Source organism: Dolichospermum sp. UHCC 0259, assembly GCF_009711935.1.
In the GTDB taxonomy this organism is placed as follows: domain Bacteria; phylum Cyanobacteriota; class Cyanobacteriia; order Cyanobacteriales; family Nostocaceae; genus Dolichospermum.
This window is the reverse complement of the sequence record NZ_VIKX01000007.1, coordinates 8220-64860: the sequence shown is the minus strand read 5'-3', so window position 1 is coordinate 64860 and position 56641 is coordinate 8220. Positions and strand designations below refer to the sequence as shown.

Below are 56641 nucleotides of genomic sequence, written 5' to 3'. Positions count from 1 at the left end.
TACTGTAGAAGGAATTAATAATAAACTCAAATTAATCAAAAGACTTGGATATGGATTTCGTAACTTTAGTAATTTTAGATTACGTAGTTTATTAAACTGGCACTTTAGTATTAATTCTCCATAAAAGGGACGCAAGAGCCAAAGTTTCTTGGTTGAAGCTATAGAAAAAGCTTATCCTGATGCTCGCAAGTTAGCAATTAAAGAAGGTAAATTTGCCAAATTTGGGGTGCGGATACCGGAAGAAAGTGAATATCCTATCACCTTTCCTTTTTCGATTGAGCAAATTTTAAATGAGGACTTCTACGGATTGTAAATGACAGGGGAAGTTTCATCTCACAAAAGTAAGGTGGGAATTACCCACCACAAATTATTAAACTTGAATTACACCTTAAACTTAGCAGTAATCCGCTTCATGGCTTCTTCCACATTTTCCCGACTATTAAAGGCAGAAATGCGGAAATAACCCTCACCCGCAGCACCAAAACCAGAACCGGGAGTTCCCACAACATTCACAGTTTCTAATAACTTATCGAAAAATTCCCAACTGGATAAACCATGAGGAGTTTGCACCCATACATAAGGTGCATTTACGCCACCATAAACCTTGAAACCTGCATTTGTGAGTTCTTCACGGATGATTTTAGCATTTTCTAAATAGAAGTTTATCAAAGCTTTGATTTGTGATTGTCCTGCTTCTGAATAAACTGCTTCTGCACCGCGTTGAATAATATAAGAAACGCCGTTAAATTTGGTAGACTGACGACGATTCCAGAGTTTCCAAAGTTCGACATTAGTACCGTCAGCAGCTTTAGCTGTGAGGGTTTTGGGAACAACGGTTAAAGCGCAACGAGTTCCGGTAAACCCGGCATTTTTGGAGAAAGAACGAAATTCAATAGCACAATCCCTCGCACCTTCGATTTCAAAAATAGAATGAGGTAAGGTAGGATCAGTAATAAATGCTTCGTAAGCAGCATCAAAAAAGATAATTGAACCGTTAGCTTTGGCATAATTTACCCATGCTTGCAAATGTTCTTTCGTTGCAGTTGCACCTGTGGGATTATTAGGAAAGCAAAGATAAATTAAATCAACTTTTTGGCTGGGAATTTCCGCAGTAAAGTTGTTTTCTGCGGTGACAGGTAAATAAACTAAACCACCATATTCACCTTTTTCGTTAGCATCTCCCGTGTTACCCGCCATGACGTTGGTATCTACGTAAACGGGGTATACGGGGTCTGTAACGGCGATGATGTTATTTTTGCCAAAAATATCGAGAATATTGCCAGAATCGCATTTAGAACCGTCGGAAATGAAGATTTCATCGGCTTCTATGGCTGCACCTCTAGCTTGAAAGTCGTGGGTGGCTATTTTCTCCCTTAACCAAGCATAACCCTGTTCTGGTCCATATCCTTTAAAAGATGAGCGATCGCCCATATCTTCGACAGCTTTAATCATGGCTGTGCGACAAGCTTCTGGTAAGGGTTCAGTGACATCACCAATCCCCAAGCGAATGATTTTAGCATCAGGGTTAGCTTGGGCGAAAGCATTTACCCGTCGCGCAATTTCTGGAAACAGATAACCAGCTTTGAGTTTCAGGTAGTTGTCGTTAATTGTAGCCATAGTAAATTTTGAGAAAAAAGACAATCATACACTATTTTACTTTGAGTAATGTCTGATAGAGCAATTTTCCCGTAAGTTAAGTTATAATTATTTGAGAAAATTCCCATATTTGAGAAACTATGAGTCTCATTAATGAAGCTACTAAACAACGAATTATCCAAGAGATTTTAGAAGCTAGAAAAAATCGTCCTCAGTTTCTAGTCGCTATGCAAGAACGCCAAAAGCAAGGTTTAAAAATCGCTCAACAATGTGCCAAAATATTGAAAGAAAGATTTGGTGCAGAAAAAGTTGTTTTATTCGGTTCTTTATTAGATTATCAACAAATGAGTTGGCGTTCTGATATTGATTTAGCTGTTTGGGGTTTACCAGAAAAAGATTATTTTAAAGCGTGGGCTGCTATAGATGAAGGACATCCTTTTGAAATTGATCTAGTAGAAGTTCAAAATGCCAGACATTATATTGTAAAAGCAATTTATCAAGGAATAAAGCTATAATTGGATTAAGGAAAAAAAATTGCTGAAGAACTAATCAAGCTTGAAGAATTGGTGAATAGAGTTAATGGATTATTATTAATTCAGCAAAATGATGATCCTAAATCAGGGTTTTTATTGTCTGAATCAGGATTTCCAGGATTAGATGATTTTCAGGATTTTTATTTGAAGGTTAATCAATAATACTAATATGATCTGATCATAAATAATAATTAAAAAACTTCATCCTGTACATCCTTAAATCTTGAAAATCCTGATTCTGACAAATAATAAATTAATAACTTTTTACCAATCCCCAATCACCTAATTTACAACTTGGCTACCATGACTGCGAGGATCATCTTGATTACTATCTGTGGCGACTCGTGCGGAAAATTGCGAGGTTTTACCATTACCTTGAATGTGGGGAAGGGTTGAACCGGTAATTAAAGCTTCTAAATTACTAGCCATAATAGTGCGGGGAATATCACCAATGGTTTCGGCAATGGTTTCCCCTTGTTTACCTAAAAATACAAAGTGAGGAATGCCGTCTACCCGATATTTGAGCATTTCTGGCAACCATTTGGTATTATCAACATTCAACATGACAAAATTCAGGTTGTTATTGTACTTTTCTCTGAGTTTGGCCATGTCGGGTGTCATTTTCTGGCAAACTGTACACCAATCGGCGTAGAACTCGACGAGAGAAGGCTTTCCATTGCTAACAGCTACTTCTAAGGGAATAGCAGTTTTACCCAATTCCGCCAGGGAAACTGAGGTAGAATCAGTTTTAAGTCCTAAGAAGAGGGCAACTCCCAAAGCGATCGCTACAATGGCAATTAAGAAGTTTTTGATGCGGTTACTAGAATTTGCAGGGGCTTCGGTACTCATAATCAATTTATTAAGACTTATTAACTTAGTTCATTTTACTGTTTTCTCACATAATGAAAAAAAGAGTTACCCTGACTTTTCCTAAACGGGCGATTCAAATGCCTGTTACTTACCGACTAGCAAAGGATTTTAATGTCGCTGCGAATATTATCCGCGCCCAAGTTGCCCCGAATCAAATTGGTAAACTGGTGGTAGAATTATTGGGAGACATTGATCAGTTGGATGCAGCAATTGAGTGGATGCGATCGCAAAATATTCATGTTTCCCTGGGTTTAGGTGAGATTGTCATTGATGAGGATGTATGCGTTCACTGCGGTTTATGTACGGGAGTTTGTCCCACTGAAGCCCTAGCTATTAATCCAGAGACATATAAACTCACCTTTGTGCGATCGCGCTGCATAGTCTGTGAACAATGTATTCCTACCTGTCCCGTACAAGCTATTTCCACTAATCTTTAAACAGCAATTAAGTATTAGTTCAAGTTGCTAATTATTTAAATAAAGGTGTTATTTTTTTCTCACGCAGAGGCGCAGAGGCGCAAAGAGTAAGAGTTTGAGAAATAGAATGTTTGAGTTTCATACCTCTATTCTGCACCACTAATAATTCCTAGTTTTATCCTGTTCATCCTTTAATCCTGGACATCCTGATTCAGACAATGTTCATCCTTTAATTCTGGACATCCTAACTCTGACAATGAAAATCTCCTCAGCAACATCAATCAAAACCCTCGGTGAAACTGCACACCAAGCAATTGAAAACCATTTTACAAAAACCATAAAATGGGAAAAAGCAGTTAAAAAAGACGAAGATCCAGAAGCAGTACATCAAATGCGAGTGGGAATGCGACGCTTACGAACTGCTGTGAGTAGATTTGAGAGATATTTATTTTTACCAAAATCAGTCAGTGATAAAAATATTGGTAAACTTGCGAGAATTTTAGGTAGTCTCCGAGATTTAGATGTCCTTGCAGAAATTTTGGAAAAGAATTACAAACCGCATTTACTTGAAAAAGAACAAAAATCTCTAGAAACAGCTTTTACAGAATTGCATAAACAACGAGAAATTGCTGTTTATCATGTTCAGAAAACATTTAAAGATGAAACTTATAAATCTTTTAAAAATGAAGCTGAAAATTGGTTAAAAAATCCTAGTTATCGAAATTTCTCATCTGTACCAATTTCTCATGTACTACCAGATTTACTCTCACCAGAAGTTAGTGAATTTTGCTTACATCCAGGATGGCTAATTGGCACTAAAATTGTCGAATCAGAAATAGTAGTCCAAACAAAATGGACACCCAACCAATTAGAAGAACATCTGAAAACAGAAGGTAAAACTCTGCATAGTTTGCGAAAACAAGCCAAACGTCTCCGCTACCAAATGGAATTATTTACTGAATTATATGGTGAGTCTTTTACTGCACATATTCATGATATTAAAAATATTCAAGAAATCTTGGGAATGATCCAAGATAATATGGTTTTACATGAGTGGTTAGAGAATATCTTCAAATCAGAACTGGATACTCAATTACGTGGGTTAACGACCCTATTAGCCGCTAATCGTTATCAATTGTGGCAAGAATGGCAACCACTACAACAACGTTATTTACAGACAGATACTAGATATAATTTGCATTTGGTAGTATTACAACCGACGTTGGAAAGTGTTAAACAAGAAGAAAGAGATTAATTTATGGTGTGTCTAAATATATGAAACCTCTAGTAATGAGATAACTGATTTAAGCCAAGTTTGATGAGAGTTTCTGATAACCATTCTTCTGCTTCATTATAAGTAAAGCCTTGATGATCAGACCTGGCAAATTGATCCATATGTTCACAATAAATACTATAAGGATTGGAATCTATGTCAACCCTCCAGTAAGGTTGATTTAAGTGAGGTTTTTTCCCCCAAATAGTCCAAATATAACTAACAGTTGGTAATATTTGGCTTTTAACAAGTAGAGGAACTTTTTTACTTTTATTCATAATTTTATTGATAATTACGGCTTATACTTAGTATATACTACTCACTTTAAATTAAATGATTGTTTTTCTTTGATACATATTCTTTTTTAGTATAATCCATTTGTAAACGGATGCTTGACAGTATCATTTAATCTATATCATAAATTTTCTCAATGCTTTGCTTAAAGTCATTTAATGAAGCTTATCTATGTGAATCTGAAGAACTGGAAGCTAGGGACAATATTTTTAGCAAGTATAAGTATGCCTTGGCTCATATAGGTGTAGATTTCTATCAAGAGGATGTTCAAGAAGCACTTCTCAATCGTATTGAAGGTTTTGAAGATGCTATCCGTGCGACAATAGCGTATTGGTACTGGTTAAAAGAAAACTCTCGACCTTTTTACTCTAATGCTTGTATCATTCAAGCGATGAATGAGGGTTGGGATTCTCGTTATTGGAAGGATTCATACCTAGACAACCCCAACTTTAAAAATCCCTGTAATATATTTTGGGAAGAAGCGGGTAAAGTATGGGGATTTGATGTCAGAAATCAACTTATTGCTGATGTAAACTCCAATGATAACGGTTATGAATATGTAATGTTCCGAAATGGTAAAACTATCTCACTTTTGACTGCTAGACGACTGGAGTGGGAAAGATTGAAGGAATATGCATTAGAAAAATACTAATCAAGTTAAGTGCGATCAAAGCAATGTTAAATCAGCTTGGAATTGAAGATCATGAAATTTAACACCGGGATTATTATGACTCAATTTGTATATCCAGCCATGCTGACTGCTGATGAAAAAGATGGTGGATTTGTGGTGACATTTCGGGATTTACCAGAAGCAATTACTCAAGGTAATTCCTGGGAAGAAGCACTTCATGAAGCTGCTGATTGTTTAGAAGAAGCGATGCCTTCGGCGAGCGCAGCTAACGCTCTTCGGATTGATGATAAGCTAGAAATCCCCCAACCATCACAACCCAAAAATCAAGAATATTTAGTAGCCGTACCAGCGCAGACAGCAATAAAAGCCGCACTATATCTAGCAATGCGTGAAAAAGGTATTAGCAAAGTCCAGCTTGCGTCTACTCTCAATATCCATGAAAAGGAAGTAAGACGTATCCTAGATCCCCACCACGCCACAAAATTATCTACAATGGAACGGACTCTAGCGGTACTCGGACAACGAATTGAATTACAAATCACCACAAAATAGAATATATTCACAATACATTCGCCATTTTTTGTAGGTTGGGTTGACGCAAGGAAACCCAACAAATGCGTTGGATTTTGTCCCATTGCTGTGCGTTCACGCAGTGTCCCGCAGGGATACATAAACGTTCCACAAACCAACCTACGAATCAAGGTTTTTTCAATTTGGCTAATTCCACCAATCCCCAATTCTTATGAGTGATAATATTAATCCTGCGGATTTTCCTGAATCAGATGTAGCAAATAACAGCCAGGCATTGACTTTACAACGCGGTGGTGAAGAGTTAATGCTGGAAAAAACGCCATATCGTTTTACTATCCGTCCCAATGCTAATTTCCCTCATGAAAAATTAACACAAATTCCTGGTAGCGTATGGCGGCGGAGTATTCCTCAAGCAAAACTAGAATTATATACGGTTTTTCCTAATCAGCTAGATGCAGTCATGTCTCAACTCCGTGCTGATGAAAATGTAGATTTTGTGAGTCATGTTTATACATTGGAAAATAATCCTGGGACTTTTGTTTATCTCAGTGACCAAATTACAATTCAATTTGCTACTTGGGTAGATAATACTAAAATTAATACTATTGCCAGTACATTGAATTTAGTTCAAGATCAACCAGTAGTTGGCATCCCAAATACCTTTGTTTTTCTTGTTAGTAAACAAGCTACACAAAATCCCATTAAAATTACTAATTATTTACAAACATTGCCAGAAGTTTTAGCGGCTGAACCAAATATTATCATTCAACAAGAACCCCATTATAAACCCAAAGATTCTCTTTATTCCCAGCAATGGTATCTCAATCATAATAGTAGTAATCAATTGGTAGCTGGTTCGCATATTTCCGTAGAACAGGCTTGGGATACGACTCGTGGTGTGCGTTCTATAGTGGTGGCTGTAGTAGATGATTCCTTTGATTTAAAACATCCCGATTTTCAAGGTAGTGGTAAAATTGTTGCTCCCAGAGATTTAAAAGAAAATGACTTTTTACCCTTACCAGGAGAAAAAGAAACCAGTCATGGAACTGCTTGTGCAGGATTAGCTGTAGCTGAAGAAAATGGTTCAGGAATTGTGGGAGTTGCGCCTGGATGTGCAATGATGCCAATTCGCACTACTGGTTTTTTAGATGATCAATCAATTGAGGATGTTTTTGATTGGGCGGTAGAAAAAGGCGCAAGTGTAATTTCCTGTAGTTGGGGAGCTTCTGCTGTTTATTTTCCCCTTTCTATTCGGCAAAAAGCGGCTATTAACAGGGCTGCTATCAATGGACGCAAGGGAAAAGGATGTGTGATTGTTTTCGCGGCTGGAAATGCTAATCGTCCGATTAATGGGACTATAAATGAACAGAATTGGCCGAAAAATATTGTCAAAGGTAAGACAAATTGGTTAAGCGGTTTTGCCGTTCATCCTGATGTGATTACTGTATCTGCATCTACTAGCTTGAATAAAAAGGCTGCTTATAGTAACTGGGGAGGTAATGTTTCTGTTTGCGCTCCTAGTAATAATGCTCCTCCAGGAATGTGGTTTCAAGAAACTGGTTTTGTTTATACACAACCGGCAATTGTTTCTTCTCTTTTTGGATTGGGAGTGTTGACAACAGATCAAATAGGTTCGGCTGGTTATGATGCGGGCAATTTTACTAAAAACTTTGGCGGTACTTCTAGTGCTACTCCCATTGTGGCAGGAGTAGCGGCTTTGGTATTATCAGCTAATCCTAATTTAACGGCTCAACAAGTTAAACGGATTCTGCAAGATACGGCTGATAAAATTGTGGATAATAACCCTGATCTTCAGTTGGGTGTGCGGGGGGGAACTTATGATAGTAATGGTCATAGTCAATGGTTTGGTTATGGCAAAGTTAATGCTGCTAGGGCTGTGAGACTAGCGCAGCAGATGGGTGTGGTTGCCAAAATTACGAACAAACAAATTCAGGTCAGAAATTCTCAAGTTGTGAATATTCCTGATAATAATAGACAGGGAATTAAAAGTGCGATCGCTATTAATGAATCTGTCAATGTCACGGATATCCAAGTCACAGTGAATATTACCCATGATTTTTTAGGAGATTTAGAAGTTTATTTAATTGCTCCTAATAATCAGCGAATTTTATTACAAAGTCGCACATTAGGTCGTCGTAATCAATTACAAAATACTTACACATTGCGATCGCATCCTGCCCTAAAACAATTACTTTCTTTACCCGCAAAAGGTAACTGGCAATTACAAGTTATTGACTACGCTGCCCTAGATGTGGGCAAACTTAATAACTGGGAATTGGTAATTGGACACGGAAAATAATTGATAAAATAATCCGGTTCAGCTAAGGGTTTTTTAGACCTGACAGGTAAAGAAATTTCAATGGTTTCCACTCCTGATGATTTTCTTAACTGAACTGTATTGATTTATATAGCGGTATGCACTTAAAGATGTGCATCATAGTCCCCTCTCCCTTGCGGGGGTTGGGGTTCTTCTATCTCACTAAATCGAGAACCGCTATAACAAAATTCATAAATCACGAGTAAAAAAAGAGGATTAAATTTTAATTACCATCTATCCTTCATTTACCCAGATATACATATCCTTATTTGGGTCGTTCTTTGATATCAGAGCAGCACATTCAGACGGTAGCATACCCTTTGCTGTTATCTGTAATCCTTTCATGCCAGTCCCCGGATAATACACATATTGCACGCATATTACCTTTTCCTCTCTCGCCGAAGTAGAATTAACACCAATTGCAGAAATTCCGAAAAATGAAATTAGAGCAACTGCAATTCCTGTAACCGCTTTATTTCGCTTATAATTCATGTTTTTCACTCTCTACTCAATGTAATATTTTGACAATTGTTATGACAATAGACATCTCTGTAAAAGAATCTGAAATCCTTATCCTGTACAGGAGAAAATCTAATTTATGGAGATATCTAATGCCTAAGTCTTAATTATACCAGCTATTATAACTAAATTAATTCGGAAATTCTGAAAATATGGAAAAATTTTAGATATTTATTAACCATTTCAACCCTTATTCCTTGCACCTGATTCACCTTTTTTACCTTCAAACTCTTGATATATCTAAGTTTTAGCTTTATTCAGCAGCCCCTAATTATTTTCTATAAACATGACAACCAGATTGATTTAATCCTAAACTTTGCAGTGTAACCTGTGTTGGATTTACTGTCAAAATTACTCTACCATCATTGGATATTACCCATCCTTGTACTTGCTGAATTACTCGATGATGATTTGTAGTTTTTTGAGTTATTTCGGCTGGAGATGAATTTACTGGTTTCATCACATCTGAACTATTTTCCCATTCTATAAAAGCGGGAGAATTACTAATTAATTCATGAGTTTCAGCAGGTAAACCACCTTTACCAGTAATGATAAAAGAACTACCACCAGCAATTCTATCATCTTTAATCGCACAGACATCTTGATTTAAACTTTCTGCATCAACTAAATTAACTGGTAAGTTCACTAGACCGGATGTGGGATCTACATCAGGTGTGTTGATATCCACATTTCCAGCTAAACCAAATTGAGAAGATGCAGTAATATCACTAAATTTTGTTTCTTGAGGTTGAAACTTTAACCCAAAAATTGTATTCGTGGCAATATTGATATTGCCCCCATTCCCTTGAAAAGCATTAGCCGTAATATTACTATTTTCACTAGCAAAACCAATAATAAACGGTGTATTAATTCTAATATCTCCACCATTACCTCCTAAGCCGGCTGTTCCTGCGGTAGCTGTAATATTACTACCATGACGCAACCATAATAAATCATCAATATTCATGGTAATTACGCCTCCTTGACTATTAGCCGTTGCGGCACTAATAAAAGCATTATTATCTAAAATCATAGTACCAACTTGAATAGAAATATCTCCACCTTTACCAATACCTTGACTATTAACTCCTATCGCTGCACCATTTTTAATCATAAAAATTTGCGATTCAATATCAAGACTACCACTAGCACCTTTAGCATCTTTTTCTGTATTAGCAAATAATCCGGTTTTTTCACCATCTAAAGTAATATTATCATTTACTTTCATCATGATATTTCCTGCTTGGGCATAAGACGTTTCTAAAATACCTGATGTGGTGCTGAGAAGTTGTCCGCCATTAGTAGCAGTAAAAGTATTAGTGGTAACATTAATATTACCGCCTGTACCACTACCCGAAGTAGAAGCTGATATTGCTGACCCATCTGTTAGGGTTAAATTGTGAGCAGTAATTGAAATATTACCTGCTTTTCCTATGTTGCTAGTATCGCTAAGAATATTACTATTGCTAAAGGTTACAGTCCCAGGACTGCTGATAGTTACGTTTCCTGCTGGGTTGCTGCCTTTGGTATCACTTTCGATGCGACTATTTTTGAAGGTAAGATTACCATCACTGATAACATTCACATTTCCTGATTGACCGACTTCACCCACATCTAGGGTAATTTTGTTACTACTGTTGGGAATTTCAATTGTCACCTGGTTACTGGTGATCATCTTCGTATTTATCAAAGCTAAATCACCAAAACCGTTAACTTGCACATCTCCAGATTTAGAAGCAGATGACAGCGTTAAAATTTTTGCATCTGTAATGTTATATTTAGCTGCTAAAGCAACATTACCAGCTTGACCTGAATCCTTACCGATTTTGGAAACAGAAAAGGAATTCAAGATTTGGGAGGTAATTTCTCCATCTATTGCACTGAGAGTAATTGTTCCCCCATTTCCCGCGTTTCCTAAAGGTGAATATGAGAAGGAATAAAGGTTTTGTGCAGAAATATTACCCCCAGTTGTATTTACCGAAATTGCTCCGCCCACCGGAGACATTGCCTCCCCATTTCCCCCTTTTTCTGAATATGAAAAGGAATAAAGGTTTTGTGCAGAAATATTACCCCTAGTGGCATCTAGAGAGATTGTACCCGCGCTTCCCTCATTTCCAAATGAGTATGAAGAGGTGTTTAGGGATTGTGTAGAGATATTACCACTATTGGTATTTAGGGCGATCGCACCCCCTTTACCTCCGCTTTCAGATGAATATGAGTAGGAGTTTATATTTTGTGTAGAGATAATACCATTAGTAGTATTTAGAGAAATCGCCCCCCCATTTCCCCCATTTGTGCCAAATGAAGATGAGCGGGAGTCTAGGGATCGTGTAGAGATATTACCATTAGTAGTATTTAGGGATATTGCTCCCCCATTTCCCCCATTTGTGCCAAATGAAGATGAGTAGGAGTTTATATCTTGTGTAGAGATATTACCATTATTGATATTTAGGGAGATTGCTCCCCCATTTCCCCCATTTCCCCCATTTCCAGATGAAGATGAGTAGGTTCTTAGCCTTTGTATAGAGATATTACCATTAGTGGTATTTAGGGATATTAATCCCCCATTTCCCCCGCTGCCAATTGAAGATGAGTAAGTTATTAGCTCTTGTGTGAAAATATTACCATTAGTAGTTTTGAGGGAGATTGTCCCGCCATTTCCCCCTTTTGTGCCAAATGAAGATGAGCGGGATTCTAGGGATTGTGTGGAGATGTTACCATTAGTAGTATTTAGGGATATCTCCCCGCCATTTCCCCCATTTCCTGAATCTGAATATGAGTAGGAGTTTATTTTTTGTGTGGAGATATTACCATTAGTAGTAATTAGGGAGATTGTCCCGCCATTTCCCCCATTTCCATTTGTGCCAAATGAAGATGAGCGGGAGTCTAGGGATTGTGTAGAGATATTACCATTAGTAGTATTTAGGAAGATCGCCCCGCCATTTCCGCTGTTTCCTAAATCTGAAGATGAGCGGGAGTCTAGGGATTGTGTAGAGATATTACCCCCAACCGCAGTTAAAGTTATATTTCCGCCATCAAGTTCAGAACTAGTATCAATATGCCCAAGGGTTAAATTAACACCTTTAATCTCAATACTTCGACTGTTGGCTGTAATAGTGTCGGCATGATTCATCGTCAAATTACCGCTACCGTTACTATCAGCATCAGCAGTAAATATAATTTTACCGCTACCATTAGCTAGGTTTAAGTTTTTATTATTTAAAGGATTAATATTAATATTATTTGTTGCCTGAAATTTCAAATTTATATTTCCAGATAAACCATCTAATGTGGTTTTATCAATTGTGGCGTTATCATCTTCACCAACGGTCAGATTTTTAGTATCAAGTAATAATGTACCTGTCTCTAAATTTCCTCTTACTTTCAGATTTTCTGCACCTGTTAATTGAACTGTTCCCCCTGGTGCTGTTAATTTGCCTGTATTAGTGATATTTACACTAAATAAAGTTATATTCTTACCAATATCAACTTGTAAATTTCCTTCATTTTTAATTTCTGCTTGCAGATTTTTCAAAGCATTTGTAAATAATGCCCCTGGTTGGACAGAAAGTAAGTTACTATTTTGGGGATTGCTTGCACTAAATAATCCGGTTTCACCTAATTTAATACTATCCGCAGTTGTGGCTGTAAATGAACCACGAATATCTAAACTCGCACCATTACCAAAAAATATCCCTTTGGGATTGATTAAAAATAAATTTGCTGTTCCATTTACTCCTAATGTCCCTAAAATATTAGATGGATTACCACCAGTTACACGAGTTAATATATTTTCAATTCCTGTAGGGTTGGCAAAATAAACACTTTTTCCTACACCAATATTAAATTCTGTAAAGCTATGAAATAAATTACTCCCTCTGGTGGCACCACCTTCAATTATGTCTTTAATGCCGTTATTATTAATAGTAGAAATTTCTTGTCCTAATGTAGAATCTGGTATGGGTTGAGAAAATGCTTTTTGATTGGTAGTGGTAAATATTCCTGTGAATAAAGTGGCTAATCCTAATCTATAAACAAAATGTTTTATTTGATTTTCCATAGTTTTCATGAAAAATCCTGGTATACAGGAAAACTCAGTATTTTAATATCTAACCTATCTTATTATACAGCTTTGTCTGTAATTTTCATGATATTACGAAATTATTAGTGAACAGCAGAAGCAGGGAACAGAGAATGAATTTTTTTCTTTCTTCCACAACTCCTGACTTCTACTAATTATGAATTTCTATGAAGATGCGATCGCTAATTTCTACTTCTTGATGGCTTAATTGTTTTAATTTATGGGTTAAATCTGCTGTCAGTCTTTTGGCTTCTAGTTTTAAATTTCCATTCATATAATCTGCGGCTTTGATAGGTTCACCAATATGAATATTCACATCAGTACCCCAATTAGGATAAGGTTCACTGTAATGGATACCGACAGGGATAACTTTAATATCTAATCCTGGATAACTAGATTCAGCATTCACAGCTAAACGAGCGATTCCCGGCTTCAGGGGATGAAGTTGACCATCACGATGAATACCACCTTCGGGATAAATAACTAACATTTCCCCCTGCTGCATTAACTCTACTGTATGCCGGAGAGTTGCGATCGCTGGACGGTCAATATTCACAGGAAAACCACCCATTCGCAGCACAAACCAACCTTGCAACCCTTGACATTCATTACTCGTTACCATAAATCGCATATCTCTACCCGTCACACAACGACCAGTAGCGTATGGCAAAACCAAGGAATCCCAACGGGAACGATGGGTAGGTGCAAGAATTACCGGTCCACTTTTAGGAATATTTTCTCTTCCAGTTACTTTAATATGCCCAAAGAAAGATGGCAAAACCATGTAGCGTCCTAGAAGATAAGCAACACGGATTAACCAAGGTGAAACCCTCGATGTACTCGGAAGCACCGATGGTCGCCGAGCGGAGTCGAGGTGAGGATTTACAGGTGTATTTTTAATTTTAGAATGGCGGTTGGTAGAAGCAAAGTATGATTTGATCATAACGGTGGCTGATTTTTTGGCGAATAAAAGATGACACAAACTTGATTATGTCCACCGTAGATTTTCTTGGGTAACTTGTGTTTTCCCATTTGGACAGTTTTATCTGTGTCTGTTATTTTCGTTGACGTTGGGTAGCAAACCAATTTTGTAATTGTTCTCGACAGTCTGATTCTAGAATACCTCCCACCACTTTCAGCCTGTGATTAGAAGCTGGGTGATCAGGGATGTTAATAACAGTACGAATAGCACCAGTTTTGGTATCGTCCACACCATAGACCAATTTTCCTAATCGCGCATGAACTATCGCACCAGCACACATCGGACAGGGTTCTAGATTGACATATAAAGTACATTGATGCAAGCGCCAACTTTGTAAAACTTGACTAGCACTCCGAATCGCTATAATTTCTGCGTGTGCAGTCGGATCTTGGTCTCGTTCTTTGCGATTTTCACCCACAGCAACCAATTGATTATTTATATCAACAATCACAGCCCCCACAGGAACTTCACCAGCATCACCCGCCACCCGCGCCAATTCCAAAGTGTGATTCATCCATTTTCGATATTGTAAATATTCTGGGTGTTCAAGCATTGGAAGAAGGAGTCAGGAGTCAGGAGTCAGGAGTCAGGAGAAGAAAGAAGAAAGAAGGAAGAAGGAAGAAGGAAGAAGGAAGAAGGAAGAAGGAAGAAGGAAGAAGAAGGAAATTACCCAATTACCAATCACCCATTACCAATTAATTACCCATTACCCATTACCTGAAACAACAGAGAGTCAAGTTGAGCTTTTGCATCTAATTGATACAGGTCATCACAACCGCCAATATGTTGATTGTTAATGAAAATTTGGGGGACGCTGCGGCGACCGTCGGCGCGTTCTGCCATGATTGTTCTAGCTGTTTCGTCGCCGTCAATTTTGTATTCGGTGAAATTAACACCTTTCCATGATAGTAGCATTTTAGCGCGAATGCAGTAGGGGCAAGTTTGCCAAGTATAAATTTCGACATTGGCTTTGATCCGCTCTGGATGGCGACCGAGAAGAGAGTTGAGAAAATTTAGCATATTTTTAATGTAAGAGTTTTTTGTAATTAAATTTCATCTACAAACATCTAGTTTAATGGCTTGAGTGCCGTTAGTCATACTCCTAAAAAGATATATTTGCCACGAGTATCAATAAATGTTTCAATTATGTGGAAACATCCTAGAAGATTCTTGGGAAAAAACAATTATGAAATTTAGTAAATTATCTGTAATTTTACAGTGGATAGGGATGCCTTTAGCGATCGCCCCTTTAATTCTAATTCTGAGCGCCTGTAACGATCAACCACAAAATAATACCCAAAATCCCGTTAACACCTCCCCAGGACAAGTTACTCGCGTTCTCTGGAATCGCATTAAAAGTCGTGGACAGCTTATTTGTGGCGTTAGTGGGGAACTACCAGGATTTAGTTTTGTCGGCACTGACGGCAAATATAGCGGCATTGACGTTGATATTTGTCGGGCGGTTGCAGCAGCAGTATTTGACAATCCAAATGCGGTAGAATATCGCAATCTCAGCGCGAAAGAACGATTTACAGCTTTACAATCTGGAGAGGTAGATATTCTCAGTCGCAATACTAGCTGGACTTTTAGCCGTGCAACTTCCCAAGGGTTAGATTTTGCCCCTGTAGTATTTTACGATGGTCAAGCTGTCATGGTGCGTAAAAATAGCAATATTAAATCTATCAAAGACCTGAAAGACAAAGCTATTTGTGTGCAAACTGGAACTACCACCGAACAAAATTTAGCAGACCAAATGCGAAAACGGGGAATTACTTATAAACCCGTTGTTTTTGAAGACGTGAATATTACCTTTGCCACCTATGCAGAAGGACGTTGTGATGCCGTCACCACAGACCGTTCTGGACTGATTTCTCGACGCACAACCCTACCTAAACCAGACGATAATATTATTTTAGATGATGTTCTTTCTTCTGAACCTCTAGCACCAGCAGTTGCTAAGGGTGACAGTCAGTGGAGTGATATAGTCAAATGGACTGTTTATGCTTTAGTTAAAGCAGAAGAATTAGGAATTAATTCTCAAAATTTAGCCGAGTTTGCTAATAGTAAAGATCCTGATATTAAACGTTTTTTAGGAACAGAAGCAAACCTGGGAGAAGGAATTGGTTTAACAAAAGATTTTGCTGCCAAAATAATTAAGCACGTTGGTAACTATGGCGAAATTTATGATCGCAATTTGGGGACAAAGACAAAAATAAATCTCCCTCGCGGACAAAATCAACTGGGAATCAAAGGAGGATTACTCTATTCTCCACCTTTCCGCTAAAGAAGTAAAATAAAAAAATTTACTATTAACCACTAACTAATGACCAATTCCAAACCTCCTTTATGGCGTGATAATCGCTTTTGGCAAAATGCTATCCAGCTAATTTTTGTATTTTTAGCAGTAGTTATAGTTGTTATTTTGTGGGGGAATATCAAACGAAATCTACAGCAATTAGGAATCCAATTTGGATTTAACTTTCTCAAACAACAAGCATCTTTTGATATTGGGGAAACTCTCATTAACTACAAACCAACGGATGCTTATAATTATGCTTTATTAGTGGGATTAATAAATTCCTTACGAATAGCAGTAATGGGAATTTTCCTCACCACAATTGTGGGAATTACTGCGGGAATTGCGCGATTATCAGATAATTGGTTAGTGAAGAAAATTAGTCTGGTTTATGTAGAGGTTTTTCGGAATACTCCATTATTATTGCAATTGCTATTTTGGTATTTTGCAGTTTTCTTGAGTTTTCCCAAAGCAGATAATAAAATGTCTTTTCTGGGTTTGGTTAACTTTAGCCAAAACGGGATTCAACTTCCTTGGTTTACCTTGTCTCCAGAATTTTCTAGTTTATTATTGGGGTTAACTTTTTACACAGGTGCGTTTATTGCGGAAATTGTGCGGGGGGGGATTCAATCAGTCCCGAAAGGACAACTAGAAGCAGCCAAATCTCTGGGGTTAAACCCAGGTTTAGCAATGCGATTGGTTATTTTTCCCCAAGCTTTGCGGGTGATTATTCCCCCTTTAACCAGTCAATATCTCAATTTAACCAAAAATTCCAGTTTAGCGATCGCAATCGGTTATCCTGATATTTATTTCGTAGCTTCTACAACCTTTAACCAAACGGGGAAAGCTGTAGAAGTAATGTTGTTAATTATGATTACCTATCTAACTTTGAGTTTGATTATTTCTTTCACCATGAATTTATTTAATCGTTCTGTGCAAATTAAGGAAAGATGATTTTGAACGCGGATAAACGCAGATAAACGCGGATGAATACGGGTGATGATTATTCTATACAGTCTCACATTTTTATGATGATTAAACTTAGTTGGTTAAGAAAAAATCTCTTTAATAATTGGTACAATAGTTTACTAACTGTTGTTTGTTTTATATTTCTATTTTGGTTAGTTCAAGGATTTACAATTTGGTTAATTACTAAAGCACAATGGCAAGTAATTCAAGTTAATTTACACTTATTTTTAGTAGGAAGATTTCCCCAAAGTTTATATTGGCGAATTTGGGTAGTTTTGGGAATATCTACAACTTTAACCGCAATTACTGGGGGTGCATTTACCAAAAAAGTAATATTCACAAAACGCAATTCGTTGATTGCTGCTGTGATTACTGGTATTTTATTATTAATTTTACCCATACCATTAATAAGCCGTTTATGGTTATTATTAATTACAGGTTTAATAGTTGCAGGTTTGATAATTGGTCAAAAATTTACTAAAATCATCACACCTTGGCTTTCGCTAACTTGGTTATTGTCTTGTCCCCTAATTATCTGGTTAATTGGTGGTGGTTTAAGATTACAACCTGTATCTACAAACTTATGGAATGGGTTATTACTTACCCTATTAATGGCAATAATTAGTATTGTTCTTTCCTTCCCCATAGGAGTTTTACTTGCATTAGGAAGAACAAGTAATTTACCTGTAGTTCGGTGGTTTTCTATTCTTTATATTGAAATCGTTAGAGGATTACCATTAATTGGGATTCTATTTTTAGCCCAAGTCATGTTACCCTTATTCTTACCAGCAGATTTACGTTTAGATAGATTACTTAGAGGTATTGTGGGACTAATATTATTTAGTGCAGCATACATGGCTGAAAACGTGCGCGGAGGACTACAAGCAATTCCTAGAGGACAAATAGAAGCCGGAAAAGCACTAGGATTAAATACACCTTTATTACTCATATTAGTCATATTACCCCAAGCCTTACGCGCAGTTATTCCCGCAATTGTTGGTCAATTTATTGGTTTATTTAAAGATACTTCTCTTTTATCATTAGTAGGATTAGTAGAATTAACAGGAATGGCACGATCTATATTAGCACAACCACAATTTTTAGGAAGATATGCAGAAGTATATTTATTTATCGGTTTGATTTATTGGGTATTTTGTTATTCAATGTCCTTAGCTGCTAAAAACCTAGAAAAACAATTAACCTCGTAGGTTGGGTTGACGCAAGGAAACCCAACATTCCTAAATATTTATTTAAATCTTAAACTACACAAAAGGAATAATTGTCAGAATCAGGATACCCAGGATTAAAGGATAAACAGGATAAAAAACAATGATTTTATCACCAATTACCCGTAGGTTGGGTTGACGCAAGGAAACCCAACATTTCTAAAATTTTAAACAACACAAAAGGAATATAAGGAATATTATGACAGAAACAAATCCTATAATCATCGCTGAAGATGTTCACAAATGGTATGGTAAATTTCATGCCCTCCAAGGTGTCAGTTTAAATGTAGAACGGGGAGAAGTCGTTGTTTTAATGGGACCATCTGGTTCAGGAAAATCAACCTTTATTCGCACATTTAACGCTTTAGAAGAATATCAACAGGGAATTATTACCATTGACGGAATTACCCTCAGTCATGATTTAAGAAATATTGAAACAATTCGGCGAGAAGTGGGAATGGTATTTCAGCAATTTAATTTATTTCCCCATTTAACAGTTTTACAAAATATCACCTTAGCACCAATATATGTCCGCAAAATATCCAAAGTAAAAGCGGAAGCATTAGCAATGCAGTTATTAGAAAGAGTGGGAATTTTAGCGCAAGCACAAAAATATCCCGGACAATTATCCGGTGGACAACAACAACGAGTAGCCATAGCGCGTGCATTAGCAATGCAACCGAAAATTATGTTATTTGATGAACCCACATCAGCATTAGATCCAGAAATGGTGAGAGAAGTTTTAGACGTAATGCGAAACCTAGCTAATGACGGAATGACAATGGTAGTTGTTACCCATGAAGTTGGATTTGCGCGAGAGGTTGCTGATAGAGTTGTGTTAATGGATAGCGGTTTATTAGTTGAATCTTCTACCCCCGACACCTTTTTTACTAATCCCAAAGAAGAAAGAACCAGGAAATTTTTATCCCAAATTCTCTAAGGTGATTTAATTGACTTGATAGGGTGCATCAGACTTAGGGTTAAATATTCCTGTGGTATGCTAAAATAGAAAATATTGTATTAATAATGTTGGGTTTCATTTCGTTCAACCCAACCTACTGGTTACTTTCACCTATCTTTATGAGATAATAGGGTGATTAAGAAAATAGTCTCAATCTGTTTTTCTGATCTCTAATAAGGAGTAAAAATCATGTTAAAAAGCATTGAAGGAATTTATGATCAAGGAGAAATTAAATTACAGGAAAAACCTGATAATATTCCTCATAAAACAAAGGTAATTGTTACTTTTTTAAATTCAGAACAATCACAATCTATTGTTTCATCTAGTCATATTTTAACCAATGAAGAGATTGAACAGATTTTAGAAAATTATCGTCAAGAAAATAAAACTCGTCCTCTTGGTTTGTGTAAGGGTGAATTTACAGTTCCAAATAATTTTAATGAACCTTTACCTGATGAAATTTTAGAATTATTTGCAGGATAATGAATATTATTTTAGATACTCATATTTTTCTCTGGTTAATTAGTGAAGATCCTCGTCTCAGTGAGGATAAATCTCAAGCTATTGTTAATTCTAATAATCAGGTATTCTTGAGTGTAGTTTCTATTTGGGAATGCGTGATTAAATATCAAATAGGTAAACTAAGTTTTCCTGAATCACCAGAAATTTATCTTCCTCAAAAAAGAAGTGATCATTTAATTAAAATTTTGGATATTAAGGAGAATACTATTAAACAGTTGATTAAATTACCAATGATACATAAAGATCCTTTTGATCGTTTAATTATTTGTCAATCTTTAGAACATAATTTAACTATTATGACTGAAGATGAGGCAATTTTAAATTACCCTAACCTCAGTTTTTATTCATCTAAATATACCCTAAAGTTAGTAGCGTGGGGTTCCATGAATGGTTTAACGATGTCCAAATATGGGGAAGTTTTGATAAACTAACCAACCTAAAAATATACCTAATAATGATGTACTAGCATCAATGAAAAATTGTTTCCATTCGCTAAAATAGTGATTTTCTAGCTTGTTTTTTAAAGAACGATAAGCAAACAAAACGGGAATACATGAAATCCATATTACAATACCACCTGCAACACCAAGCCAACCAAATTTTAAACCTAGTATTACCGTGAAAAATAAACAATAAGCAAAAGCACTAACAATAGCAGAGGTTAATATACCAATGACACAAGAATTAATAGACCTCAGAAATAGTATTTTAGAACAGCGTTATACAGATGCTTTAGCTATTGTAGATGAATTAGAGGGAATGGGTAGACAAGCGATTTTACGCAATATCCAATCATTTTTAGTGAGATTAATGATTCATTTAATTAAAAATCAGGTAGAACAACGGTTAACTAATTCTTGGGCAAATTCAATTCGTGGTTCTATTCGAGAAATCAAAAAAATAAATTTACAAGATAATAAAAGTTCTTATTATGTCAAAATAGATGAATGGGAATTAATTCTAGAAGATGAATTTGAAGAAGCTATTCGTGATGCTAGTGATGAGGTAATGAATGGTAATTACAGTCCATTTAAGCTTGCAGAAATGGTAGATAAAGAACAGATAATTAATCAATCAGAAATTCTCTTGAAATTAACTTATGAATATTCAGTGAAGGAATTACCAGCGGTAATTGATGATTATTTAACTCAGTTACCTGGTGGTGAAGATTGGAAGCTAGGGAAAAGATGAAGCAAATTATAAATTACTACACCTCTACAAATATAGTGGTTATCGGTTGAGTGAGATACAAGAACCCCACCCCCAACCCTCTCCCCGCAAGCGAAGAGGGGGCTATGATGTAATTTATCAATTTCTCTGATGATATTTCCTCAAAGCTGTGATAATTTCTCCATTCGCTTCGGGAAAGGTAAAATTATCCAATTCATCTAAACTCACCCAGCGAATTTCATCACATTCTATGGCTTGGGGAATACCTGCTAAATGCTGAGAATGATGAACTGTTAAAGTCACTCGTAAATGAGTATATGTATGATCAATAGTAATTAGATGTTCTCCAACGGCAATTTCTATTCCTAATTCTTCAGCAATTTCTCGTTTAATACATTCTTGAATAGTTTCACCAATTTCAATTTTTCCCCCCGGAAATTCCCATAAACCACCCATTGCACCTGTAGGTAAGCGTCTATCAATTAATATCTGTTTTTGGTCATTCCAAATAACAGCAACACCAATAATTTTATGAGGGATAGAAATACTTTCATTCATATAATTACCAATTATCAATAAATAACAAAAAAACTCGGTAGATTAATTATATCTCTACTGAGTTGATATTTATTTTGATAATTTTCCTACAAAAATACTATTCAACTTCGCCACTATTAGCTTCTGTTGTTTGTATAACCGTATCAAAACCCATTCTTTGTTCTGCATTCCGCAAAAAGTAACCACTAATCATCGCGGATGCTAATAAGCGACCTAAGTTTTCCCGATTAGTAGAAATAGTAATCCCGAACTGTTCAGAAGGGAGATTTCCTAAAAGTCCGATAATATTCCGTTCCATTACCTGCAAAACTTCTGTAGAAGTAGGTTTAGATAATTGGTTAACTGTTTCTGGACTTAATGATTTAACGTATTGCCATAATAAATTACTTGTTTCCGACTCACTATTAAAAAATTCTGATACTCGATTAGATTTGTTACTCACCTTTGACCTCCTGTACTGCCACTACTAACGACGGTGTTTGTGACTGGAATAACTGGTAGTTATTGCTTATTCGATCTAGTTGACTATTATATAATTCATGTCCACTAATCTAACAGTTTATTCCTTTCGAGGGAGTCGGTTTAACCGTACTAGAATGGGAGTGTTTTTCACCTATTGAGTGAGTATGGGTGGGGAAACTCCACCCACAAAGCAAAAAATAACTGACCATTAACTAATAACAACTGACTAACTGGCAAGATACTCATTCATAGTTGCTTTAGATTTGCGAAGTTTGTTGAGGGCTTCACGTTCAATTTGGCGGACTCGTTCTCGGCTAATATTCAGGATTTCACCAATTTTAGCCAAGGTTAAGGATTGTCCATCTACTAAACCAAAGCGGAGACTAATGACTTCCTTTTGCTGGGGTGTGAGTTCTGACATCATTCTTTCCAAGTCATAGGACAGGGAAGTTTGCATAACAAAATCTTCCGGTGTCGCTCCTGTGTCTTCTAGCATTTCCCCCAGTTCGGTGTCATAATTATCTCCTAGCCGCAGGTCTAGAGATAATGGTAGACGGGCTTTTTCTAGGTACTCTCGCACCTGTTTGGGCGTTAAATCTAGTTCTTGGGATAATTCCGCTACTGTGGGCGCACGTCCTAGTCCTTGGGATAGTTGCCGCTGGGCTTTTTTAATTTTGTTGAGTTTTTCCGTAATATGAATAGGTAAGCGAATTGTCCGGGCTTTTTCGGCGATCGCCCTCGTAATGGCTTGACGTATCCACCAATAGGCATAGGTAGAAAATCTGTATCCTTTGGTGGGGTCAAATTTTTCTACACCCCGTTGCATTCCGATACTGCCTTCTTGAATGAGATCAAGTAAGTCAACATTACGTTTGATGTACTTTTTAGCAACGGACACGACTAAACGGAGATTGGCTTCTACCATTTTCCGTTTTGCTATTTCACCAACAGCGATCGCCTGATTTAATTCGGATACTTCTATATCAGAGGCTTTTGCCCATTCTTCTACACTGGGTTCATGACCTAACTGGGTAGCAAGACCTTCCCGGATCTCATGCAAGGCAGTAGATCGTTGCACCTGTTTACCATAAAAAATCTCTTCTTCGTGGGTGAGGAGTGGCACACGGCCAATCTCACGCAGGTAAGTCCGCACGAGGTCGGTGGCTGATTGAGCGGTCTTCATGGCGCTACTCTTGGGTAATGGTGGGTTTGCCGATAGGGTCGTTAACGAAAGAATGTGTTCAGATGGTCACACCTGATTAACTCAGGTTCACCATATTTGGGAAAATTAGGTACTTCACTACCAAACGTTACATCTGTCTCCTTGTTTCCACAAGTGTCTATAGTTAGATACACAGTAGCAAGTCAAACATTTTTTGTGTTTTTGGGAATATTAATAATTGTAACATTTATGAGAATAACTTGACTATAGGGAAACCCGCACTTTGGCAGTAATTTGGGATCACTCCAAACGCTGAAATTACCGAAAAACATACATTTACTGCAATAATGATCAATTCTCTAGCGAAGAAATAGCTCCCTCATATTTGTTAAAATATCTCAATGATAACGATAATAATTTTTTTGTAACGATTGCTTAACGTTTTGTCAGTTGTTAGTGGTCAGTGGTCAGTTGTCAGTGGTCAGTGGTCAGAGGGAAAGAAAAAACAGCCAACAACGAACAACTGACAAAGGACAACTGACAAAGGACAATTAACTCATGGGACAGTATTCTTGGATTACCTTGACATCCAAAGTTGTGTTTTGCAAGGAACGGATAGCGGCGGCTGTGGCTCTAGCACCGGCGATAGTGGTAATGATGGGGATTTTGTAACCCAAAGCGGTGCGACGAATTAATTTAGAATCGGCATGAGCTTCTTCTCCAGAAGGTGTGTTAATGATCAATTGAATGTTTTGATTTTTAATGGCATCCAGAACATGGGGACGACCTTCATGGAGTTTGAGGACTGATTTCACCTCTAATCCTTGTTCTTGCAGGACTTGGCGTGTCCCTTGGGTAGCCATAATTGTAAAGCCTAACTTAATAAACTCTTTGACTACATCTGCTGCGAGAGGTTTGTCTCGGTCACTCATGGAGACAAATACAGTCCCCTGAAGCGGTAATTTTTCCCCTGCACCTAATTCGGCTTTCGCAAAGGCGCGACCAAAATCGCTATCAATGCCCATTACTTCCCCTGTGGAGCGCATTTCTGGACCCAAAATGGTATCTGTACCAGGGAATTTACTAAATGGTAAAACGGCTTCTTTAACGGCAATATGAGAGGGAATGACTTCTTTTGTAAAGTTCACTTCTTCTAAGGTTTTCCCGGACATTACTAAGGATGCGAGTTTGGCTAATTGTACGCCTGTGGCTTTAGAGACAAAGGGAACTGTCCGTGATGCTCTGGGGTTGGCTTCTAAAATATACACTTGGGGAGAATAACCATTTGCACCAACTACAGCAAATTGAATATTCATTAATCCCACTACAGACAGAGCTTGTGCTAGTTGCACTGTCCATAAACGAATTTGGTTGAGGACGGCGGGAGATAGGGAAATGGAAGGTAAGGAACAAGCTGAGTCACCGGAGTGAATCCCTGCCTGTTCAATGTGTTCCATGATGCCACCGATGACGACATTACCAGTATGATCGGCGATCGCATCTACATCCACTTCAATGGCGTTTTCTAAGAATTTATCAATTAAAATCGGGTGTTCTGGTTCTACCAGGACGGCAAAGGTCATGTAGCGTTCTAATTCAGTATCAGAATAAACGATTTCCATCGCCCGTCCTCCCAATACATAACTAGGACGTACCACCACAGGATAACCAATCCGCTTGGCAACAATTAAAGCATCTTCATAACTTCTCGCCATACCATTAGGCGGTTGAGCGATATTTAATTCTTGAAGAATCTTTTCAAACCGTTCCCGATTTTCCGCCATATCTATAGAATCGGGTGATGTTCCCCAAATTTTGGTGATACTATTAGCACCTTGTAAATATTCTTGGAGAGGAACGGCTAATTTTAATGGTGTTTGTCCACCGAATTGGACGATGATACCGACGGGGTTTTCGGCTTCGATGATGTTGAGAACGTCTTCTTTGGTTAAGGGTTCAAAATACAGGCGATCGCTGGTATCGTAATCTGTAGAAACTGTTTCTGGGTTAGAGTTGACCATAATTGTTTCATACCCGGCATCATGTAGAGAATACGCAGCATGACAACAACAATAATCAAACTCAATTCCTTGACCAATGCGGTTTGGACCACCACCCAAAATCATCACTTTGGGTTTATCGGTTGGTAATACTTCCGTTTCTTCTTCGTAGGTAGAATAGTAATAGGGAGTCAGGGCTTCAAATTCCGCCGCGCAAGTATCAACGGTTTTGTAAACGGGGATAACTTCTAGCTGTTTGCGATATGTGCGAACTTCGTCTTCTTTGGTTTTTGTAGCATAAGCTATTTGGCGATCGCTAAACCCATTTCTTTTCACATCATACATTTGCGCTTTTGTCAACTGCTTCAAAGGAGTCCGTTTGAGAAATTTTTCTATTTCTAGCAGTTCTTGTAATTTATCCAAAAACCAAGGGTCAATTGCTGTTAGTTCATAAATTTCTTCATTAGTCATTCCTAGCTGCATAGCATGACGTACAGAAAAGATGCGTTCTGGGTTAGGAGTCCGCAATTGAGCGCGAATTTGTTCACCACTGGGCAATTTTTCAGCTTTATCACAACCCCAACCAGCGCGACCGGTTTCCAGAGAACGTAAGGCTTTTTGAAAGGATTCATTAAATGTCCGCCCAATAGCCATTGCTTCTCCCACTGACTTCATTTGGGTGGTGAGGACGGAATCAGAACCAGGAAATTTTTCAAACGCAAACCGGGGAATTTTGGTAACTACATAGTCAATTGTCGGTTCAAAGGAAGCGGGGGTTTTTTTGGTAATATCGTTTTGCAATTCATTCAAAGTGTAACCCACAGCCAACTTAGCAGCGATTTTGGCAATGGGAAACCCTGTAGCTTTGGAAGATAAAGCCGAACTGCGAGACACACGAGGATTCATTTCAATTACCACCACATCCCCATTTTCAGGATTTACGGCAAACTGGATATTAGAACCGCCGGTTTCCACACCAATTTCCCGGATAATTTTAATTGCCATATCCCGTAACCGTTGATATTCTTTATCAGTTAAGGTTTGGGCAGGAGCAACGGTGATAGAATCCCCTGTATGAATCCCCATAGGGTCGAGATTTTCGATAGAACAGATAATGACGACGTTATCGGCTAAATCTCGCATTACTTCTAATTCATACTCTTTCCAACCGAGTAGAGATTGGTCAATGAGAATCTGGGAAACAGGACTAGCATCAATCCCTACCTGTGCCATTTCTTCAAACTCTTCTTGATTATAGGCGATACCGCCACCAGTCCCCCCCATTGTAAAGGCTGGACGGATAATTAAGGGATATGTACCAATTTGCAGAGCGATCGCTTTGGATTCGTCTAAAGTGGAAGCTGTACCACTGGGACATACTGCAACCCCAATTTTAGCCATAGCTTCGTTAAACAGTTTTCTGTCTTCGGCTTTTTCAATTGCGGGTAATTTTGCACCAATTAACTCGACGTTGTATTTATCTAAAACGCCATTTTTCGCCAAAGCTACAGCCAAGTTCAGGGCGGTTTGTCCTCCCATTGTTGGCAATAAAGCATCTGGGCGTTCTTTGGCAATAACTTTTTCGACTATTTCCGGTGTCAGCGGTTCAATATAGGTGCGGTCGGCTGTTTCCGGGTCGGTCATAATAGTCGCTGGGTTGGAGTTTACCAGCACGACTTCATAGCCTTCTTCTCGCAAAGCTTTACAGGCTTGAGTTCCAGAATAGTCAAATTCACAGGCTTGGCCAATCACAATTGGACCTGAACCTAACAGGAGAATTTTTTTGAGGTCTTGACGACGGGGCATAGTTTTTACCTTAGATTACAAAAATACAAATCTTGACTATTTTAAGGGTCTTTACCCCTCATCATGCCATTCATTATCAACTTTTCCGGGTTTTAATCATGGTAAAGGGAAGGATGTATGGAAACGGGGGATTTTTGGTACTGGTTTTTACATTTTTTTCTCACGCAGAGGCGCAGGGTCGTCGAGAGAATTTAAGTGTTTATTTATTTGCTAGGAATTATAACAATAAAGCTACACAGATAATTAATTTATTTTTCTTTATCTGCGTTCCTCTCCGTTCATCTGCGTTTAATTATTCTTGAGATTATATTCTAATTAAGATAGCTCGACTAACTTATGAATAATTTCTGATTAGATATAGAAAATATGCAATGAAAATAAATAGTTTTAAAATTCTGATATAAAAAATGGCAGAAAAGGTAATTTACATCTCTCTGCCAAAAAAATTAAGTTTGTAAAATTCTCAACTACTAAAATTTATTTAATCTGAATTTAGTTAAATTGAGATTATGAAAAGTTTAATTTTGAGCAAGTTGGACAAAACCAAAAGTTAAACTGTCTTTAGCTAAGAAATGAGCTAAGTGATAAGCTCTTTCTTCAGTTTTCAAAAGAATTTTCTCGTATAAGTAGCGTGTACCTCTATCACCCAAACTCTCTGCTTGTCCAGCTTGGCGGCGAATTACGCCAATTAATGCTTGTTCCGCAGCTAGATCATTTTCTACCATCTTGCGAGCAGAAAATACGCCATCTACTTCTGGTTCAAAACAGCATAATTCAGCTAACTTACTAAAACTGGCTGCGGGTATACCTCCCAATCCATTTAAGCGCTCGCCAATTTCATGGACATGATCTTGTACTTCTTTATAGCTAGTGTTAAAGAATTCATGGAGTGAATTGAATTCTGCACCTTCAACTACAAAATGGTGTTTCTGGTATTGCAAGTACAATGCCTGAAAACTAGCTAATACAACATTAAATCCTTCGATGACTGGAACAGTGACACTGTGATCAAGTAATACAGGATTATCATAAACCTGACCAAAGTTTTGTACTATAGTTTGTGTATCAGACATGGTTTTCCTCTTTGTTTAAAGATTAGGACTTTTTAGTGATTACCTCTAACATATTAGCATTCTCAAAATAAAAACAAGACTACTAAATCTAAAAAACTTCTTCATTATTAGCAATCACAAGTATCAATTTTTCTACAATATCTATGTTTAAAGGTATATCCTTGGTATTTATCTTGACTTAAAGTTCAATATATGTATATCTCTCAACAAAGAAAAAATGAGATTTTTTCTCAAAATTAATGACAATATTTTTCAGTTAGTGTATTGTAAGGAAAGATGCTAAACTCCGACTAAATCGCAAATTTAGACTGTGAGTTTCTAGTTTTACTGCAACTTTATGGCATTTTGAGGGCTACTCGCTTGAAATCTTTTAGTTCAGACACGGATAGAAAGCACGTTATTGATATAAATTGGGCAGACCGTTGGCAGGTTTATCAACGCTTGCAAGAATTAGATATAGTTTGTGTTTGTGAGACTAATCAACCTTTAATGGTAGAAATACATAATCCCACCGCAGCTATTCAGCTTTGGAGTGTAATTCAACAATTCATTGCTTCTCGTCAAGACTTGATTGGAAATCTTGAAAATTGTTGGCGTTGTCGTTACCAAAAATTTTAGTGAGAAAAATAGGTTAAAAAAATGAGTATATCTACTAATTCAGCAGTCACAGAATTTTGTTTTGAAGGCAGATTTCTGGATTTTGTGATCAAGGATGGATATAAGCTGAAGGGTTTGTTATTAGGAACTTCTGAGGGTGAATGTTATATAAAGTTAGCTAAACATTTACGGAGTGCTTTTGATTTGCGTTTACCTCAAGGTACTTGGCTGCAAGTTGTGGGGACAAAACAATATAACGCCAAAAAAGATCAGGTAACTCTGGTTGCAGAACGGGTTATGGCTGCAAGTGCAGATATGGGAATAGTTGTTGCACAGAATCAAATTAAGCCGAAACCAGCTAAAACCCAAACAATTCTCGTTTGTCAAAAATCTGATTGTATGAAGCGTGGTGGTAAAGCTTTGTGTCAAGCTTTGGAGTCAGAGTTAAGAGACAGCGGTTTAGAAGATTCAGTCACTATTAAAGGTACTGGCTGTATGAAAAACTGTAAAGCTGGTCCTAATTTAGTTATGCCCGATAAAACTCGTTATAGTAAAATTCAAGCGTCTCAAGTTCCAGCTTTGATAGATAAGCATTTTGCAGAGAAAAGTCAGGACAAAGCAAAAAATATCCCCAGTCTTGTTGAAGTTTAGTTATCTTGAGGATGAAATACAATCAAGAGGGCGGGGAGACCCCGCCCCTACAGGTTTTACGATTTGCTGTATCAAACGCCTGACTCCTGACTCCTGACTCCTGACTCCTGACTCCTGACTCCTTGAAAACTACAACTTACTTTTCGTAGGGATAACAATCATCGAGAAATAAGGTACATCAAGAGGTTCAACTTCATCAAGAGGTAATATGCGTTGCTGCGTTGTTGTAGCGCGTTCAATGTATCTAGCCCGTGAAGCTAGTCCTAATTCATGGAGAATATCCCTGACTTTGAGAAAATGGCGACCAAGTTTCATAATAGCCGCAGCGTCAGTGGCTAAAAGTTGGCTAATTAAGGCTTCTCTGGGTAATGGTGCAGGTAAAACCGTGAGGACATCATTGTAATAGGTAAATGGTAAACCCAGGGCGACAGGACAGGCCATGAGTGAGGAAACTCCGGGGACGACTTCCGTTTTATACTTATCAGCTAATCGAGTGAAAAGATACATAAATGAACCGTAGAAAAACGGATCTCCTTCACAGATAACCACCACATCCCGACCTGCTGCTAAATGGTCAGCAATGGGTTGAGTTTCTTGGTCATAGATAGATTTAGCCTTTTCTGGTTCTAAGGCGCGAGGAAGATGAAACGCTACCTCAATCTGATTATTGTCCAGATAGGAGGAAACGATTTTTCTGGCGATACTTTCTTTATTTGTTGCTGATTGATAAGCAATAACTGGGGCAGAACGGAGGAGACGCAAGGCTTTTAAGGTGATGAGTTCAGGGTCTCCAGGTCCCACACCAATTCCATAAAGACGACCTCCGGGATTAGTCATTATTCTTCCTCACTGGCTAGGGCATTAACAGCAGCAGCAGCGATCGCACTTCCGCCCCTTCTTCCATGTAAAGTCATAAATGGGACATTGCGGCTATCTGCGGCCAATGCGACTTTTGACTCGACTGCACCCACGAAACCGACAGGAAAACCCAAAATTAATGCCGGTCTAGGAACTCCCTCGTCTAGCATTTCCAATAACCTAAATAGGGCTGTAGGTGCATTCCCAATCACCACAATTGCCCCTTCTATATGAAACCGCCAGAACTCCAAGGCCGCTGCTGACCTTGTATTTCTAAGTCTTTTGGCTAATTGTGGTACTTCTGGATCATTGAGGGTACAAAGAACTTTATTGTTTTTAGGCAATCTCTTTTTTGTCACTCCCTCGGCTACCATGTGAGAATCACACAAAATTGGTGCGCCGGCAATTAGAGCTTTTTTCCCTGCTTCTACCGCTGTGGGTGAATATTCAAAGTCATTAACAATATCCGTCATTCCACAGGCATGAATCATCCGCACAGCAACTTTCGATACGTCTTCAGGAAATCTGGCGAGATTGGACTCTGACCGAATAATTTCAAAGGAATTACGATATATTTCACTACCATCACGGATGTAATCAAACATAATATTTACAGGTTGTAAAGGTTAGATTGGGCGTTGTTTGGCTAAATAACTGGTTTAATTGCTGGCTGTGACGTTCAATAAATTGTCCAAAGGTTTCTTGTAAACTTAGACGTTGTTTTTGATACACTGCCAACATCTGTTGAATCAAAATCGGAATTTTCGCTATAGTCACATGTTCATAAAGTAAATGACCCAAAACATAAACTTGATAGCCAGGGGTTTCTATGGTAATACCTAGTAAGGTAATATCAGCTTGAGTGTGTTGAGCGCAAGATTTACTGCAACCACTAAAGTGAATATTCACAGAAGAGTCTAAAATCATCAGATTTTCTAGGTATTTTGCCAAGTTGATAGCATCCTCTTTGGTTTCTGTTACCGCAGCAGCACACCCTCGTTTACCGGAACAAGCTACTAAAAAACTTTTGATGTCGGTTGGTGAAGAGTTTAAACCTAAATGGGTAATTTCTTGCTCAACTTTACTAATTTGATTTTGGGGAATATCGGTTAATAGTAAGTTTTGCCAAGGTGTTAACCTGATATTATCATCACCATACCTTCGGGCAATATCCGCTAAACTCCTCATTTGCCACGCTTCTAATCTTCCTAATGGTAAAACTATGCCGATATAATACAATCCGGTTTGGCGTTGGGAATAAGTGCCAATATGAGTTTTTTCTCGCAGAGGCGCAGAGGCGCAGAGAGGAGTTTTTGTAAGATTAAGTATATGGGGGTTGAGGTTTTGTTGAAATTGGTGAAGATATTCTTTGATTGTGATGTTATTGATGATTTCTCTTAAGCGAGGTTTAGGACGGTTTTTAGTATCTATGTGTTTTCGGTAAGTTTCTGCTAATGCGCCTAAGACTTGTATTGTCTCTTCTGGTTTGAATAAGATTCCTGTGTCTTTTGCTGGTTCTCCTTTTTCTCCGTAACTGAGATATAACCGCAAATATACATTGCTGTTATTTAATTCGGCTGCCAATATAATATCATTGGGTTGATATTTTACGGCAACTTTGCCGCCACTGTCGAAGCAAATGCTAAATTTCGCCGATAATTCAGAAAGCTGAGAATGTGCAGTAATATATTCTTCCCAGGCTTTGACTAAGGAACGAGTATCTAGTAATTCTTCAGTATCAATACCCGCTGTGGGATTGGTCATGATGTTGCGGACATGATCTATTTTGGCATTTGTAGAAGCTAAACCTAATGCTTGTAGTTTTTTCAGAACTTCAACATTGATGCTGTCTTTAAGTTCTCTAATTTGAATATTAGCGCGGTTGGTAATATCAATATAACCATTGCCATAATGATCAGCAATATCTGCGATCGCCTGAAATTGGTTATAATTAATTATTCCCCCTGGTATTCTCAAGCGATAAAGAAGACCATCCTGGGCGGCTGTGTTGTAAAATAAACCTGGACAAGCGGTAAATGGAATTTGCAAAATCATGACCCCTTCTCTGTGTGACGCAGAGACAGAACGGAAGTGAACACTTGAGAGTTAGCATTCTGACTTACTCAATTTTGGATTGGGGATTTTTATTTAAACTCCAATCATCTCAAATTACTTTACAGTTGCGGCACAGTCCCGGAATCGAACCGAAGTTTCCTAACTCTCAGATATAGTAGTTTACCATGAGATGGCGTTTTTGGCTATTGTCAATTTTTTTAATCATTAGGAGGATGCCAACTACTCATTAACCAACGTTTACGAGCAACTATAAATAACGGGGTTATTCATAAAGCTTTAATCTTAAATCTTGATTTTTTCCTTATTTTCCAGAGGAAAAACTGCATCGGAAAAATCAATAGTTTCGCCAGCTATGGGTAAACATTCATCATTGAGATGTTCACAAAATATAATTTCTACAACATCCAAATTATGATTTTCGGAAATTGTAGCTTGATAAATAAAACCATCTTCTGATTTTTTAAAAGCATCATATAAATCAATATTACCAGAACGAATATTTTTTAATCTGCTTTTCGACATAGGAGAATAAACCCATGTTTTATAAGCTGGTGTTTCATCTATCCAAACAGCTAAAAAAATCTGTCCTGAAGCATTTTGACAACTAAATAAACAGGGGAAATCATAATATTCATAGATTTCAATAATTTCTAGGTTTACTAGCGGTGGGTATTGTGGTAGTAATTTCATAGATAAACCTCATTTTTTGTCAGGATAAGTAATATTAACAATTTCAAAAATTTTCCAAGGTTCTTGATTAGCTAGCAACCACCAAGTATAATGATCATTACCTGTTTTTCTGGAAGGTGTGTTTAACATTACGCCTAAATTAGAATTTCCATATCCTAATGCTACTTGTTTTTTGCGAAGTGCAGGAATTTTATTACGAGCGTTACAAACTCCTGCTTCTGAGGTAAAAACAGAGAGTCCACAAGTTTGACATTCTGTGATGTTTTTAGGACAAGGTTGATCTATATTTTGTTCACGCCATGATCTAAAATCATCAGATGTAGGAGGGTTATTATCTACCAGACGGTAAATAGTTCCTGAAATTGGTTGAGCCGTTTCAGGAGGGCAATTTTCAGGAAAATGCTTCGACCATTCCATGTTATTTCTATTATTTTAATACATTTTTTAAATGATATCACTACTGTGAACAAATTCATTTCTTGGCTAATAGCAAAATTAATCTACACCTGAATGAAGATTGATATTTATTAAGTCTGTTTTAACAGACTTGCGTTATGAGACTGAGAATAAATTCTCAGGCGGGTTTAGAAAAATGAAAAGCGATATTTCAGCAAAACAAACAACCTCACGAATTATGAAAAAATGGTTATCAATTATCGGTATTGGTGAAGATGGTACAGCAGGGTTAAGTCCCATAGCTCTTGCTTTTTTGGAAAAGGCTAAAATTATCTTTGGTGGGGAACGTCATCTTGCTATGTTACCCCCTGACGACAACCGGAAAAAAATTTGCTGGAAATCACCTTTTCAAACTTCCATAACGGAAATTATCAGTTGTCGAGGTGAAGCAGTTTGTATTTTAGCTAGTGGCGACCCTCTATGTTATGGTGTGGGTGCAACTATTTTAAAAGATATTGATATTTCGGAAATTACAATTATTCCTGCACCTTCGGCTTTTAGTCTGGCTTGTTCTCGATTAGGATGGTCATTAACAGAAGTGGAAACTTTAAGTTTATGTGGCCGTCCGGTTTCTTTACTGCAATCTTATATTTATCCCGGTGCAAAATTATTAATTTTAAGTGAGGGAAAACATAGTCCGGCTAATGTGGCGGAAATTTTAATAAATCGCGGTTATGGTAATAGTCAAATTACCGTTTTAGAAAAAATGGGTAATATTAATGAGAATATTATCACAGATATCGCTAGTAATTGGCAAGAAAAAAATATCGCGGCTTTAAATACTATTGCAGTGGAATGTATTGCTGATAAGGGAATAGTTGGTTTATCGAGATTTCCCGGTTTACCTGATAGTGCATTTCATCATGATGGACAATTGACAAAAAGGGAAGTCCGGGCAGTGACATTATCGAGTTTAGCACCTTTACCGGGGGAATTGCTGTGGGATGTGGGGGCTGGTTGTGGTTCTATTTCCATCGAGTGGATGCGGAGTGATAGAAGATGTCGAGCGATCGCTATTGAACAAAATTCCACTAGACTAAATTATATAGCTGATAATGCTGCTGCTTTAGGAACACCGAATTTACAAATTATGGCAGGTAAAGCTTTAGAAGTTATCCCCAATTTACCAGCACCAAACGCGATTTTTATCGGTGGTGGTGTCACAGCACCGGAAATATTAGAAAATTGTTGGAATGCGTTGCTTCCTGGAGGCAGAATGGTAGTTAATGTTGTTACTTTAGAAGGTGAACAAAGATTATATCAATGGTATGAAACAGTGGGAGGGAACTTTACCCGCATTGCTATTCAACGTGCTGAACCCATCGGTAAATTTCTGGGTTGGAAAGCAATGTCTCCGGTGACTCAATGGATAGGAGTGAAAAATTGATAATTAGAACTTTAGAAAAAAGTACCAATAAAACTAGATAGAAATAATCAGATTTTCTAAAAAACCTATTTCTAATTCCGATGCAGGTTTACCACCACCACCTTCTATTAATTTTAAATATTTTCGCAATAGTTGCTGCATATTGGGAGTCCGATATTGGGGACTAATTTGTAATAACGCATTTTCCCAATGAGTCTTTGTTGGTAAGTGTCCATATTCAGCTAAATAGATAGCTTCTCTGACTAATTTATCTAATTCTGCACCGGAATAACCAGCGGTTTTATCAACAAGATATTCTAAAATGGAAGAAGGAGTTGGTGGTAATTTATAAGCAGTAGTGCGTTTTTGTAAAATTTGATATCTTTCTTCAGTATTAGGAGGCATAACTATAAAGATTTCATCAAAACGACCAGCACGAAATAATTCTGGAGGTAATTTTTCTCTATCATTAGAAGTGGCGATGAAGAAAATCGGATATTCGTGATCATTTAACCAAGATAAAAATGTCCCAAACTGTCTGGTACTAACTCCTGAACTATCACCTCCCACACCGGCAAAAGCCTTTTCAATTTCATCCATAAACAGGATGTTCGGTGCTGATGCTTCGATGGCTCTGAGAGCTTGAAAAGTGTTGCTTTCCGATTCTCCTACCCAGCGAGATTGTAACCGAGAAATTTCAAAATTAATCTGGGGTACGTGCCATTCTTGTGCGATCGCTCTGGCAATAAAAGTTTTACCACAACCAGGGAAACCTTCGAGTAAAATAGCACGAGGACGTAATTCTGGCTGTCCATCTTGAGCAAACCAACACTCACGGCTATATATCCATTCTTTAACTTTAGTTAATCCTCCCACATCTCTCAAACCTTGACCAGAGGGAGCATAATATTCTAAAACTCCAGTTTTTCTAAGTTCCTGTTTTTTCGCTTCTAATAATAACTGTCCAGCCGCATCTGGATCTGTCCATAAATTTCGAGATGTTGATAATTTAGCAGCCTGAATTGCCGCTTGTAAAGGCATTCCTTGAGCTTGTTCCGCTAATCTTCCAGCATCTGATTCTGTTAAACCATATTTTTCTACAGCCACACTAAAAACATCTTCATAAAGTTCTGCTTCCACAGGTAAAGGTAAATCTATAATATGTACCATATTTCGCAAAATAGTCGGAATAGTCCAATCTGAACCAATGATAATTAAAGACATTCTTACTAAAGGTCTTTTTTGGTCTATGACTAATATTAATTCTTTCAGTTTTCGTGCCATCAAATAATCATCTGGACGCAATAAAACAGACCAATCTGGCAATAAATAGGTGTGTTGTCTTTGGAGATTTTTACTAACTTGATCTTGTAACCGACGTTGAAGAATATCTAAAGATTGTAAAACTGGATTACCATTTATATCAATAGCATTACCTAATCTTTGCCATTGTGCTTGATTTGCAGAACCACCAGTTTCTAGTCTTTGTTGAAAACCTTCTGTACTATTCCATTGTGCTAATTCTCCATCTTGAATATCTTCACTATTCAAAATTGCTGAATGAGCATCAATTGTGCAACGAATAGCGCGATTTTCTTCTGATGATCTCAAAAAAATTAACGGATAACGAGATTTTAATAAATCCTGTAATTCTTGCTGACATTTATAATAAGGTAATTCCGGTTGCATATTTTTTAACTTCCTTAAAAATCAGCTTTGTTAGTATCAGTCCGAATATCTGTAACTGGTTCTGGTGTTTTTTCTGTGTTACTATTAGGAGAATTTTCAACTTTATTGGTAGAGATATTTGCAGTTTTTATTTCAGAAGTTGGAGTTACTACTGGACGGAGAGGTTTTTTAGCAGGAGCAACAATAGGATTATTTACACTATTAACAGAAACAGGATTATTAATGGGAATTACAGGTTGAATAGGAATAGAAGCATCAAGAGGTAAATCTAAAGTTACAATAGTGCGACGACGACCAACTTTAATATCTGCAATCCAATTAGAAATTATCGCAGTTAAATTTTCGGAAGTTAACATTCTAGCTGATTGTTGTTCAATAGTTTGACTAATCAGAGAACGATTATTCTCCTGACGAAAATAATCTTCAGGATAACTTTCATACAATGTACTCAAAGTAATAGAATAGCTAATTTCCTTATTTCCTGCTTGTGGTATTCTGACAATTAGAGTATATTCAGACATCATGAAAACACTATTATTAATTATGGATTTTGTATGACGAGAGAAGCCCATGACCAATTTGCGAAAGAATATCTAGAGGAATTATTAAAACCTTTAGGTCAAGTAGATATTGGTAAAGACGTAAAAAGCGAAGTTAGAGAAATAGATATTTGGTTTGTTCCCAATCAATTAAAACCTGTAACTTCCGATTTAGGATTATTAGCAAAAATGGCAGTTACAAGCTGTCTATTTGAACCTTTTCGTAATCCTCCCAACGAAATGACAATTAGAAGTTGTATGTCGAAATTATACAGCCTTCATGAAGAATTGTTTAGACAAGCAAAAAGAGAAGATCGTCGGCTCATGGAAACCGAGTTCCCTGTTTTATGGATTTTAACACCAACTTGCTCAAAAAATAAATTAGATGGATTTAGAGCTACACTCAAAGATGATTGGGAAACAGGAGTTTATTTTCTAGGAGAATCGCAAAAAACCGCTATTGTAGCAATTAACCAATTACCCAAAAATCAGGATACACTATGGTTAAGGGTGTTAGGTAATGGGGAAACCCAAAAACAAGCAGTACAAGAACTAATCACAGTTTCCACAGAAAACCAGCGTAATTATCTACTGGAAATTTTAGCATCTTGGCGTAAAAATATAGAGATTAACACTAATATCAACGATGAAGATAGGGAGTTGATTATGACTTTATCACCAGCATATCTCAAACAACGCGAGGAATGGCGAGAAGAAGGACTGCAAATGGGACTACAAACGGGACTGCAAACGGGACTGCAAACGGGAAGACAAGAAGAATTGCGGTTAATAGTAGGAAGTTTACTAACAGCACGGTTTGGCAACTTAGATGAGGAATTATTAGCTATTGTTACTTCTATTATGGAACTTTCTCTCACAGAAAGAACTGATTTATTCCTCAACTTATCTCAATTGTCCCGTGAGGAATTATTAGCAAAATTCCCCATTAATTAACCCATTCTCGTAGGTTGTTCACATCCTTTAGATCCCCGACTTCTTTGAGAAGTCGGGGATCTTTTTGACTAAATCCAGCGGTCAGCTTCTATTTTAAGTTGTTGACTCCAACGTTTAAACCAGAGTATAGCACCTCCTGAAATACCTAAAGTTAATATTAATATAAATAACCGATCTGGGATCAAAGGTAATTTATAAAAAGATATATTTGGCATTCTGATCTTAACAGGTTCAGCATTAATATTTAGTTCTCTTTTAGAGGAATTAACACTAACTTGCACTTGATATTCTTCTGCTGGTGCTGCATTTGGTTGAATATATTGTAATTCATATTCACGCAATGCTTTAAAAAAGGTTTCTAAACTGTTGACGGCTTCATTCGCATCTTGGGGAAATTTACTGATACCACCCGTTAATTCGGCAATTTGTTTTAATCTTGGTTGATCAACAATATAGTTGAATATGTCACCAGAGGGAAGTTTACACGATTGAATTAAATCAACTGCTTCTTTTTTCTCTAACCAACTATTAGGAATATTGCAGTTATTAGCACGATCTCTTAACTGTTTTAAAGACTCTCCATAACCTAAAGTGTAAACTCTGACTGTCGGATATTTTTTAAAGACTTTTTCTAAATTAGTAAATTGTTCGTCTTCTGTTTTCCGGTTACTGTTGTGATAACCATCAGACAATAACATTACAGCTAATTTAGGCGGAATTTGTGGTTCATCTTTTCTCAAGTCATTGCTACTATTTGCTTGTCTTGTCAATTCTTCGGAGTTATCACCTAAATATTTGACTGCTTCTTTCAAAGGATTATATAAATTAGTGCCGGCGTTAGTGGGAGAAGATGCTAAGTCTGCTACTCTTTTATCTAAATTTGGTGAATCTGCTGGTAGGAAATTTTTAGCAATAATTTCTTGGTTAACCTCATAATTATCTTGAGCAATCTGTGATTCTCCAAAGGGGACTAAGGAAATATGTACAGGTAAATTTTTCTCCCGAACTAATTGAATAAATCCTCGAATAGCCAGAATAGCACCATCTATTTTTTTGACTCCACTAGCATCTTTTTTTCTCATGCTTCCACTCATGTCTAAAAGGATGACAACATAAGCAGGATCTGATGTTAATTGTTCTCCCGGTGGAATTAATCTAAATTTTGTCACTTCTGAGAAGTCAAGATTAATAGGAGTATCTTGACTTTTAGCGGTAATTCTAGCAGTTTGTAATTTGAATTCAGATTTTTGTAATCCCTCAATAGGAATATTATCATCATTAACAACTTTAACTTTTAAGGTGACAATATCAGCATCCGTAGGACGGGGAGATACTTCAATTTTGGAATTAGCAAAAACTGGTAATGGTAAAAATCCTAGTAAAAGAGTAACAATTCCTAATTTAAGCTTGGGGGTCAAGTAAGCGGTTATAGAAAATGAATCTGTAGAATTTTTCTTCATTGTTTTCATGATAAAGTGTCAAAATTTGATTATGTTTGAGGGTGTTTTTTTGATTTTCCGGTAGAAATTTTTGTTGAACTTTCACAGATTTTTCTGCTAAACAACGAATAATTACATTATCAGAATTTACCTGTAAAGAAGCACATTCTTCTGGTAAATGAGGGATATAAATATCTGCTGTATCACCAGAACCAATGATTATGAGTTTATTAGTTTTTCCTGGTAATTGAATTGAAACTCCTTCCTCTATATGTTTGTAATTATTATCAGGAATATATTTGAGCAATTGATTATTTAATGTTGGTCGAAGTATTTGTGTGGGAGCATTATTATTAACTTGTAATTGAGTGGTTGATTTTCTAGTGCGTTTTTTTGTGGCTTCAAATCCTGTTCCTGCTCTCAATGCTACTTGATAACTGGGTTTGGCTGCAAAACACAAAGATAATCCTAATAAACCACCAAATAAGAAGAAACCAAAGGCTTCTTGATATTGACCTAATGCTATATTTACACTTTCGCAAAAACTGGCTGCTAATAATCCTGAAGCAGCACCAAAACCTGTACTTTGAAAAATGCGTTGGGTGACTCTACTACCTGTTCCTTCAATACTTCGCCAACTCCAACTAATACTTTCCGCTAAACCAGCAAATGCACCAATAATGATCCAAGAAATGATCCTGACTGAACCACCTGACCAGTTACTTGCTAGTAGCATCCAGTTTAAAATGCCGATAACTAAACCTATGAATGCACCAACAATAAACACTGTTTTTAAGGATGTTCGAGTCAGGAGTCGCCAATTAGCTTTATAGCGAGTGGGGTTACTGATGAAAATTTCTGCAATTATTATCCCACTGGCTATACAGGGAGTGACAATGATTAATAAGATTATGTAGGGAGGAATGTTAAATTCTTTGGGTAAAAATGGCATCAATAAAGCGCCTATTTCTTGCCATAAGATTTGACTAATACTCCAGCCTAGTAGGGCGGAAATTATGCCGCACAAGGCGTAAAAACTGGCTCTAATTGGGAGGTTGTTCATGGGTGATATATGAGTAATTATTTATCCTTTGCTTTTCTTTTTATCTTTTTTCAAAAGATGTTCTAAGTTATTTTTTAAAGGTTGTGGAAGCTTCTTGAGAATCTCTTGCCTCGTCAAATCGAATATATCTGGATTCAAACATTTATCAAAATCAAGTGAAGGTTTATTTTTACATTTAGATAGTTGTTTAATTTTATTATTAAATGTATCTTCATCTTCAATATTCCGAAAATAATTCTTAAGTTGTTCTAAATGTTGTTTTTTAGATTCTATTGGTGAACCTTTTGGAATAAATTTTTCCAGTTCTTGAGCAGGGATTTCCTTGTTTTCTTCCAAATAACATTCCTTGTAATTTTTAAAATTTCCCAAGAAATTTACATTTGATTGTTCACAAATAGTAGATTCACTTTCATCTATATTATCAGATGGTTGTGTTTCTTTGGGATAAAAACCTTTAGCCATATAAAAAAAAATTAAAACTACAATAAAAAAAAATACACCTACGATTACAGCGTTAGCAGCACGATCTCCTTCCTCAATAGAAGGATCTCCTTCGCTATTAGAATCACTATTATTTGACGAATTAGAATACATTCCTGTTTGATTGGGTACATAAAATATCCGTGATCTAATTTGTGGGTCAAGACTAGTACGAACATCTGTGGGAATCTTATCTCCGCTAGTTCCACTCATGCGATAAAAAAATTCAGCTAAATCTTTTCTGTGTGTTTTACTAAAAATAATAGCTAAACTCTTATAATTTCCATACTGATAACGCCTATTTTGTTCATGAATATTTTTAAGATTCGGGATAATATCTAAAATTGGTTGACAAAAAGTTATAACTGATGGGTAATTAATATTTTCTTGATATAAAATTACTTGTGCAATTATTTCTGTATATTCTTTGAAGTATGTTTGCCAGATTCCTTGAGAGCGTGTTAATAAATAATCAATTTTTTGAGCCATTACTTTAACTTCATTTATATTAATCATTCGATCAGGATTTATTAATTTATCTAATAAAAAAGAAATCCCGAAATATATAGAACTTTCTAATTTGTAAATAACTGAATTACCTTGATCATAACTAGCTTCTAAATCATAAATAGCTTCTAACAAAACTCTTTGAAATTCCGAAATATCTGATTGCCTATTGCTTTCTGATGGATTTGCCCAATTTCTTAAAGTAGATATCCAACCGGAAGATGTTTGTTGAGTATCAAGTTCTAATGATTGCACCATTTTTAATAGCCAATTTTCAGATGATTTATTATTGGGTGCAACTAGATATATTAATTGGGGATAAATGTCATAGGGGGAAGATGCGTGATTTAAGGTGTTTTTATCTCTACAATTAGTCCAATCTGCATCTGCATAATCTCTTAAATATCCAAATAGTTCTTGTGTTTTTTTCGGATTTAATCCATTTTGATTAAATGTATTTGCCAAACTAGATAAACATGATTTAATATTTTCCCTCACTGCTGATGGTATTGAATTGGAAGTTTTGCTAGGTAGGGGTGTGGGACTTTCTTGTTGTGCTTTATCAGGAGTTGGATCATCAGGAGTATGTGTTTGTGGTGATACTAAATTTAATGCAGGTAAATTACGTTTACGAATATTACGAATATTACTGAGTCTATCCTCTTGAGTAGCATAAAAGATAGATATGAAGCTATCTGGATGTGCTAATTTTTGAACATTCCAAGCCCAAGCATTAGGGCTATTGGTATGATTAGCACGAAGACTCAAACCTAATGCTAGATAGTGTAATTTTATATATTCCGGATATTGTTGCTGCCAAAGCTCTTTTGTAACTACAACTGTATGAGGAATTTCTGATAGGTTTTCTACAGTTTTCCAAGTCTCTTGTAACCAAGATTCTTGAAATTTTGTCTTTTGATATTCCAGAGCATAGTAAAATATTTCTGGTAATGATGTTTCGACTAATTCAGACATATCAAACTTAGGCTCTTTGTGATTAGACCACCAATATATTAAAGTCCCAATACCATCAACATCTGGAGATGATTTTTCTAACCAAAAATATTTATAGCCAATAGTAGGACGACCACCATCATCTAACTGTCTATTCGCTACTGCTAGAACAGAATATTTATTATCTATTTCTCTGGCAATGAGAGCAAAATCATTATCTTCTGGTGGATAATTATCATTCAATTTAAAATCATCTTTAATTACTGCTTCACGGATTTCTTGGGGAACTTCCCTATTCCAGCAAGCGATTTTCTCAAAAGCATAGCCACCGGATACATAACATTGATATACTTCTGAGTAACGGACGTTATCAAATCCTCTACAAAATTGGTAAATGGGAATACCTGACATAATTATCTGCTCCTAAATATCTCTTAATTGATTATCTTCCTTCAATGTTGCTAACCAATACAAAGGCGCAACTAAACCTAAAGGTCGCCATACTCCTGGTTTATCAATTACTCCATAAGTTCCCCCACTATCTCTATTCTTTTTCTTGAAGTTTGGTCTGGGTGGTGTTCCTTTTGTGCCGAAGGTAGAAGCAAAAAAGTAATTTGTAGAACATCCCCATAGGTTACTCCATTTCTTTAATGTATTTTTAAGACTGGGAAATTTCAAGCCCATGAAAGTGTCTATATCTTGCCAATAACCTGAAGCTGGAGGTTGTTCACATTTGGTAAATACTACAGCAATTCGATAATTTTGTAATCCTCCTCTATTAATACTTAATCGCTCATTTAATTCTCTTTGCAGGTTTTCTAAGGCTTGAGCATATTCTTGATCAGATATTTTATTCGCAGTGCTATCAATGAGTATCAATAAACCTGATGCAGTGGCACAATCATCTAAATAATTAACTAAATGTGCGCTAGGATTGGCAAGATTTCGTAATTCTTTGATCAGTTCCCCGGAGTATTCTCGACAGGATACTCGCAATCTGATAGGTTGATTTCTTAAAGCTGGGAGAGGATGATTGAGAAATTTAGCCTTTAAGGTAATTAGTAAGGAGTATGTTGGTAAGTCCTCAGATTCTCCACTGCCATAATCTGTACCTGCTAACTCTCTACCATCTTCTAAGATGTCCTGAGCTAGACTAATTAATTCCCCAGCTTCGTCATTATAGGGGTCAACGGCAAGAATAGGACTTTCTGTTTTAGCATTTGGCCAACGAGCTAGAGCCGCCATAAAGGCTGTTTTTCCAGAACGACGGGGACCAATCACTCGAAAGTCCTGATTTCCGCCAATGTCAAGGGGAAGATTAGAGGCGTTCGTCATGAAATACCCTCCCTGTGCTTAACCAATAAAGTGGGGAAATTAAACCGAAGGGTTTCCAAGCATCAACCTCTCGTAAATGGGCAATAAACTCGCCGGAACTGCCATCATCGGGTATATAACGATTAGGACGGGGATCATGTTGTCCAGAGCTATCCCCCATGACACCGAAGGAAGAACAGGCGAAAAATCGTAATCTGGAAGGTGGTAATTTGTCTTTCAATACTTTATAAGTTTCCTTTAAACGGACTCTAAATAAATCTTCTTCGGCATCTAAACGACAAGGCCAAAGTTCTCCCCGTTCACATTTACTCATAACTACCGCAACTCTCAACTTACTCAAAGTTTCATTCACATTAGCCTGTTCGGATAATTCTGTTAATAGCCTATTCAAAGCAGGTGCATAGAGTTTTGCGTCATTACTTGTATCCCAATCTGTGAGCATAATCATCCAACTTTTGGCGGTTAACCAATCTTCTACATATTCTTGAAATTCAGATGCTCTGTGAGGGATAGCTGCACATTCAAATGTTTCTCCAGCGTAATCTTTGACGTTTAATCCTAATGTTATTCCTGGTGAATTTTTAGTAGTGGGAATTTTAATGTTAAAAGAAAAATATGGTTCATCACCAATATCATTACCCGCAAAAACTGCCCCTTTTTCTAGAATATTTTTAGCTTTTCCAATCAGTTCTTCAGCATCATCAGAAGTAGCTGTAACTTCCAAACCAGGAAATTGTTTTTTTAACTCTTCTGGAAGCCGCAATAATGAAGCCAAATAAGTGGTTTTACCGGATTTTCGAGAGCCAATGATTCTAATATCATTGCCAACTGATTGTTGTTTTTTCAGAATTGTAGGTTTATTTTGGGAATTTTTGGCAAGCATAAGATTTTATGGGTTAATTATAAATAAGATAAGGAGCAAGATACAGCCAAGGCAATTCTAGTAATTCCTGATTTTCGGTAGTAGTAATAAAGAAGTTAGTCCGAGAACCAATTTCTGTTCCTTTGTATTTACGAATGACTTGATTTGCAACTCCAAAATATGACTCAACTACATGATCACTATAATCATACCAAGGGGCTGCACCGCCTCTCTTTGGGTTATATCTCCAAGTCTTTCCTTCTGCTTCCACATCACAAAATAAATCGGCTTTATGGAGGGCGATAATTATGTGTTTGACTCGTTGACAATTCTGGTTTAAAAAGTCAAACCAGTTCTGTAAACCATTCACCCATTGATCACTAGTTGGTAATGTATTAACTGGTTGAAGATGATTCGCAGCTATATTTATCAGACGGCTAGATACTAGACTTTGGTGAGGAGGTAACATTAAAATCACGGCTTTACTTTCCTTGACTTTATTTTCCATTCCTTGCCAAGCTGCTGGATGATCTTTTCGATATTGGGGGTTACTCCAAAACTCTCCAGGGGTATCAATCCATAAAATATTTAGTTGTCTTGGTCCGGTAGCTGGTAAATCCACCTCCATGTTTAAGGTTTTGGTATTTAATTGGTCTGTACCTGCTATTTCCTTGGTGCTGGGATTGTATAAGTCACTGGCTAGGATATTACTGATTTTGACATATTTCCCATGTTCAGCCAAGGCTCTGACCATGCTGGTTTTTCCGGTTTTGCGATCGCCTATCACCACAATACTCATCTATTTTATACCCCACCCTGATCAAGTTGCTTGTATTCCACAGGAAAACCCGTATATGTTAATGTCTCCGAACCTAATATCCACTCCTGACGCGGTATATTCACCAAATCAGCTTCAACAATTCGCCCAGATAAAAAATGCAGTTTTTGATTATTTGAACCCCTTAATGGTTGATCGCTAACTTGCTGTTGTATAAATAAGCCATCAACTAATAAATCTATATGATTTAGTAACCTTTGACTATCAGGAATATTATTGAATTGAAGTTGTTGTAGTTGATACCCTGTCCAACAAACAACCGTCTTACCTACGGATTGGACGCGACGTGCTAAATCTGCCAAAGCCACAGCTTGAGCAAAAGGTTCACCACCGGAAATGGAAATACCCGCTAAATCCGGTAATTCTTGGAATTTTTGCCACATTTCCTCTACAGTCACCACCTGATTTAACTTAAACTGCAAATAGTCAGGATTTTGACAACCTAGACACCGAAAAGGACAACCTTGCACCCAAATCACCATCCGAGTTCCTGGACCATTAGCACAAGAACGAGGCAGCCAAGTGGCTATATTTAGCAATAGCGGTTGTGTCATCATTTACCATCTTAAATTAAGAGATTGAAACCCACGTAGGTGGGTTTTGCCTGTGTAGCCGCGTATCCCTGACGGGAGCCGGAGGCATCTTTCTAATCGCTTCTAATCGCCGATACTTTCAGAACGTCGCTCAGGTATTTTATTAAAATCAGACTCCATAGTTGTTTTTACGGAAATAATCCCCATATCCACATTCCGCCATTCTTTGTCCACAGGTTCACCATTCCATACTGTCCATTCCACCTGATAACCTTGCTGTTGAAACAGTTCAATCACATCAAAAGTCCGACTAGAACAGGAAGAATCACCTTCTTCATCATGAGGACCAGCTAAATCAATTTGTTGACCATCAAACTGAATTCGCATTTGCGTATTTACTCCCTCATGGGTTTCGATATTAATAACTACATCACCATCATTAATTTCCGTAATTTTGGCAACATAACCAACTTGTTGCCAAGATGCTACTAAATTTTTCGCCGCAGTATAAACTTGCTCTGCTTGAGATTCATACCTACTAATTTCTTGATGGAAAATTTCTATCTCTTCATCAGAAATACTCTGCCAACTATTACACAGATCATTTATTTTGATTTGTAATTGTTGAGTAATATGATTAGGAAGACTTGACTGTAAATTATTGAGTCTAGATTGCAGAAATTCAAACTGTTCTGTCCACTCTACTTTGAGTTGTTGAATCACCTGAATCCGCGCATCATCTAATGTTTGCAAATAAGTTTGAGCATCAGTTAAATTATTATTTTGTAATGCCCTTTCCGTCTTCTGAATAGCTTGTTGCACACTTGCAGAATCTAATAATTGCCGATCAATTAAAATTTGATATTCTGATTTAATCTTTGGTAATTGCATTTTTAGATTCTGCATTTGTCTTTGTGCATCCTGAGATAAGGCTTGATTTACCTCAGCATTTATTAAGTTAACCTGTTCAGGTTCTTGAATAACAATCTTTTTTCTAGTAGCACCAGAACGAAATTGAGCAATTTTTTGTTGTATATCTTGCTCTCTTTTGATAGCAGCTTCCCTTTCCTGACGCTGACGTTCTTGATATGCTTGCAATGCAGAAGCTACACCATCAAATAAACTGGGTTGTGATGTTGTAGAAATACCAGCAGTGACGCTAAATGTTTTTTGTCCACTCATAGTTCTTACTTGATACACTTTATTGCTATATAAAATAAGGGTTTAGCATTGCTAAACCCTTGTCACTGTTAAAATTAAAGCACCTTTTTAGCCTTTAATAAATCCCCTGGCAAAAAAGCCCCATTTTCCGTAATAATGGCGGTAATTAAATCCGCAGGGGTGACATCAAAAGCCGGGTTATAAAATTCCACACCTGGAGGCGTGAGGATAGTTTCACCTATTTGATAGATTTCCCCTGGGTGACGTTCTTCAATGGGAATTTGACTACCATCAGTTAATTGAAAATCTACTGTAGATAAAGGTGCAGCGACAAAGAAAGGAATATTATGAGCTTTAGCCACAATAGCTAAACTGTAAGTCCCGATTTTATTGGCAGCGTCACCATTAGCAGCTATTCTATCAGCGCCCACGACTACAGCATCAATTAAACCTTGTTTCATGCAATGGGCGGCCATATTATCGGTAATTACTGTCACCGGAATCCCTTCTTGGACACATTCCCAAGCGGTGAGTTTTGCACCTTGTAACCGGGGACGGGTTTCGTCTGCATATACTCTGGCTAAACGTCCTTCTTTCCACGCAGAACGGACTACACCTAAAGCTGTGCCATAACCAGCGGTGGCTAATGCCCCAGCGTTGCAATGAGTGAGTATAATTAGTTTGTCTGGGGTTTTCGGTAATGCAGCTAAACCATGATCACCGATCGCTTGACAGGTTTGCAAATCTTCGGCATTGATCTTTTGGGCGGTTTCTAAAAGGGTTTGTTGAATTTCTGCGACTGTTCCTACTGTTTCATAGGCTGTTTGCATCATTCTGCCAATTGCCCAAAACAAATTTACCGCAGTGGGACGGGTAGAACGCAATAAATTAGCGACTATTTCCAGTTTAGTTAAAAATTCTTGAATATCGCTCGTTTCAATTTCCCTTGCACCCAAATACATTCCATAAGCTGCCGCAACTCCAATCGCCGGCGCACCCCTAACAATCATGGTGGTAATGGCTTGTGCCATATCTTCACTGCGGTGAATCTCCACTACTGTATATTCATTAGGTAAGCGAGTTTGATCAATGAGTGAGACTGAATTATTGTGCCAAATAACGGGATAAACCATATTGTTGATTATTAGTGGTTAGTTGTCAGTGGTCAGTGGTCAGTGGTCAGTGGTCAGTGGTCAGTTGTCCGTGGCAATTAATGACAAGGGCTTTTTAGATGTAATTCTCAATCATTATTAAACAAATTTATTCCCTATTCCCTCTTGCCTATTCCCTCTTGCCTATTCCCTATTCCCCATTAAGTTAAAAAAGAAAGATGAAAATTACCAAAAAAATCAACAATTGGCTAGAAACCCACGCTGCTGCACCTGTTTATGGCGGTTGGGTGTTGGCGGGAATCGCTCTATGTTACTTGGGTGCAGGGATTAATACAATGGCTGGCTGGCTGTATGTGATTAGTGGAGTCAGTTTTGCTCTTTTGGGGGTGTCAGCTTTTGTTGCGCCGCGATCGCTCACAGGTATAATTGTCAAACGTCGTCCTATTGCACCAGTAACCGCCGGTGATGAACTGAAAATTGCCATAGAAATTCAAAATCAGAAAAAGCAATCTGGCAGTTTATTACAAATTAGAGACATTCTCCCATTTATTCTGGGTCAACCAGTCCAGCAAAATATTGAAGCACTTGCACCACAAGAGACTTTTCACTGGACCTATTATCACCCTACCCAACAACGAGGGGTTTACCGCTGGCACACAGTAGAATTAGTCACAGGTGCGCCCTGGGGTTTATTTTCCTGTCGTCGTCCTCGTCAGTGTGAAGCTAGGGCAATTGTTTATCCCACCGTTTTACCCCTGACTACCTGCCCCTTAATTGATGAAATTGGACAAGATGATAGCCAAAGAGGAGATCCGCGTGGTAAACCCTTACAGATGGCAACAACGGGATTAGTGCGATCGCTGCGTCCATATCGCATCGGTGATCCTACCCGGTTAATTCATTGGCGGACGAGCGCTCGCTATGGCGAATTACGAGTCAGAGAATTAGAAGTAATCACCGGCGGACAAGAAATTATTATCGCCATAGATAGTTCCTTCCAATGGCAACAAGAATTATTTGAACAAGCCGTCATTGCCGCCGCTTCCCTGTATTTTTATGCCCAAAAACAAAAACTGCAAGTGCAACTATGGACATCAGGCACAGGTTTAACAACAGGTAATATCTCCGTTCTGGAAACCCTAGCAGCCACCAACCCCATCGAAAAAAACAGCCTACCACCAGATCATTGCCCCCTCATTTGGCTAACCCAAAACTCTTACACCACATCTTCCTTACCTGCGGGTAGTCGTTGGCTACTTTGGCAAAATCCAGAATCAGCCACAGAAATCGTCATTAATCGGGAATATCCCGGCATCATCGTCCAAAACGAACAAGAACTCCAACCCCAACTCCAAAAAGCCCTCAGTTTATTTTGAAGCGATTTCTCACACTGAGCCTGATGTACAATGCAAAGAAACATAGAAATTTATAAACAGCAGAACCAATGATCACATCAGAAGTGAATTCAAAATCCAGTGATAAAAGCCTAGAAGCAATGCGGCATTTTTCCGAACAATACGCCAAACGGACGGGAACATACTTCTGTTCTGAACCTTCCGTTACCGCAGTCGTCATTGAAGGACTAGCCAAGCATAAAGACGATCTCGGTGCGCCCTTATGTCCTTGTCGTCACTACGAAGATAAAGAAGCCGAAGTTAACGCCGCTTTTTGGAATTGCCCCTGCGTACCCATGCGCGAACGCAAAGAATGTCACTGTATGCTATTCCTCACACCTGATAATGAATTTTCCGGTGACAAACAAGAAATTTCTCTTGATACTATTAAAGAAGTTCGGGATAGTATGGGATGAACGAAATCATGCCGGAAGAGTTTTGGCAAGGTGTAGAACAGTTCAATGCTGGACAGTTCTATGCTTGTCATGACATCCTTGAAGCACTCTGGATCGATAGTATCGAACCAGATAAAACTTTTTATCAAGGTATTCTTCAAATTGCTGTAGGACTGTATCATCTGGGTAATCATAACCAACGAGGCGCAATGATTCTTTTAGGCGAAGGTAGTAATCGTCTTCGGCGTTATCTACCTACCTACGGCGGTATTAATGTGGAAGAATTACTCACTCAAAGTGTGGATTTGTTAACAACATTACAACAGGAAAGCCTAGAAAAAATTGCCGATAGCGAATTAGCTCACAATCAAGTTAGGCTTTTACCTATAATTTCCCTGTCTAAACTATGATTTATGAGATTTGGATGATTTTTCTGATGGATTTTATGAATCTTTTGTAGATGTGTCAGATTCGGTAACAATTAACAAATTTTTGCCAGTTTTGATCAAAGATTTTCAACGCGAAACTAAAGTAAAAAAAAATCGTCCGTTTTTGCTATAGGACTGATATTTTATTGCCCTATTCCCTGTTCCCCGTTCCCTATTCCCTAACTTCTATGATACCTCGTTATCAATTACTAAAATCACAGATACGCCGCTTAGGATTAGCCTTAGCACTGCCAATTTCCCTTGTAGGTGTGGGAGTATTGTCCACCCAATTGCAACCCGCCACAGCCCAATCTGGGGGAAATCGTCCCCTGACTATTCGCTCTGATACCCAAGAATATGACGCGAAAACTCAAGTAATTACGGCTCGTGGTAATGTGCAAATGGTCTACCCGGCTCGCCAAATTCAAGCTACATCTGCTCAGGCTCAATACTTTAGCAAAGAAAAACGGATTGATTTCAGTGGTAATGTTTACATTTTACAACAGGGTAGTAATAGTATTCGTGCCGAAAAAGTCACCTATTTAATTGACGAAGGCAAATTCATCGCCTTACCCCAATCTAATCGTCAGGTAGAATCTATATATATGATAGAAGATTCTAATCCTAGTAGACAAACTACCAAACCAGCCCCAAAAACTCCAGCCCTAAAACGTTCTAATTAGCATCTCAATAGTGAAAATAGTTTTAGAGAATATTCACAAATCCTACGGTAAACGATTAATTGTGAATCGTGTTAGCCTTTCCGTTAGCCAGGGGGAAGTTGTCGGTTTACTTGGTCCTAATGGTGCGGGGAAAACCACAACATTTTATATTGCCACAGGTTTAGAAAAACCGAATCATGGCAAAGTGTGGTTAGATAATTTAGATATTACTAATTTTCCCATGCACAAAAGGGCTAGATTAGGTATTGGCTATTTAGCTCAGGAAGCAAGTGTATTTCGTCAGTTGTCAGTGCGAGAAAATATTCTTCTAGTATTTGAACAAACTCAAGTTCCCAGGCGAGAATGGAGACACAGACTACATACCTTATTACAAGAATTTCGCTTAGAAAAGGTAGCTGAGAGTAAAGGGATTCAACTTTCTGGTGGTGAACGACGACGCACAGAATTAGCGAGAGCTTTAGCAGCAGGTAAAGAAGGCCCCAAATTCCTGTTTTTAGATGAACCTTTTGCGGGAGTTGATCCCATTGCTGTATCGGAAATTCAGGAGATTGTCAGTCAATTGCGCGATCGCGGTATGGGCATTTTAATCACCGATCATAATGTCCGCGAAACCCTAGCCATAACAGATCGTGGTTATATCATGCGAGAAGGACAAATTCTGGCTTTTGGCAACTCCGACGAACTTTATAACAACCCCTTGGTGCGACAATATTATTTAGGTGATAATTTCGCAGTTTAAACTTTGCGCCTTTGCTCCTTCGCGTCTCTGCGCGAAACATAATCATGATATCTAAACAAATTAACCCCTTCTCTAATTTAATTTCCATATTTTCATTTTCCATCATGGATCGCTATTTAGCGATGCAATTAATTTCCCCATTTTTATTTGGTGTTGGTGCATTTACTTCTGTAGTTTTAGCAATTGATAGTTTATTTGAATTACTCCGCAAGGTCGTAGAATCAGGTCTACCTCTCAATATCGCCCTAGAAATTTTTCTCTTAAAGCTACCTTATGTCATGGTGTACTCCTTCCCCATGTCCACCTTGTTAGCTACTTTAATGACCTATAGTCGCCTTTCTAGCGAAAGTGAATTAATTGCTTTACGTGGGTGTGGTGTTAGTGTTTATCGCATGGTTTTAACGGCTGTCGTGTTAAGTTTTGGAGTCACTCTCATCACTTATTTATTTAATGAGCAAATTGCCCCCGCTGCCAATTACAAAGCCACCATCACCCTAGAACAAGCACTCAAATCCGACCAACCTTCCTTTAAACAACAAAATATTTACTATCCTGAATATCGAGAATTTAAAGAAGCAGATGGTACTCAAAAAAAGATCCTTTCTCGCTTATTTTATGCTGACCAATTTGATGGTAAGCAAATGAACGGTTTAACAATTATAGATCGTTCCCGAGGTGGAGTTGATCAAATTGTTGTTTCCGAATCAGCTAAATGGAACACTCAAAAACAAGTTTGGGATTTTTACAATGGCACTATCTATTTAGTAGCAACAGATCGCTCATATCGGAATATTTTACGATTTGAACATCAGCAAGTACAACTTCCTCGCACACCTTTAACCTTAGCCGAAAATAGCCGAGACTACGGCGAAATGAATATCTCCCAAGCCTTAGAACAATTAGAAATAGAACGTTTAGGTGGGAACGATCAAAAAATTCGTAAACTCCAAGTACGAATCCAACAAAAAATCGCCTTTCCCTTTATTTGCGTTATTTTTGGCTTAGTTGGTTCAGTTATGGGTAGCATCCCTCAACGCACTGGACGGGGGACAAGTTTTGGTATTAGCGTAATTGTAATTTTCAGTTACTATTTGCTCCTATCCGTCTCTGGAGCATTAGCACAAGCTGGTATCCTTTCACCCTTAATTGGTGCTTGGTTGCCCAATTTATTTGGATTAGCTACAGGTTTATTTTTATTATTGCGAGTAGCTCGGCGTTAATATACAGCAGGAGTCAGGAGGAAGAAAAAAGAAGGAGGTAGGAGTAATAATTTAGTCAACAAAAAGTTATATTATTTAGTATCTAGCAGCATTTGTATATGAGTAAAATCCGCACTGTCATCATTGAAGACGATGAACTGACTCGATTCTATATTTGCACAGCATTACAACGAAAAGACGAAATTGAAGTAGTTGGACAAACTAACAATGCCCGTCATGGGTTAATAATGTTAAAAAAGCTCCAGCCAAATGTGGCGATTGTGGATATAGGTTTACCAGATCAAGATGGAATTGAATTAACCAGGAAAATTAAAGCGAATCATCAACAGTTATTAAATACAAAAGTATTAATTTTAACATTGTCTGATCATGAAGAATCCGTACTCTCAGCCTTTAGCGCCGGTGCAGACTCTTACTGTATGAAAGATATCCAGTTTGATAACTTACTGAATGCTATCCGGGTAACTGCTGAGGGAAAACCTTGGATTGATCCAATGATTGCCAGGATTATTGTAGAAAAGGCCAATCAGAAACCAAATTCTCTTAAATCCCATGATCAAAAACAACCTGTTAAAGTTGGTATTCTCTCAGATAGAGAATTAGAAGTGATAGAATTGATTACCAAAGGTTTTAGTAATAATGATATCGCCAAGAAACTTTATATTGCAAGTGGAACTGTAAAAACTCACGTTGCCAATATTATGAACAAACTAGGTGCTAATGACCGTACCCAAGCAGCAATAATTGCTATGCGTTCTGGCTTGGTTACATAAATTCTATTTAAATAGGTTTTAGTCAGCAGTCAGGAATCGGGGAAAAAGAAAAGGAAATCCAAAAAATTAAAACTTTCTCCTAGAGGTTGTTTGAAAACTTTTTCTCGTGTGATCTAACACTTGTAGATCCCTCTAAATCCCCCTTTTTAAGGGGGACTTTGAGGAGTTTAGCCCACCCTTTCTAAGGGGACTTTGAGGAATTTAGCCCCCCTTTTTAAGGGGGGTTGGGGGGATCTAAATTAATTGTGATACCTTTCAAACTTTCTCTTATTTACAATTCCGTATCCTATAGGAGTCCTATTTGATGATTGAACAAAACGCAGTACATACTGAAACCCTTCTTTCCTGTTCCCTGCCTCTACGAAAAATTCATAAATCAAATCTGATCACTATATCTGATAGTTATTAAATTAAGGACACCTTATGGCTGGAAAAAAGTTAGATAAGCTCAAGCTCATGGTCGTAGATGACGAACTAGATAACTTAGATTTACTCTATCGCACATTTTGGAAAGATTTTAAAGTTTATAAAGCTAATAATGCCACTGAAGCCTTAGCTATCTTAGAAAAAGAAGGTGAAATGGCTGTAATTATCTCCGACCAAAGAATGCCCGAAATGAACGGGAGTGAACTATTAAGTCTGACAGTGGAGCGGTTTCCTGATACAATTCGGATTTTGCTCACAGGTTTTACTGATGTAGAAGATTTAGTAGATGCAATTAACTCAGGTCGAGTATTTAAATACATTACAAAACCTTGGAATCCCAACCAACTCCAAACATTAGTTAATCAAGCTAGTGATACCTATCGCTTAGTTAAAAAACGAGTAGCAGAATTATCTCGTGCTTTGCGAAGGGAATCTTTATTTAATGCCGTAACAACAGCAATTAGAGAATCCTTAGACTATGACAATATGCTGCAAAAAATTGTTACCACAATTGGAGAAACATTTGCGGCTCATTATTGTTTACTCAAACCAATTGAAGATAATTTACTAACCGAAAAGCAATTTTGCTATCAAAGTTCTCAATCTGAAATCTGCGATTTAATTCCGGATCTTAGTGATTTAATCAGCGAAGTTTTTCAAACTCACCATTATCAAATAAAAGACGATATCTACGAAAATATCCCTTGTCAAAATCTAGTAGTTCCCCTCATTTATCAACAACATTTACTAGCTATTATTGCTATTTGTAAATTAGGAAGTGATCACATTTGGCAGCAAGAAGATATTCAACTGATTACAGGTGTAGCAGAACAAGCAGCCTTAGCCCTTTCTCAAGCCAAACTCTATCAGAGTTTGCAAGAAAAACAACGACAAATTCACCTAGAGTTGGAAGTAGCCCGCCAAATTCAACATAATTTATTGCGGCAAACTTTACCAGAAATGGCAGGTGTAAAAGTCCAAGCTTGTTGCTATCCAGCACGAGAGGTAGGAGGTGATTTTTTTGAAGTGTTTGTTCATCCTAATGGTGATTTGTGGTTAGCAGTTGGTGATGTTTCTGGTAAAGGAGTACCGGCGGCTTTATTTATGGCTAGTACGATTTCTTTGCTGCGGCGGGAACTCTGTCAAGAAGTACCAGTAGAGCCAAATATCATCATGCAGAATCTAAATTCTGCCCTGAGAGACGACTTAATGAGCAGCAATTATTTTATCACAATGGTTTTAGCCTGTTATCACCCAAGCACCAGAGAACTTGTCTATGCTAATGCTGGACATATTTATCCTTTTGTCTGGTCAAAACAATTGACTTTGAATGATTCTCCTCACTATCTGAAAATTCGCAGTATTCCTTTGGGAATAATATCTAAATGGCAGGCTGAATCTGGACATTTGATGCTTTCTTCTGGAGACACATTACTCCTAGCTAGTGATGGCATTACAGAAGCAACTGTCTGGGAAACCTTAGATAGTTCGAGAACAAATCATCGTTCTATGCTCAACCAAGAGGGTCTATGGCAACTTATAAAAAAACAATCTCAACCTCTGAATCTTGATAATCTATTAGCTTTTATTCAAACCAATAACGATGTTCAAGAAGATGATCAAACTATACTGTCTTTAGAGGTTCTATAGGTTATGAAAAGTGAACTTCATGTTCCCAGCGATCTAGGTTTTATCAACATTGTAGAACAATGGTTATTCGGATGCTTACAATTACAATTAGGGGAATCTGTTGATTGGACAAAACAATCAAGTCGCTTACGCTTGGTTTTAGTGGAAGCATATTCTAATGCTGTGCGTCATGCCCATAAAAACAAACCTGGCTTGACAATTTTACTGCGGTTAGAACTGAAAGACCGAGATTTATCTATCGAGATTTGGGATTATGGTGAAGGTTTTGATTTATCTACTTACTTTCCTCCCAACCCTACAGAAAAGCAAGAAGGTGGTTATGGTTGGTTAATTATGAATCGGCTAATGGATAAGGTAGAGTATCAATTACAGGTGAATGGCGCTAATTGTCTGAAACTAGAAACAACTCTCCCAGAACTATTTCCGTAGGTTGTTAGTGGTCAGTTGTCATTAGGAAAATTCTTTCTCCCCCAACTTCCCCAACTTCCCCCACTTCCCCCACTT

General features: G+C 37.5%; 57 protein-coding genes and 1 pseudogene. 29 read left to right on the top strand and 29 right to left on the bottom strand.

All coding sequences use genetic code 11. The annotated features are described in order from the left end of the window. Both FJR05_RS01185 and FJR05_RS01180 read left to right on the top strand, forming a co-directional pair. Positions 1–124 (top strand): transposase (locus tag FJR05_RS01185; protein ID WP_168642427.1); only part of this gene is annotated, 124 nt, incomplete at its 5' end. Positions 125–139: 15 nt separating this feature from the next. Then, positions 140–313 (top strand): annotated as a pseudogene (locus FJR05_RS01180) (DUF29 family protein); the annotation flags it as partial. A gap of 68 nt (positions 314–381) precedes the next feature. Here FJR05_RS01180 and FJR05_RS01175 read toward each other — a convergent pair. Continuing rightward, positions 382–1617, bottom strand: coding sequence for an LL-diaminopimelate aminotransferase (locus FJR05_RS01175; protein WP_168642426.1), 1236 nt, complete (start codon positions 1615–1617; stop codon positions 382–384). 119 nt (positions 1618–1736) lie between these two features. On the opposite strand from FJR05_RS01175, the gene FJR05_RS01170 reads away from it, so the two are divergent. Further along, positions 1737–2111, top strand: coding sequence for a nucleotidyltransferase family protein (locus FJR05_RS01170; protein ID WP_168642425.1), 375 nt, complete (start codon positions 1737–1739; stop codon positions 2109–2111). Positions 2112–2411: 300 nt separating this feature from the next. On the opposite strand, the gene FJR05_RS01165 is transcribed toward FJR05_RS01170, so the two are convergent. After that, on the bottom strand, positions 2412–2978 hold the full coding sequence (locus FJR05_RS01165) for a thioredoxin family protein (RefSeq protein ID WP_168642424.1): 567 nt from the start codon (positions 2976–2978) through the stop codon (positions 2412–2414). Positions 2979–3031: 53 nt separating this feature from the next. Here FJR05_RS01165 and FJR05_RS01160 point away from each other — a divergent pair, with 53 nt between their 5' ends. Together FJR05_RS01160 and FJR05_RS01155 are read left to right on the top strand one after the other, a co-directional pair. After that, positions 3032–3436: an NIL domain-containing protein gene (locus FJR05_RS01160; RefSeq protein WP_168642423.1), complete on the top strand. Its 405-nt coding sequence runs from the start codon at positions 3032–3034 to the stop codon at positions 3434–3436. Between the two features lie 235 nt (positions 3437–3671). Continuing rightward, positions 3672–4670: a CHAD domain-containing protein gene (locus FJR05_RS01155; protein ID WP_168642422.1), complete on the top strand. Its 999-nt coding sequence runs from the start codon at positions 3672–3674 to the stop codon at positions 4668–4670. A gap of 29 nt (positions 4671–4699) precedes the next feature. Here FJR05_RS01155 and FJR05_RS01150 read toward each other — a convergent pair whose 3' ends face one another. Then, the gene (locus FJR05_RS01150; protein ID WP_168642421.1) at positions 4700–4966 is read right to left on the bottom strand and encodes a hypothetical protein; all 267 of its coding nucleotides are present in this window, start codon (positions 4964–4966) and stop codon (positions 4700–4702) included. A gap of 152 nt (positions 4967–5118) precedes the next feature. Here FJR05_RS01150 and FJR05_RS01145 point away from each other — a divergent pair, with 152 nt between their 5' ends. The 3 genes from FJR05_RS01145 (at position 5119) to FJR05_RS01135 (ending at position 8464) form a co-directional block, all read left to right on the top strand. Further along, on the top strand, positions 5119–5634 hold the full coding sequence (locus tag FJR05_RS01145) for a hypothetical protein (RefSeq protein WP_168642420.1): 516 nt from the start codon (positions 5119–5121) through the stop codon (positions 5632–5634). Positions 5635–5709: 75 nt separating this feature from the next. Further along, complete coding sequence (locus tag FJR05_RS01140; protein ID WP_168642419.1) at positions 5710–6165, top strand: type II toxin-antitoxin system HicB family antitoxin; 456 nt, start codon at positions 5710–5712, stop codon at positions 6163–6165. 190 nt (positions 6166–6355) lie between these two features. Beyond that, positions 6356–8464, top strand: a complete 2109-nt coding sequence (locus FJR05_RS01135) for a S8 family serine peptidase (protein WP_168642418.1) — start codon at positions 6356–6358, stop codon at positions 8462–8464. Between the two features lie 252 nt (positions 8465–8716). On the opposite strand, the gene FJR05_RS01130 is transcribed toward FJR05_RS01135, so the two are convergent. The 4 genes from FJR05_RS01130 to tadA all read right to left on the bottom strand — a co-directional run bounded on the left by FJR05_RS01130 (position 8717) and on the right by tadA (position 14578). Then, positions 8717–8974 carry a hypothetical protein gene (locus FJR05_RS01130; protein WP_168642417.1) on the bottom strand — a complete coding sequence of 86 codons (258 nt, stop codon included), beginning with the start codon at positions 8972–8974 and terminating at the stop codon, positions 8717–8719. A 298-nt stretch (positions 8975–9272) separates the two neighbouring features. Further along, positions 9273–13061, bottom strand: a complete 3789-nt coding sequence (locus FJR05_RS01125; RefSeq protein ID WP_217385499.1) for a filamentous hemagglutinin N-terminal domain-containing protein — start codon at positions 13059–13061, stop codon at positions 9273–9275. A 172-nt stretch (positions 13062–13233) separates the two neighbouring features. Beyond that, entirely contained in the window at positions 13234–14025 is a 792-nt protein-coding gene (locus tag FJR05_RS01120; protein WP_168642415.1) for a 1-acyl-sn-glycerol-3-phosphate acyltransferase, read from the bottom strand. 112 nt (positions 14026–14137) lie between these two features. Further along, on the bottom strand, positions 14138–14578 hold the full coding sequence (gene tadA, locus FJR05_RS01115) for a tRNA adenosine(34) deaminase TadA (RefSeq protein WP_168642434.1): 441 nt from the start codon (positions 14576–14578) through the stop codon (positions 14138–14140). Between the two features lie 27 nt (positions 14579–14605). Between tadA and FJR05_RS01110 the strand changes: the two genes are divergently transcribed. Continuing rightward, the gene (locus FJR05_RS01110) at positions 14606–14785 is read left to right on the top strand and encodes a hypothetical protein (RefSeq protein ID WP_168642371.1); all 180 of its coding nucleotides are present in this window, start codon (positions 14606–14608) and stop codon (positions 14783–14785) included. Here FJR05_RS01110 and grxC read toward each other — a convergent pair. Beyond that, the gene (gene grxC, locus FJR05_RS01105) at positions 14764–15084 is read right to left on the bottom strand and encodes a glutaredoxin 3 (RefSeq protein ID WP_168642414.1); all 321 of its coding nucleotides are present in this window, start codon (positions 15082–15084) and stop codon (positions 14764–14766) included. The genes FJR05_RS01110 and grxC overlap by 22 nt on opposite strands. A 166-nt stretch (positions 15085–15250) precedes the next feature. Between grxC and FJR05_RS01100 the strand changes: the two genes are divergently transcribed. The 7 genes from FJR05_RS01100 (at position 15251) to FJR05_RS01070 (ending at position 21229) form a co-directional block, all read left to right on the top strand. Continuing rightward, entirely contained in the window at positions 15251–16348 is a 1098-nt protein-coding gene (locus tag FJR05_RS01100) for an amino acid ABC transporter substrate-binding protein (RefSeq protein ID WP_168642433.1), read from the top strand. A gap of 39 nt (positions 16349–16387) precedes the next feature. Next, positions 16388–17314 carry an amino acid ABC transporter permease gene (locus tag FJR05_RS01095; protein WP_168642413.1) on the top strand — a complete coding sequence of 309 codons (927 nt, stop codon included), beginning with the start codon at positions 16388–16390 and terminating at the stop codon, positions 17312–17314. A gap of 77 nt (positions 17315–17391) precedes the next feature. Further along, complete coding sequence (locus FJR05_RS01090) at positions 17392–18537, top strand: amino acid ABC transporter permease (RefSeq protein ID WP_168642432.1); 1146 nt, start codon at positions 17392–17394, stop codon at positions 18535–18537. Between the two features lie 217 nt (positions 18538–18754). Next, on the top strand, positions 18755–19495 hold the full coding sequence (locus FJR05_RS01085) for an amino acid ABC transporter ATP-binding protein (RefSeq protein ID WP_168642412.1): 741 nt from the start codon (positions 18755–18757) through the stop codon (positions 19493–19495). 210 nt (positions 19496–19705) lie between these two features. Beyond that, the gene (locus FJR05_RS01080) at positions 19706–19999 is read left to right on the top strand and encodes a DUF2281 domain-containing protein (RefSeq protein ID WP_168642411.1); all 294 of its coding nucleotides are present in this window, start codon (positions 19706–19708) and stop codon (positions 19997–19999) included. Beyond that, positions 19999–20469 (top strand): type II toxin-antitoxin system VapC family toxin, encoded by a 471-nt coding sequence (locus tag FJR05_RS01075; RefSeq protein WP_168642410.1) that lies wholly within the window; start codon positions 19999–20001, stop codon positions 20467–20469. The genes FJR05_RS01080 and FJR05_RS01075 overlap by 1 nt, the downstream gene beginning before the upstream one ends. Before the next feature lie 241 nt (positions 20470–20710). Further along, entirely contained in the window at positions 20711–21229 is a 519-nt protein-coding gene (locus tag FJR05_RS01070; protein WP_168642409.1) for a DUF29 family protein, read from the top strand. 117 nt (positions 21230–21346) lie between these two features. Here FJR05_RS01070 and mutT read toward each other — a convergent pair whose 3' ends face one another. The 5 genes from mutT to FJR05_RS01045 form a co-directional block, all read right to left on the bottom strand. After that, positions 21347–21766 (bottom strand): 8-oxo-dGTP diphosphatase MutT, encoded by a 420-nt coding sequence (gene mutT / locus FJR05_RS01065; protein ID WP_168642408.1) that lies wholly within the window; start codon positions 21764–21766, stop codon positions 21347–21349. A 97-nt stretch (positions 21767–21863) separates the two neighbouring features. Further along, a complete protein-coding gene (locus FJR05_RS01060) occupies positions 21864–22208 on the bottom strand; it encodes a DUF760 domain-containing protein (RefSeq protein WP_168642407.1) in 345 nt (114 codons plus the stop codon). A 246-nt stretch (positions 22209–22454) separates the two neighbouring features. After that, positions 22455–23411: an RNA polymerase sigma factor, RpoD/SigA family gene (locus FJR05_RS01055; RefSeq protein WP_168642406.1), complete on the bottom strand. Its 957-nt coding sequence runs from the start codon at positions 23409–23411 to the stop codon at positions 22455–22457. 530 nt (positions 23412–23941) lie between these two features. Continuing rightward, positions 23942–27196 carry a carbamoyl-phosphate synthase large subunit gene (gene carB / locus FJR05_RS01050; protein WP_168642405.1) on the bottom strand — a complete coding sequence of 1085 codons (3255 nt, stop codon included), beginning with the start codon at positions 27194–27196 and terminating at the stop codon, positions 23942–23944. A 518-nt stretch (positions 27197–27714) separates the two neighbouring features. Then, on the bottom strand, positions 27715–28269 hold the full coding sequence (locus FJR05_RS01045) for a Dps family protein (protein WP_168642404.1): 555 nt from the start codon (positions 28267–28269) through the stop codon (positions 27715–27717). A gap of 360 nt (positions 28270–28629) precedes the next feature. Here FJR05_RS01045 and FJR05_RS01040 point away from each other — a divergent pair, with 360 nt between their 5' ends. Both FJR05_RS01040 and FJR05_RS01035 read left to right on the top strand, forming a co-directional pair. Continuing rightward, positions 28630–28887 (top strand): Asr1405/Asl0597 family protein, encoded by a 258-nt coding sequence (locus FJR05_RS01040; RefSeq protein WP_168642403.1) that lies wholly within the window; start codon positions 28630–28632, stop codon positions 28885–28887. A gap of 21 nt (positions 28888–28908) precedes the next feature. Next, complete coding sequence (locus tag FJR05_RS01035) at positions 28909–29517, top strand: (2Fe-2S) ferredoxin domain-containing protein (RefSeq protein ID WP_168642402.1); 609 nt, start codon at positions 28909–28911, stop codon at positions 29515–29517. Between the two features lie 129 nt (positions 29518–29646). Here the strand turns inward: FJR05_RS01035 and FJR05_RS01030 are convergent, their stop codons facing one another. From FJR05_RS01030 to FJR05_RS01010, 5 genes are all read right to left on the bottom strand, one after another. After that, a complete protein-coding gene (locus FJR05_RS01030) occupies positions 29647–30354 on the bottom strand; it encodes a precorrin-2 C(20)-methyltransferase (protein ID WP_168642401.1) in 708 nt (235 codons plus the stop codon). Continuing rightward, entirely contained in the window at positions 30354–30980 is a 627-nt protein-coding gene (locus FJR05_RS01025) for a precorrin-8X methylmutase (RefSeq protein ID WP_168642400.1), read from the bottom strand. The genes FJR05_RS01030 and FJR05_RS01025 overlap by 1 nt, the downstream gene beginning before the upstream one ends. Next, positions 30973–32430, bottom strand: a complete 1458-nt coding sequence (cobG, locus tag FJR05_RS01020) for a precorrin-3B synthase (protein ID WP_254446619.1) — start codon at positions 32428–32430, stop codon at positions 30973–30975. The genes FJR05_RS01025 and cobG overlap by 8 nt, the downstream gene beginning before the upstream one ends. A 303-nt stretch (positions 32431–32733) precedes the next feature. Then, the gene (locus tag FJR05_RS01015) at positions 32734–33141 is read right to left on the bottom strand and encodes a DUF6575 domain-containing protein (RefSeq protein ID WP_168642399.1); all 408 of its coding nucleotides are present in this window, start codon (positions 33139–33141) and stop codon (positions 32734–32736) included. Positions 33142–33150: 9 nt separating this feature from the next. Further along, complete coding sequence (locus tag FJR05_RS01010; RefSeq protein ID WP_168642398.1) at positions 33151–33558, bottom strand: hypothetical protein; 408 nt, start codon at positions 33556–33558, stop codon at positions 33151–33153. A gap of 217 nt (positions 33559–33775) precedes the next feature. Here FJR05_RS01010 and cbiE point away from each other — a divergent pair, with 217 nt between their 5' ends. Beyond that, on the top strand, positions 33776–34984 hold the full coding sequence (cbiE, locus tag FJR05_RS01005; protein ID WP_168642430.1) for a precorrin-6y C5,15-methyltransferase (decarboxylating) subunit CbiE: 1209 nt from the start codon (positions 33776–33778) through the stop codon (positions 34982–34984). Positions 34985–35017: 33 nt separating this feature from the next. Here the strand turns inward: cbiE and FJR05_RS01000 are convergent, their stop codons facing one another. Both FJR05_RS01000 and FJR05_RS00995 read right to left on the bottom strand, forming a co-directional pair. Next, entirely contained in the window at positions 35018–36652 is a 1635-nt protein-coding gene (locus FJR05_RS01000; RefSeq protein ID WP_168642397.1) for an AAA family ATPase, read from the bottom strand. Positions 36653–36666: 14 nt separating this feature from the next. Further along, positions 36667–37176 (bottom strand): hypothetical protein, encoded by a 510-nt coding sequence (locus tag FJR05_RS00995; RefSeq protein WP_168642396.1) that lies wholly within the window; start codon positions 37174–37176, stop codon positions 36667–36669. Between the two features lie 30 nt (positions 37177–37206). On the opposite strand from FJR05_RS00995, the gene FJR05_RS00990 reads away from it, so the two are divergent. Continuing rightward, complete coding sequence (locus FJR05_RS00990) at positions 37207–38145, top strand: hypothetical protein (protein ID WP_168642395.1); 939 nt, start codon at positions 37207–37209, stop codon at positions 38143–38145. Positions 38146–38213: 68 nt separating this feature from the next. Here FJR05_RS00990 and FJR05_RS00985 read toward each other — a convergent pair whose 3' ends face one another. From FJR05_RS00985 to mtnA, 9 genes are all read right to left on the bottom strand, one after another. Next, on the bottom strand, positions 38214–39605 hold the full coding sequence (locus FJR05_RS00985; protein ID WP_168642394.1) for a vWA domain-containing protein: 1392 nt from the start codon (positions 39603–39605) through the stop codon (positions 38214–38216). Further along, positions 39547–40647 (bottom strand): hypothetical protein, encoded by a 1101-nt coding sequence (locus FJR05_RS00980; protein WP_168642393.1) that lies wholly within the window; start codon positions 40645–40647, stop codon positions 39547–39549. Before FJR05_RS00980 ends, FJR05_RS00985 begins: the two co-directional genes overlap by 59 nt. A gap of 21 nt (positions 40648–40668) precedes the next feature. Continuing rightward, positions 40669–42999 carry a hypothetical protein gene (locus FJR05_RS00975; RefSeq protein ID WP_168642392.1) on the bottom strand — a complete coding sequence of 777 codons (2331 nt, stop codon included), beginning with the start codon at positions 42997–42999 and terminating at the stop codon, positions 40669–40671. Between the two features lie 12 nt (positions 43000–43011). Beyond that, positions 43012–43923: a hypothetical protein gene (locus tag FJR05_RS00970; RefSeq protein ID WP_168642391.1), complete on the bottom strand. Its 912-nt coding sequence runs from the start codon at positions 43921–43923 to the stop codon at positions 43012–43014. Beyond that, positions 43907–44806, bottom strand: a complete 900-nt coding sequence (locus FJR05_RS00965; protein WP_217385498.1) for a hypothetical protein — start codon at positions 44804–44806, stop codon at positions 43907–43909. Before FJR05_RS00965 ends, FJR05_RS00970 begins: the two co-directional genes overlap by 17 nt. Positions 44807–44819: 13 nt before the next feature. After that, on the bottom strand, positions 44820–45584 hold the full coding sequence (locus tag FJR05_RS00960) for a GTPase domain-containing protein (protein ID WP_168642390.1): 765 nt from the start codon (positions 45582–45584) through the stop codon (positions 44820–44822). Between the two features lie 5 nt (positions 45585–45589). Beyond that, entirely contained in the window at positions 45590–46180 is a 591-nt protein-coding gene (locus FJR05_RS00955; RefSeq protein WP_168642389.1) for a 4Fe-4S single cluster domain-containing protein, read from the bottom strand. 99 nt (positions 46181–46279) lie between these two features. Continuing rightward, complete coding sequence (locus FJR05_RS00950; protein WP_168642388.1) at positions 46280–47338, bottom strand: hypothetical protein; 1059 nt, start codon at positions 47336–47338, stop codon at positions 46280–46282. 74 nt (positions 47339–47412) lie between these two features. Then, entirely contained in the window at positions 47413–48450 is a 1038-nt protein-coding gene (mtnA, locus tag FJR05_RS00945) for an S-methyl-5-thioribose-1-phosphate isomerase (protein WP_168642387.1), read from the bottom strand. 197 nt (positions 48451–48647) lie between these two features. Here mtnA and FJR05_RS00940 point away from each other — a divergent pair, with 197 nt between their 5' ends. From FJR05_RS00940 to FJR05_RS00900, 9 genes are all read left to right on the top strand, one after another. Beyond that, positions 48648–49805 carry a DUF58 domain-containing protein gene (locus FJR05_RS00940; protein WP_168642386.1) on the top strand — a complete coding sequence of 386 codons (1158 nt, stop codon included), beginning with the start codon at positions 48648–48650 and terminating at the stop codon, positions 49803–49805. 68 nt (positions 49806–49873) lie between these two features. Then, positions 49874–50239 (top strand): ferredoxin thioredoxin reductase catalytic beta subunit, encoded by a 366-nt coding sequence (locus FJR05_RS00935; RefSeq protein ID WP_168642385.1) that lies wholly within the window; start codon positions 49874–49876, stop codon positions 50237–50239. Then, positions 50236–50628 (top strand): DUF309 domain-containing protein, encoded by a 393-nt coding sequence (locus FJR05_RS00930; protein WP_168642384.1) that lies wholly within the window; start codon positions 50236–50238, stop codon positions 50626–50628. Before FJR05_RS00935 ends, FJR05_RS00930 begins: the two co-directional genes overlap by 4 nt. A 206-nt stretch (positions 50629–50834) precedes the next feature. Further along, positions 50835–51329: an LptA/OstA family protein gene (locus FJR05_RS00925; RefSeq protein ID WP_168642383.1), complete on the top strand. Its 495-nt coding sequence runs from the start codon at positions 50835–50837 to the stop codon at positions 51327–51329. 10 nt (positions 51330–51339) lie between these two features. Beyond that, positions 51340–52068, top strand: coding sequence for an LPS export ABC transporter ATP-binding protein (gene lptB, locus FJR05_RS00920; RefSeq protein ID WP_168642382.1), 729 nt, complete (start codon positions 51340–51342; stop codon positions 52066–52068). A gap of 104 nt (positions 52069–52172) precedes the next feature. Continuing rightward, positions 52173–53288 carry an LptF/LptG family permease gene (locus FJR05_RS00915; RefSeq protein WP_168642428.1) on the top strand — a complete coding sequence of 372 codons (1116 nt, stop codon included), beginning with the start codon at positions 52173–52175 and terminating at the stop codon, positions 53286–53288. Between the two features lie 98 nt (positions 53289–53386). After that, positions 53387–54061, top strand: a complete 675-nt coding sequence (locus tag FJR05_RS00910) for a response regulator transcription factor (protein ID WP_168642381.1) — start codon at positions 53387–53389, stop codon at positions 54059–54061. A 423-nt stretch (positions 54062–54484) separates the two neighbouring features. Next, a complete protein-coding gene (locus FJR05_RS00905; protein ID WP_168642380.1) occupies positions 54485–56137 on the top strand; it encodes a SpoIIE family protein phosphatase in 1653 nt (550 codons plus the stop codon). 3 nt (positions 56138–56140) lie between these two features. Beyond that, positions 56141–56566, top strand: coding sequence for an anti-sigma regulatory factor (locus FJR05_RS00900; RefSeq protein WP_168642379.1), 426 nt, complete (start codon positions 56141–56143; stop codon positions 56564–56566). Positions 56567–56641: the final 75 nt, after the last annotated feature.

What these genes read in the sequence shown, in the direction of transcription:
- FJR05_RS00900 (WP_168642379.1), top strand. Translation starts at nt 56,141, where the DNA reads ATGAAAAGTGAACTTCATGTTCCCAGCGATCTAGGTTTTATCAACATT.
- cbiE (WP_168642430.1), top strand. Translation starts at nt 33,776, where the DNA reads ATGAAAAAATGGTTATCAATTATCGGTATTGGTGAAGATGGTACAGCA.
- FJR05_RS00940 (WP_168642386.1), top strand. Translation starts at nt 48,648, where the DNA reads ATGAAAATTACCAAAAAAATCAACAATTGGCTAGAAACCCACGCTGCT.
- FJR05_RS00905 (WP_168642380.1), top strand. Translation starts at nt 54,485, where the DNA reads ATGGCTGGAAAAAAGTTAGATAAGCTCAAGCTCATGGTCGTAGATGAC.
- FJR05_RS01175 (WP_168642426.1), bottom strand. Translation starts at nt 1,617, where the DNA reads ATGGCTACAATTAACGACAACTACCTGAAACTCAAAGCTGGTTATCTG.
- FJR05_RS01095 (WP_168642413.1), top strand. Translation starts at nt 16,388, where the DNA reads ATGACCAATTCCAAACCTCCTTTATGGCGTGATAATCGCTTTTGGCAA.
- FJR05_RS01125 (WP_217385499.1), bottom strand. Translation starts at nt 13,061, where the DNA reads ATGGAAAATCAAATAAAACATTTTGTTTATAGATTAGGATTAGCCACT.
- FJR05_RS00995 (WP_168642396.1), bottom strand. Translation starts at nt 37,176, where the DNA reads ATGATGTCTGAATATACTCTAATTGTCAGAATACCACAAGCAGGAAAT.
- FJR05_RS01155 (WP_168642422.1), top strand. Translation starts at nt 3,672, where the DNA reads ATGAAAATCTCCTCAGCAACATCAATCAAAACCCTCGGTGAAACTGCA.
- FJR05_RS01035 (WP_168642402.1), top strand. Translation starts at nt 28,909, where the DNA reads ATGAGTATATCTACTAATTCAGCAGTCACAGAATTTTGTTTTGAAGGC.
- FJR05_RS00980 (WP_168642393.1), bottom strand. Translation starts at nt 40,647, where the DNA reads ATGAACAACCTCCCAATTAGAGCCAGTTTTTACGCCTTGTGCGGCATA.
- carB (WP_168642405.1), bottom strand. Translation starts at nt 27,196, where the DNA reads ATGCCCCGTCGTCAAGACCTCAAAAAAATTCTCCTGTTAGGTTCAGGT.
- FJR05_RS01090 (WP_168642432.1), top strand. Translation starts at nt 17,392, where the DNA reads ATGATTAAACTTAGTTGGTTAAGAAAAAATCTCTTTAATAATTGGTAC.
- mtnA (WP_168642387.1), bottom strand. Translation starts at nt 48,450, where the DNA reads ATGGTTTATCCCGTTATTTGGCACAATAATTCAGTCTCACTCATTGAT.
- FJR05_RS00985 (WP_168642394.1), bottom strand. Translation starts at nt 39,605, where the DNA reads ATGAAGAAAAATTCTACAGATTCATTTTCTATAACCGCTTACTTGACC.
- FJR05_RS01070 (WP_168642409.1), top strand. Translation starts at nt 20,711, where the DNA reads ATGACACAAGAATTAATAGACCTCAGAAATAGTATTTTAGAACAGCGT.
- FJR05_RS01130 (WP_168642417.1), bottom strand. Translation starts at nt 8,974, where the DNA reads ATGAATTATAAGCGAAATAAAGCGGTTACAGGAATTGCAGTTGCTCTA.
- tadA (WP_168642434.1), bottom strand. Translation starts at nt 14,578, where the DNA reads ATGAATCACACTTTGGAATTGGCGCGGGTGGCGGGTGATGCTGGTGAA.
- FJR05_RS01015 (WP_168642399.1), bottom strand. Translation starts at nt 33,141, where the DNA reads ATGAAATTACTACCACAATACCCACCGCTAGTAAACCTAGAAATTATT.
- FJR05_RS00925 (WP_168642383.1), top strand. Translation starts at nt 50,835, where the DNA reads ATGATACCTCGTTATCAATTACTAAAATCACAGATACGCCGCTTAGGA.
- FJR05_RS00975 (WP_168642392.1), bottom strand. Translation starts at nt 42,999, where the DNA reads ATGTCAGGTATTCCCATTTACCAATTTTGTAGAGGATTTGATAACGTC.
- FJR05_RS00950 (WP_168642388.1), bottom strand. Translation starts at nt 47,338, where the DNA reads ATGAGTGGACAAAAAACATTTAGCGTCACTGCTGGTATTTCTACAACA.
- cobG (WP_254446619.1), bottom strand. Translation starts at nt 32,430, where the DNA reads ATGATTTTGCAAATTCCATTTACCGCTTGTCCAGGTTTATTTTACAAC.
- FJR05_RS01145 (WP_168642420.1), top strand. Translation starts at nt 5,119, where the DNA reads ATGCTTTGCTTAAAGTCATTTAATGAAGCTTATCTATGTGAATCTGAA.
- mutT (WP_168642408.1), bottom strand. Translation starts at nt 21,766, where the DNA reads ATGAATGAAAGTATTTCTATCCCTCATAAAATTATTGGTGTTGCTGTT.
- FJR05_RS01085 (WP_168642412.1), top strand. Translation starts at nt 18,755, where the DNA reads ATGACAGAAACAAATCCTATAATCATCGCTGAAGATGTTCACAAATGG.
- FJR05_RS01000 (WP_168642397.1), bottom strand. Translation starts at nt 36,652, where the DNA reads ATGCAACCGGAATTACCTTATTATAAATGTCAGCAAGAATTACAGGAT.
- grxC (WP_168642414.1), bottom strand. Translation starts at nt 15,084, where the DNA reads ATGCTAAATTTTCTCAACTCTCTTCTCGGTCGCCATCCAGAGCGGATC.
- FJR05_RS01120 (WP_168642415.1), bottom strand. Translation starts at nt 14,025, where the DNA reads ATGATCAAATCATACTTTGCTTCTACCAACCGCCATTCTAAAATTAAA.
- FJR05_RS00915 (WP_168642428.1), top strand. Translation starts at nt 52,173, where the DNA reads ATGGATCGCTATTTAGCGATGCAATTAATTTCCCCATTTTTATTTGGT.
- FJR05_RS00935 (WP_168642385.1), top strand. Translation starts at nt 49,874, where the DNA reads ATGATCACATCAGAAGTGAATTCAAAATCCAGTGATAAAAGCCTAGAA.
- FJR05_RS00955 (WP_168642389.1), bottom strand. Translation starts at nt 46,180, where the DNA reads ATGATGACACAACCGCTATTGCTAAATATAGCCACTTGGCTGCCTCGT.
- FJR05_RS01025 (WP_168642400.1), bottom strand. Translation starts at nt 30,980, where the DNA reads ATGTTTGATTACATCCGTGATGGTAGTGAAATATATCGTAATTCCTTT.
- FJR05_RS00910 (WP_168642381.1), top strand. Translation starts at nt 53,387, where the DNA reads ATGAGTAAAATCCGCACTGTCATCATTGAAGACGATGAACTGACTCGA.
- FJR05_RS00930 (WP_168642384.1), top strand. Translation starts at nt 50,236, where the DNA reads ATGAACGAAATCATGCCGGAAGAGTTTTGGCAAGGTGTAGAACAGTTC.
- FJR05_RS01045 (WP_168642404.1), bottom strand. Translation starts at nt 28,269, where the DNA reads ATGTCTGATACACAAACTATAGTACAAAACTTTGGTCAGGTTTATGAT.
- FJR05_RS01150 (WP_168642421.1), bottom strand. Translation starts at nt 4,966, where the DNA reads ATGAATAAAAGTAAAAAAGTTCCTCTACTTGTTAAAAGCCAAATATTA.
- FJR05_RS01165 (WP_168642424.1), bottom strand. Translation starts at nt 2,978, where the DNA reads ATGAGTACCGAAGCCCCTGCAAATTCTAGTAACCGCATCAAAAACTTC.
- FJR05_RS00970 (WP_168642391.1), bottom strand. Translation starts at nt 43,923, where the DNA reads ATGACGAACGCCTCTAATCTTCCCCTTGACATTGGCGGAAATCAGGAC.
- FJR05_RS01135 (WP_168642418.1), top strand. Translation starts at nt 6,356, where the DNA reads ATGAGTGATAATATTAATCCTGCGGATTTTCCTGAATCAGATGTAGCA.
- FJR05_RS01170 (WP_168642425.1), top strand. Translation starts at nt 1,737, where the DNA reads ATGAGTCTCATTAATGAAGCTACTAAACAACGAATTATCCAAGAGATT.
- FJR05_RS01010 (WP_168642398.1), bottom strand. Translation starts at nt 33,558, where the DNA reads ATGGAATGGTCGAAGCATTTTCCTGAAAATTGCCCTCCTGAAACGGCT.
- FJR05_RS01080 (WP_168642411.1), top strand. Translation starts at nt 19,706, where the DNA reads ATGTTAAAAAGCATTGAAGGAATTTATGATCAAGGAGAAATTAAATTA.
- FJR05_RS01140 (WP_168642419.1), top strand. Translation starts at nt 5,710, where the DNA reads ATGACTCAATTTGTATATCCAGCCATGCTGACTGCTGATGAAAAAGAT.
- FJR05_RS00960 (WP_168642390.1), bottom strand. Translation starts at nt 45,584, where the DNA reads ATGAGTATTGTGGTGATAGGCGATCGCAAAACCGGAAAAACCAGCATG.
- FJR05_RS00990 (WP_168642395.1), top strand. Translation starts at nt 37,207, where the DNA reads ATGACGAGAGAAGCCCATGACCAATTTGCGAAAGAATATCTAGAGGAA.
- FJR05_RS01075 (WP_168642410.1), top strand. Translation starts at nt 19,999, where the DNA reads ATGAATATTATTTTAGATACTCATATTTTTCTCTGGTTAATTAGTGAA.
- FJR05_RS01100 (WP_168642433.1), top strand. Translation starts at nt 15,251, where the DNA reads ATGAAATTTAGTAAATTATCTGTAATTTTACAGTGGATAGGGATGCCT.
- FJR05_RS01160 (WP_168642423.1), top strand. Translation starts at nt 3,032, where the DNA reads ATGAAAAAAAGAGTTACCCTGACTTTTCCTAAACGGGCGATTCAAATG.
- FJR05_RS01055 (WP_168642406.1), bottom strand. Translation starts at nt 23,411, where the DNA reads ATGAAGACCGCTCAATCAGCCACCGACCTCGTGCGGACTTACCTGCGT.
- FJR05_RS01030 (WP_168642401.1), bottom strand. Translation starts at nt 30,354, where the DNA reads ATGACTAATCCCGGAGGTCGTCTTTATGGAATTGGTGTGGGACCTGGA.
- FJR05_RS00965 (WP_217385498.1), bottom strand. Translation starts at nt 44,806, where the DNA reads ATGCTTGCCAAAAATTCCCAAAATAAACCTACAATTCTGAAAAAACAA.